Annotated in this window: 60 protein-coding genes, 2 pseudogenes and 1 riboswitch (1 of these 63 running past the window's edge); of the genes and pseudogenes, 24 read left to right on the top strand and 38 right to left on the bottom strand. The window is 46.6% G+C overall.

Translation table 11 applies throughout. The annotated features are described in order from the left end of the window. From BUA14_RS21645 to BUA14_RS21600, 10 genes are all read right to left on the bottom strand, one after another. Positions 1-117: the 5' portion of a response regulator gene (locus tag BUA14_RS21645; protein ID WP_084078785.1), read on the bottom strand. The gene continues 255 nt to the left of window position 1, outside the view; only the first 117 of its 372 coding nucleotides appear in the window; it begins with the start codon at positions 115-117; the stop codon falls past the left edge of the window. Between the two features lie 210 nt (positions 118-327). Beyond that, positions 328-1,185, bottom strand: a complete 858-nt coding sequence (locus tag BUA14_RS21640) for a zinc metalloprotease HtpX (RefSeq protein ID WP_072774507.1) — start codon at positions 1,183-1,185, stop codon at positions 328-330. 48 nt (positions 1,186-1,233) lie between these two features. Continuing rightward, positions 1,234-2,547 (bottom strand): hemolysin family protein, encoded by a 1,314-nt coding sequence (locus tag BUA14_RS21635; protein ID WP_072774619.1) that lies wholly within the window; start codon positions 2,545-2,547, stop codon positions 1,234-1,236. 82 nt (positions 2,548-2,629) lie between these two features. Further along, complete coding sequence (locus BUA14_RS21630) at positions 2,630-3,001, bottom strand: hypothetical protein (RefSeq protein WP_072774506.1); 372 nt, start codon at positions 2,999-3,001, stop codon at positions 2,630-2,632. Between the two features lie 140 nt (positions 3,002-3,141). Beyond that, complete coding sequence (locus BUA14_RS21625) at positions 3,142-3,648, bottom strand: hypothetical protein (protein WP_072774505.1); 507 nt, start codon at positions 3,646-3,648, stop codon at positions 3,142-3,144. Continuing rightward, positions 3,645-4,754 (bottom strand): ParM/StbA family protein, encoded by a 1,110-nt coding sequence (locus tag BUA14_RS21620; RefSeq protein WP_072774504.1) that lies wholly within the window; start codon positions 4,752-4,754, stop codon positions 3,645-3,647. The genes BUA14_RS21625 and BUA14_RS21620 overlap by 4 nt, the downstream gene beginning before the upstream one ends. Positions 4,755-4,842: 88 nt before the next feature. Beyond that, positions 4,843-6,021, bottom strand: coding sequence for a Ger(x)C family spore germination protein (locus tag BUA14_RS21615; RefSeq protein ID WP_072774618.1), 1,179 nt, complete (start codon positions 6,019-6,021; stop codon positions 4,843-4,845). 6 nt (positions 6,022-6,027) lie between these two features. Continuing rightward, entirely contained in the window at positions 6,028-7,527 is a 1,500-nt protein-coding gene (locus BUA14_RS21610) for a spore germination protein (protein WP_072774503.1), read from the bottom strand. After that, positions 7,517-8,623, bottom strand: coding sequence for a GerAB/ArcD/ProY family transporter (locus BUA14_RS21605; protein ID WP_072774502.1), 1,107 nt, complete (start codon positions 8,621-8,623; stop codon positions 7,517-7,519). Before BUA14_RS21605 ends, BUA14_RS21610 begins: the two co-directional genes overlap by 11 nt. A 215-nt stretch (positions 8,624-8,838) precedes the next feature. Continuing rightward, a complete protein-coding gene (locus tag BUA14_RS21600) occupies positions 8,839-10,218 on the bottom strand; it encodes an ATP-binding protein (protein ID WP_072774501.1) in 1,380 nt (459 codons plus the stop codon). Positions 10,219-10,331: 113 nt separating this feature from the next. Beyond that, positions 10,332-10,507: riboswitch (cobalamin riboswitch) on the top strand. Between the two features lie 99 nt (positions 10,508-10,606). Between BUA14_RS21600 and cobT the strand changes: the two genes are divergently transcribed. From cobT to cobS, 3 genes are read left to right on the top strand one after another with little or no spacing between them, the layout of a single operon-like run. Continuing rightward, on the top strand, positions 10,607-11,746 hold the full coding sequence (gene cobT / locus BUA14_RS21595; protein ID WP_072774500.1) for a nicotinate-nucleotide--dimethylbenzimidazole phosphoribosyltransferase: 1,140 nt from the start codon (positions 10,607-10,609) through the stop codon (positions 11,744-11,746). A 19-nt stretch (positions 11,747-11,765) separates the two neighbouring features. After that, a complete protein-coding gene (cobU, locus tag BUA14_RS21590) occupies positions 11,766-12,380 on the top strand; it encodes a bifunctional adenosylcobinamide kinase/adenosylcobinamide-phosphate guanylyltransferase (RefSeq protein WP_072774499.1) in 615 nt (204 codons plus the stop codon). Further along, entirely contained in the window at positions 12,373-13,137 is a 765-nt protein-coding gene (gene cobS, locus BUA14_RS21585; protein ID WP_178371767.1) for an adenosylcobinamide-GDP ribazoletransferase, read from the top strand. Before cobU ends, cobS begins: the two co-directional genes overlap by 8 nt. On the opposite strand, the gene BUA14_RS28105 is transcribed toward cobS, so the two are convergent. The 5 genes from BUA14_RS28105 to BUA14_RS21565 form a co-directional block, all read right to left on the bottom strand. Beyond that, a complete protein-coding gene (locus tag BUA14_RS28105) occupies positions 13,108-13,260 on the bottom strand; it encodes a hypothetical protein (RefSeq protein WP_178371766.1) in 153 nt (50 codons plus the stop codon). The two genes, cobS and BUA14_RS28105, sit on opposite strands and share 30 nt — an antisense overlap. A gap of 22 nt (positions 13,261-13,282) precedes the next feature. Beyond that, a complete protein-coding gene (locus tag BUA14_RS21580; RefSeq protein ID WP_072774497.1) occupies positions 13,283-14,443 on the bottom strand; it encodes an aminotransferase-like domain-containing protein in 1,161 nt (386 codons plus the stop codon). 56 nt (positions 14,444-14,499) lie between these two features. After that, entirely contained in the window at positions 14,500-15,021 is a 522-nt protein-coding gene (gene lepB, locus BUA14_RS21575; protein ID WP_072774496.1) for a signal peptidase I, read from the bottom strand. 115 nt (positions 15,022-15,136) lie between these two features. Next, the gene (locus BUA14_RS21570; protein WP_072774495.1) at positions 15,137-16,576 is read right to left on the bottom strand and encodes a diguanylate cyclase; all 1,440 of its coding nucleotides are present in this window, start codon (positions 16,574-16,576) and stop codon (positions 15,137-15,139) included. 218 nt (positions 16,577-16,794) lie between these two features. Then, on the bottom strand, positions 16,795-17,937 hold the full coding sequence (locus tag BUA14_RS21565) for a glycerate kinase (protein ID WP_072774494.1): 1,143 nt from the start codon (positions 17,935-17,937) through the stop codon (positions 16,795-16,797). Positions 17,938-18,292: 355 nt separating this feature from the next. On the opposite strand from BUA14_RS21565, the gene BUA14_RS21560 reads away from it, so the two are divergent. After that, a complete protein-coding gene (locus BUA14_RS21560; protein ID WP_072774493.1) occupies positions 18,293-18,982 on the top strand; it encodes a TerC family protein in 690 nt (229 codons plus the stop codon). 62 nt (positions 18,983-19,044) lie between these two features. Here BUA14_RS21560 and BUA14_RS21555 read toward each other — a convergent pair whose 3' ends face one another. From BUA14_RS21555 to BUA14_RS21540, 4 genes are all read right to left on the bottom strand, one after another. Then, positions 19,045-19,452 carry a VOC family protein gene (locus BUA14_RS21555; RefSeq protein ID WP_072774492.1) on the bottom strand — a complete coding sequence of 136 codons (408 nt, stop codon included), beginning with the start codon at positions 19,450-19,452 and terminating at the stop codon, positions 19,045-19,047. A 101-nt stretch (positions 19,453-19,553) separates the two neighbouring features. Then, complete coding sequence (locus BUA14_RS21550; RefSeq protein ID WP_072774491.1) at positions 19,554-20,339, bottom strand: immunoglobulin-like domain-containing protein; 786 nt, start codon at positions 20,337-20,339, stop codon at positions 19,554-19,556. Positions 20,340-20,565: 226 nt separating this feature from the next. Continuing rightward, positions 20,566-22,392 carry an ASKHA domain-containing protein gene (locus BUA14_RS21545; RefSeq protein WP_072774490.1) on the bottom strand — a complete coding sequence of 609 codons (1,827 nt, stop codon included), beginning with the start codon at positions 22,390-22,392 and terminating at the stop codon, positions 20,566-20,568. 122 nt (positions 22,393-22,514) lie between these two features. Continuing rightward, on the bottom strand, positions 22,515-24,515 hold the full coding sequence (locus tag BUA14_RS21540) for a methyl-accepting chemotaxis protein (protein ID WP_242954721.1): 2,001 nt from the start codon (positions 24,513-24,515) through the stop codon (positions 22,515-22,517). Positions 24,516-24,859: 344 nt separating this feature from the next. Here BUA14_RS21540 and BUA14_RS29010 point away from each other — a divergent pair, with 344 nt between their 5' ends. Continuing rightward, complete coding sequence (locus tag BUA14_RS29010) at positions 24,860-24,970, top strand: RAxF-45 family protein (RefSeq protein ID WP_427846699.1); 111 nt, start codon at positions 24,860-24,862, stop codon at positions 24,968-24,970. A 182-nt stretch (positions 24,971-25,152) separates the two neighbouring features. After that, complete coding sequence (gene abc-f / locus BUA14_RS21535; RefSeq protein WP_072774488.1) at positions 25,153-27,060, top strand: ribosomal protection-like ABC-F family protein; 1,908 nt, start codon at positions 25,153-25,155, stop codon at positions 27,058-27,060. A gap of 74 nt (positions 27,061-27,134) precedes the next feature. Here the strand turns inward: abc-f and floT are convergent, their stop codons facing one another. The 5 genes from floT to BUA14_RS28595 all read right to left on the bottom strand — a co-directional run bounded on the left by floT (position 27,135) and on the right by BUA14_RS28595 (position 31,408). Further along, a complete protein-coding gene (gene floT, locus BUA14_RS21530) occupies positions 27,135-28,622 on the bottom strand; it encodes a flotillin lipid rafts scaffold protein FloT (RefSeq protein ID WP_072774487.1) in 1,488 nt (495 codons plus the stop codon). Further along, positions 28,622-29,158 (bottom strand): NfeD family membrane protein, encoded by a 537-nt coding sequence (locus tag BUA14_RS21525; protein ID WP_072774486.1) that lies wholly within the window; start codon positions 29,156-29,158, stop codon positions 28,622-28,624. The genes floT and BUA14_RS21525 overlap by 1 nt, the downstream gene beginning before the upstream one ends. A gap of 36 nt (positions 29,159-29,194) precedes the next feature. Continuing rightward, the gene (locus BUA14_RS21520; protein ID WP_072774485.1) at positions 29,195-29,863 is read right to left on the bottom strand and encodes a PspA/IM30 family protein; all 669 of its coding nucleotides are present in this window, start codon (positions 29,861-29,863) and stop codon (positions 29,195-29,197) included. A 237-nt stretch (positions 29,864-30,100) separates the two neighbouring features. Then, positions 30,101-30,877 (bottom strand): hypothetical protein, encoded by a 777-nt coding sequence (locus tag BUA14_RS28600; protein WP_242954720.1) that lies wholly within the window; start codon positions 30,875-30,877, stop codon positions 30,101-30,103. An 81-nt stretch (positions 30,878-30,958) separates the two neighbouring features. Then, complete coding sequence (locus BUA14_RS28595; protein ID WP_242954719.1) at positions 30,959-31,408, bottom strand: DUF5937 family protein; 450 nt, start codon at positions 31,406-31,408, stop codon at positions 30,959-30,961. A gap of 225 nt (positions 31,409-31,633) precedes the next feature. Between BUA14_RS28595 and BUA14_RS21510 the strand changes: the two genes are divergently transcribed. The 3 genes from BUA14_RS21510 to BUA14_RS21500 all read left to right on the top strand — a co-directional run bounded on the left by BUA14_RS21510 (position 31,634) and on the right by BUA14_RS21500 (position 33,028). After that, positions 31,634-31,855 (top strand): DUF1659 domain-containing protein, encoded by a 222-nt coding sequence (locus BUA14_RS21510; protein WP_072774484.1) that lies wholly within the window; start codon positions 31,634-31,636, stop codon positions 31,853-31,855. A gap of 34 nt (positions 31,856-31,889) precedes the next feature. After that, the gene (locus BUA14_RS21505; RefSeq protein WP_072774483.1) at positions 31,890-32,132 is read left to right on the top strand and encodes a DUF2922 domain-containing protein; all 243 of its coding nucleotides are present in this window, start codon (positions 31,890-31,892) and stop codon (positions 32,130-32,132) included. 119 nt (positions 32,133-32,251) lie between these two features. After that, a complete protein-coding gene (locus BUA14_RS21500; protein WP_072774482.1) occupies positions 32,252-33,028 on the top strand; it encodes a DUF3102 domain-containing protein in 777 nt (258 codons plus the stop codon). 35 nt (positions 33,029-33,063) lie between these two features. On the opposite strand, the gene BUA14_RS28095 is transcribed toward BUA14_RS21500, so the two are convergent. After that, entirely contained in the window at positions 33,064-33,240 is a 177-nt protein-coding gene (locus BUA14_RS28095) for a hypothetical protein (protein ID WP_005811248.1), read from the bottom strand. Positions 33,241-33,543: 303 nt separating this feature from the next. Here BUA14_RS28095 and BUA14_RS21495 point away from each other — a divergent pair, with 303 nt between their 5' ends. After that, entirely contained in the window at positions 33,544-34,299 is a 756-nt protein-coding gene (locus BUA14_RS21495; RefSeq protein WP_242954718.1) for a hypothetical protein, read from the top strand. Between the two features lie 165 nt (positions 34,300-34,464). Here the strand turns inward: BUA14_RS21495 and BUA14_RS21490 are convergent, their stop codons facing one another. From BUA14_RS21490 to BUA14_RS21475, 4 genes are all read right to left on the bottom strand, one after another. Next, on the bottom strand, positions 34,465-35,034 hold the full coding sequence (locus tag BUA14_RS21490; protein WP_072774481.1) for a hypothetical protein: 570 nt from the start codon (positions 35,032-35,034) through the stop codon (positions 34,465-34,467). A 42-nt stretch (positions 35,035-35,076) separates the two neighbouring features. Continuing rightward, a complete protein-coding gene (locus BUA14_RS21485; protein WP_072774480.1) occupies positions 35,077-35,508 on the bottom strand; it encodes a hypothetical protein in 432 nt (143 codons plus the stop codon). 86 nt (positions 35,509-35,594) lie between these two features. Then, positions 35,595-36,359, bottom strand: a complete 765-nt coding sequence (locus tag BUA14_RS21480; protein ID WP_072774479.1) for a DUF4367 domain-containing protein — start codon at positions 36,357-36,359, stop codon at positions 35,595-35,597. Further along, positions 36,349-36,915, bottom strand: a complete 567-nt coding sequence (locus BUA14_RS21475) for an RNA polymerase sigma factor (protein ID WP_072774478.1) — start codon at positions 36,913-36,915, stop codon at positions 36,349-36,351. The genes BUA14_RS21480 and BUA14_RS21475 overlap by 11 nt, the downstream gene beginning before the upstream one ends. A gap of 262 nt (positions 36,916-37,177) precedes the next feature. Here BUA14_RS21475 and BUA14_RS21470 point away from each other — a divergent pair, with 262 nt between their 5' ends. Next, positions 37,178-37,816 carry a hypothetical protein gene (locus BUA14_RS21470; RefSeq protein WP_072774477.1) on the top strand — a complete coding sequence of 213 codons (639 nt, stop codon included), beginning with the start codon at positions 37,178-37,180 and terminating at the stop codon, positions 37,814-37,816. Between the two features lie 316 nt (positions 37,817-38,132). On the opposite strand, the gene BUA14_RS21465 is transcribed toward BUA14_RS21470, so the two are convergent. Further along, positions 38,133-38,675 (bottom strand): ATP phosphoribosyltransferase regulatory subunit, encoded by a 543-nt coding sequence (locus tag BUA14_RS21465; protein ID WP_242954717.1) that lies wholly within the window; start codon positions 38,673-38,675, stop codon positions 38,133-38,135. 387 nt (positions 38,676-39,062) lie between these two features. On the opposite strand from BUA14_RS21465, the gene BUA14_RS21460 reads away from it, so the two are divergent. Further along, complete coding sequence (locus BUA14_RS21460; protein WP_072774475.1) at positions 39,063-39,449, top strand: VOC family protein; 387 nt, start codon at positions 39,063-39,065, stop codon at positions 39,447-39,449. An 18-nt stretch (positions 39,450-39,467) separates the two neighbouring features. Here BUA14_RS21460 and BUA14_RS21455 read toward each other — a convergent pair whose 3' ends face one another. The 3 genes from BUA14_RS21455 to BUA14_RS28590 form a co-directional block, all read right to left on the bottom strand. Continuing rightward, the gene (locus BUA14_RS21455; protein WP_072774474.1) at positions 39,468-41,060 is read right to left on the bottom strand and encodes a putative ABC exporter domain-containing protein; all 1,593 of its coding nucleotides are present in this window, start codon (positions 41,058-41,060) and stop codon (positions 39,468-39,470) included. Further along, on the bottom strand, positions 41,057-41,767 hold the full coding sequence (locus BUA14_RS21450) for an ABC transporter ATP-binding protein (RefSeq protein WP_072774616.1): 711 nt from the start codon (positions 41,765-41,767) through the stop codon (positions 41,057-41,059). The genes BUA14_RS21455 and BUA14_RS21450 overlap by 4 nt, the downstream gene beginning before the upstream one ends. A 319-nt stretch (positions 41,768-42,086) precedes the next feature. Continuing rightward, the gene (locus BUA14_RS28590) at positions 42,087-42,863 is read right to left on the bottom strand and encodes a hypothetical protein (protein WP_242954716.1); all 777 of its coding nucleotides are present in this window, start codon (positions 42,861-42,863) and stop codon (positions 42,087-42,089) included. Between the two features lie 360 nt (positions 42,864-43,223). Here BUA14_RS28590 and BUA14_RS21435 point away from each other — a divergent pair. Further along, positions 43,224-45,342, top strand: a pseudogene (locus BUA14_RS21435) (thioredoxin domain-containing protein). A gap of 72 nt (positions 45,343-45,414) precedes the next feature. On the opposite strand, the gene BUA14_RS21430 reads toward BUA14_RS21435, so the two are convergent. Together BUA14_RS21430 and BUA14_RS21420 are read right to left on the bottom strand one after the other, a co-directional pair. Beyond that, on the bottom strand, positions 45,415-46,485 hold the full coding sequence (locus BUA14_RS21430) for an HD-GYP domain-containing protein (RefSeq protein WP_072774471.1): 1,071 nt from the start codon (positions 46,483-46,485) through the stop codon (positions 45,415-45,417). Positions 46,486-47,797: 1,312 nt separating this feature from the next. Next, positions 47,798-47,992, bottom strand: coding sequence for a helix-turn-helix domain-containing protein (locus tag BUA14_RS21420; RefSeq protein ID WP_072774469.1), 195 nt, complete (start codon positions 47,990-47,992; stop codon positions 47,798-47,800). Between the two features lie 190 nt (positions 47,993-48,182). Here BUA14_RS21420 and BUA14_RS21415 point away from each other — a divergent pair, with 190 nt between their 5' ends. From BUA14_RS21415 to BUA14_RS28090, 11 genes are all read left to right on the top strand, one after another. Then, positions 48,183-48,395: a helix-turn-helix transcriptional regulator gene (locus BUA14_RS21415; RefSeq protein WP_072774468.1), complete on the top strand. Its 213-nt coding sequence runs from the start codon at positions 48,183-48,185 to the stop codon at positions 48,393-48,395. A gap of 34 nt (positions 48,396-48,429) precedes the next feature. Beyond that, a complete protein-coding gene (locus BUA14_RS21410) occupies positions 48,430-48,618 on the top strand; it encodes a helix-turn-helix transcriptional regulator (RefSeq protein ID WP_084078801.1) in 189 nt (62 codons plus the stop codon). 308 nt (positions 48,619-48,926) lie between these two features. Then, complete coding sequence (locus BUA14_RS21400; RefSeq protein ID WP_072774466.1) at positions 48,927-50,066, top strand: FtsK/SpoIIIE domain-containing protein; 1,140 nt, start codon at positions 48,927-48,929, stop codon at positions 50,064-50,066. Further along, positions 50,035-50,691: a replication-relaxation family protein gene (locus BUA14_RS21395; protein ID WP_072774465.1), complete on the top strand. Its 657-nt coding sequence runs from the start codon at positions 50,035-50,037 to the stop codon at positions 50,689-50,691. The genes BUA14_RS21400 and BUA14_RS21395 overlap by 32 nt, the downstream gene beginning before the upstream one ends. After that, complete coding sequence (locus BUA14_RS21390) at positions 50,679-50,993, top strand: DUF7678 domain-containing protein (RefSeq protein ID WP_072774464.1); 315 nt, start codon at positions 50,679-50,681, stop codon at positions 50,991-50,993. Before BUA14_RS21395 ends, BUA14_RS21390 begins: the two co-directional genes overlap by 13 nt. Before the next feature lie 283 nt (positions 50,994-51,276). Further along, positions 51,277-51,864, top strand: a complete 588-nt coding sequence (locus BUA14_RS21385) for a hypothetical protein (RefSeq protein ID WP_072774463.1) — start codon at positions 51,277-51,279, stop codon at positions 51,862-51,864. A gap of 192 nt (positions 51,865-52,056) precedes the next feature. After that, a complete protein-coding gene (locus tag BUA14_RS21380) occupies positions 52,057-52,908 on the top strand; it encodes a hypothetical protein (RefSeq protein ID WP_072774462.1) in 852 nt (283 codons plus the stop codon). A gap of 178 nt (positions 52,909-53,086) precedes the next feature. Next, a complete protein-coding gene (locus tag BUA14_RS21370; RefSeq protein ID WP_072774460.1) occupies positions 53,087-53,404 on the top strand; it encodes a hypothetical protein in 318 nt (105 codons plus the stop codon). 47 nt (positions 53,405-53,451) lie between these two features. Beyond that, a complete protein-coding gene (locus BUA14_RS21365; protein ID WP_072774459.1) occupies positions 53,452-53,778 on the top strand; it encodes a hypothetical protein in 327 nt (108 codons plus the stop codon). Between the two features lie 148 nt (positions 53,779-53,926). Next, complete coding sequence (locus tag BUA14_RS28315; RefSeq protein WP_207649562.1) at positions 53,927-54,322, top strand: helix-turn-helix domain-containing protein; 396 nt, start codon at positions 53,927-53,929, stop codon at positions 54,320-54,322. 274 nt (positions 54,323-54,596) lie between these two features. Beyond that, a complete protein-coding gene (locus BUA14_RS28090) occupies positions 54,597-54,746 on the top strand; it encodes a hypothetical protein (RefSeq protein ID WP_178371765.1) in 150 nt (49 codons plus the stop codon). A 156-nt stretch (positions 54,747-54,902) separates the two neighbouring features. Here the strand turns inward: BUA14_RS28090 and BUA14_RS21355 are convergent, their stop codons facing one another. From BUA14_RS21355 to BUA14_RS21345, 3 genes and pseudogenes are all read right to left on the bottom strand, one after another. Further along, entirely contained in the window at positions 54,903-56,033 is a 1,131-nt protein-coding gene (locus tag BUA14_RS21355) for a ParA family protein (RefSeq protein ID WP_084078781.1), read from the bottom strand. 211 nt (positions 56,034-56,244) lie between these two features. After that, entirely contained in the window at positions 56,245-56,574 is a 330-nt protein-coding gene (locus tag BUA14_RS21350) for a hypothetical protein (protein WP_072774458.1), read from the bottom strand. 13 nt (positions 56,575-56,587) lie between these two features. Beyond that, a pseudogene (locus BUA14_RS21345) lies at positions 56,588-56,798 on the bottom strand (N-acetylmuramoyl-L-alanine amidase); the annotation flags it as partial.

Below are 56,798 nucleotides of genomic sequence, written 5' to 3'. Positions count from 1 at the left end.
AAGTCCTTCCAGACCATCATTGGCAAAAGCAATCTCGGCATCCTTCAGAAACATTCTGATATACTGGGCGTTAATTTTTTGGGAGAAGACCGAATCATCAACAATTAAAATCTTCACAATCCATCCTTACCTCTCAAATAGTGTTATCTCTTGTTTTTAAATCAATCATAATTAACAATGCTTCTAAGCATTGATTAAATTCTAAACGGAACCCCAGGAAAAATCAACATAATTCTGGCTTTCTTTGCAGAAATAGCCAGCCGGGCAAGAGAATGAACATCTCTTAAACCCGGCTGGCTACAGCCTTTTCATCGTCTTCTGATGCCGTTAGCGGCGTTCCATAGTATAAAGTCGTTTTACCCTTTCTTCAATGGGTGGGTGGGTGCTGAACAGATTTGCTACCCTGCGGGCGTTCAATGGATTGACGATAAACATATGGCTTGCAGAGGGGTTAACATTCATCGGTATGGCTGCCGAACTTCTCTCTAATTTCTGGAGAGCATTGGCCAGACCAGAGGAGTTCCCTGCAATCTCCGCTCCCGTGGCATCGGCCAGATATTCCCGGGAACGGGAAATTCCCATCTGAACCAGCATCGCCGCAATAGGTCCCAGGATAATCAAGGGCAGAGCAGCCAGTCCGGAAGCTCCCTCATCATCATTTCCCCCTACCCCTCCGAACATTAAGGCCCACTGAGCCCAATGGGCCAGGGTTGTAATAACACCGGCCATGACTGCCGCCAAGGTACTGATAAGAATATCCCGATTCTTAATGTGAGCCATCTCGTGGGCTAATACCCCTTCCAGCTCTTCACGATTAAGCATTTGCATCAATCCCCGGGTTACAGCAATAGCCGCGTGATTAGGATTGCGGCCGGTTGCAAAAGCATTGGGCTGAGGTGACGGGGTCATATAAAGCCTGGGCATGGGCAGATTGGCGTTGTCTGCCAGCTTCTCCACCATGGCATAGAGCTCGGGGCTTTGTTCACGGCTGATGGGCTGGGCTTTCGTCATCGCCAGAGCCATCTTATCACTGAACCAATAGCTGCCAAAGTTCATCACCATGGCAAAGATAAAGGCGATTTGCATACCGCCGGAGCCTCCTATAGCATTCCCGGCCAGAATCACAAGCACAGTTAATAAACTCATCAGAAAAACAGTCTTGAGCTGATTTCCGAATCCATTCATATTTCAACAACTCCTTTCAAATCTACAAAAGCCAAGAGGATCGATCCTTTACTTGCCACTGTCTTCCCGGGTGTCCGAAGACATGTCGGCACCATCCGGTGCCGGTCTCCGACTGGCTTTAACCCGGGTGATTCGAAAGCCAACCACTTCCATGACCGTAAAGGTATAGTCCATGAAATCAATCCGATCCCCTTTGACCGGTTTACGGCCAAGGCGGTTGAAGACAAAGCCCCCGATGGTGGAAACGGTCTCATCCTCGAATTCAACAGCCAATAACTCACTTAAGTCATCAAGGAGCACCCGGCCATTGATCAGATATTCGCTCTCCGCACTCTTGATAATTTCCGCTTGCTCGGCACTTTCAAATTCATCATAGATTTCCCCGACCAGTTCCTCAATGAGATCTTCGATGGTTACCATACCGGCTGTCCCGCCAAACTCATCCACTACAACGGCCAGATGAGTTCTCTGGACACGCATTTTCTGCACCAGATGAGAGATGGGCATCCCTTCCGGAACGATGAGTATATCCCGCTTCAATTCCCCAATATTTTTTACCGGTGATTCAGAGAGGGACAAAAGATCCCGCATATGAACCAGACCGATCACATTATCCTTATCATCGTCACAGAGGGGATAACGGGTGTGTCCGGATGTTTTAACGGTTTCCAGAACTTCTTCCATTGAATCCTGTATATAGAGGCACATCATATCCTGACGAGGAACCATCACCTCGCTGACCACTCGATCCGAGAACTCAAAGACATTATCCAGAAGTTTTCCTTCCATCTTATCCAAAATACCATGACGTTGGCTGGCATCCACAAGCATCCGCAACTCTTCCTCAGTATGAGCAAGATCGGATTCATTGGCCGGGGATATACCCCCGAGCTTCAGAATCAGGTTGGCAAGCCCATTAAGGAAACGGATCACCGGATAAAAAAGCTTGTAAAACATCTTTAAAGGACCGGCAGTCCACAGAGCTGCGCTTTCTGCTCTTTGAATGGCAATGGATTTAGGAACCAACTCCCCAAGGACAATATGCAGGAACGTAATCAACAGAAAGGCAATGACCACGGATACTGTATGAGTTAAGACTCCATCCCACGCCACCAGGTTCTTAAAAAGCGGGGCCAGCAGGGTAGCAATGGCCGGCTCTCCCAACCAACCCAACCCCAGGGAGGCTAAAGTAATTCCCAGTTGGCAAGCGGAGAGATAGGCGTCCAGTTGCGAGGTCACCGCAAGGGCAAGGGTCGCTTTTCGGGATCCTGACTCTGAAAGCTCGGCGAGACGGGTCTTCCTCACTTTTACCAAGGAAAATTCAGCGGCCACAAAAAATGCATTGAGAGCGACTAGGAACAATGCAGCAACTACTTTGGCAATGCTCCACACTATACTATCGATTGGATTCTCCTCCTTTTATTCTATACATTTCTACCCTACCTCAGACATAAGTGGACCCGTACCATACCATAACTATCCAATGTTTCTGTTTTTGGACAGGATCCTCTGTTGTTCCTCTATTAATCTCCCACATCTGAGGCAGTTGTACACTATCCAAATCGATTTTTTGGGGCAAAACAGCCAAGGCGCCGAAGATCACAGCTCTTGGCGCCTGATTAATACTTGAATTATATTTTAATAGCCAAAGTCCCTTTTGGGGTTGTTCAAAAGCCACACAGGGGCAAAGAGCCAAAGCCAAGCCTAAAAAAAGACAAAGAACAATGGCAACGATTTGTTTGGTCTTCCCTTGCTCTATTCTTGCCAAGACATCATGATATGGAACTGCACGGGCAGGTAATGGGTCGTCGTCCACGATGTTCTCTCCTCTAATCCCATTCTCTGGTCTATGAATACTTAAGATATACTATAGAGTATAACTAAATAAGTCGTCAAGTGACAACTTCCCCCATAAAGAGACGTTGCTTTTAAATAGCTTAACCAAAATAACCAAGGCTAAGTCTCTTTGCGATTTTCAGAGGAGGCGAAAAAACTTAAGACATCAGGATCCTCTTCCTCCCCGATGACCTGATGAAGCAGAAAGGCCAGACCTTTGTCCCCGCTGACATCATCTTGGGCTGCCACCGGCTCCTCATCCGCCTTAGGCGGCAAAGCATCCTTCTCCGGGAATCTTTCCGGATTCCGAGCCTGCTGCTGGAGAAGAAGTTCCAACACCTCTTCATCTTCCTCTTCCCCAATCAGCGCTAAAAGATGCTTTAATGGCTGCGGATTGTCCGTGATCAGGGCATCCTGGGCAGAGGGCGCCGCATACAGTTCCTCAAGGCTCCAGTGACCAACCGTCGCCGGCGGCAATTCGTCTGTGACAGGAGGGTTGGCACTGTAGGCGCGGAGAGCTTCTTTTAAGATACCTTCCCATTGTTCCGGGGGGTAAGAATGGAGAAAGCCCCATAGGGGCTCATCTTCTTCACCGAAGTTCAGCGTGAAGGAAAGGTTCTTGCTCATGGGTTCGCATTGGCCTTCTTGGTTATGTTATTGACCAAATTGGCGGCCATAATTCTAAAGCCGGTGGCGTTGCCGAACTGGGGATTCTCGATCAGCACTTTATTTTCAAATTGGAGGTGTTCAAAGATCATTTCTCCTACTTTCCCTGCCACAAGAACCGTATGAATCTTTCCCAGCATGGGTTTCAGAGACTTTTTGACCTCGCGGGAAATATCGGTTCCCAGTTGCCCCAGCATATCCTGCATCACAGGGTTGAGGTTAATGGCGCCGGTATTCCAGGGATACATCCCTTCATTGACGCGGAATACCTTATCCAATTCCTTATCATCAGTTTCGATAGGGTTGGCATGATTAATCGTCATGGCCTTTAATTGCTCAGCCACACCGGTATACGCCCATTTCAATCCTTTTTCGATGCTGAAGGAATTGGGCGGATCAAGCATCACGCCATCATAAAAGGTGGCCACATCCGTCGTCCTGAAGCCTGGATCGATCACCACCACATAGCCATTAAAAAGCTTAGGGCTGATGGGGATTCCATATTCATTCAAGGTCTCTTTAATAAAGACTCCATAACTTTGCGGCAGGACCCGGGAACGAATGATGGTCAGCTGACGGGTCTGGCCTTTAAAGGGTCCTGAACGAAAGGCCACCGACCAGGTCCCTTTCAGTTCAGCTTCATACTTGTCCTTCAAAGCTGCATAGTATTTAACCGGGACGCCGGTTCCCAAATAAATATTAGCCTTAGGCTCTTTTTGGGCAACAGCCAAGGCTGCCACGAGCAGCGCCGTAGCTTCTTCATCGGTTGATTTATCCTCATCCCAACAATAGTGAGCTTCATTGGGATTCAAACTTTCGGCAAGACTTCCCATAAAATAATGGCGGGAAACTCCCGTGGAGTGATTGGTAACGATGACATCCAAGGAGCCAAGCTGCATTTCTTCATCGGTTCCCCGACTTACATTCCCATTACCCAAGGTAGAAAAAATACGCTCATTTCCTTTGCATATGACCGCCGGAAACAATACTTTAGTATCTCCCGCATCCAGCTTAATGGCTCCAAACCCCGGATCTCCTCCAGCTACGAGAATATCGTTTTCAAACACAGGTGTTCCTCCTCGTCAATTCGTGGAATTTCGCATATAAAACCCTATTATTATCCATTGTATACCACATTTTGCTTGGAGTCTATCCTTATCGAACGGTTCCGTGACCATCCACCACAGCTTTCACGAGTATCTCCACCTCCAGCTCGGGAAACATTTCCTCCCAATCAGCCTTGTGTTGATTCCAGTAGTCCGGATACTTCCGATACGCCGTTAATCCAAAACCAAGAATATCAGAGTTCAGCTCTTTTTGGGCCTTGTCCACGATGCTTTGAACTTCCCTGATCACAGCTTGGCTTAAAATCCCCTCTAACTCCTTGAAATCTTCCTTAGTGATGGTTTCCTTATTATCAGTGCGCTCCCCCAGGTTACAGGTAACATCAATATCAATCACAAAGCTCAGCTTTTCACCTTCCAGAACCGGTTTCACTCTGCTTTTTGTTCGTATAATCTCGAAGGATAACTTTCCCCCAAGGCCGGAGGAACCTTCAACCTGATCAGGGCTTTCAGCCCCTTCCTTAGTATAGGCTGTAATGATTCCCCCATTGACATCATTGTGAACCCAAAGATATCCCCGTGCTTCCTCCGCATCCAGCCAGTCGATCAGCTTGTCTTCCTTAAAAGCTCCTCCCCCGCTCAGCTGGAAGGTGGGTTTTCCCTTTTCTTCATAGAATTTTATCTTCCCTAAGACAGGCTCGATTCCTTCTGAGTAAACCATATTGGCAAAGTCCAGAATATTTCTCGGTATGCTTTTGGAAGCGGATTCATAATCGTCAATCAAAAGCATCACATGCATCGCCGAAATCAGGGACTCTTCGGAAGGAGCTCTGACTATTTCTTCCGCCTTCCCTTCTGTTAACAGAACCCAGGTAAATAAACGGATTTCCGGATCACGTTCCAAAAAATCCAGGATGGGTTTAACCCCGGCTCTGGCCAAATCCTCCCCAATCACGATCACTTGATTATGAGGATAAAAAAGCCGGTCCCCTGATTTCGTCATGAGATTCCGCACCGCATCAAAAAAAGTCTCGCCTTCGCTGGTCAGGATCCGCGTGGGGGTTTTACCCTCCTGACCCTTGGTTATATAAGCCTGGGGATTAATGATTTGAACTGTGAGTTGAATCTTCCCCCGCTCGTTAAGATCCAGCCCCATAGCACTGACGACCCCCAGCTCATTCAACTCCCGGTGGCTCCAACACCCCGGTAATAAAAGCAAACTGAATAACAATACCAGGATCGCCCATCTTTTCCTATAGCCAATGCTCATTTTCATTTAACTTCCTTTAACTTTTCTCAGGCTCTTCTTCAGATCCTTTGTACTTTGCCGCCGATAAGGGCTGAGTAAAGAGGGGCGGGACAGCATAGCCCACAGGGGGAAGCGGATCATGCCATCTTTCAAATCCCCGATATTCGTCGGGACAATGGGGGAAAGATAGGGAATGCCAAAGGAACGCAGGGACAGTAATTGAATGACAAGGGCTAACAGGGCCATCAACCAGCCGAACATGCCCAGAAAAGAGGTGGCCACCAGAAAATATAAACGCAGCAAGGACACCGGTCCAGTCAAAGGCGGAACCAGAAAGCCCGAAATAGCTGTGAGGGCAACCACAATCACCATAACCTGGCTGATTAAACCGGCCTGGACCGCCGCCTCGCCGACAACTAAAGCTCCTACGATGCTTACAGCCTGACCCACCGTATGGGGCATGCGTATACCTGCTTCCCGAAGAATCTCATAGACCACCCCCATCCCCAAAGCTTCGACGATCACCGGAAAGGGTATTCCTTCGCGGCCCGCACTCATACTCATTAAGAGGCTGGTGGGAACCATCTCCTGATGAAAGGACTGGATAGCCACATAAAAAGCCGGCAGTGTGGTGGAGAGGTAAAAGGCCAGGTAGCGAATGAGCCGGACCAGGGAAGCATAATAAGGCCGGGAATAGTAATCTTCAGGATTCTGAAAGGCTTCCACAAACAGGCAGGGCACCGTGATCACGAAAGGGGTCCCATCCACCAAAATTCCTACCCTGCCTTCCAGCAGCTTTGCCGCCAATTTATCGGGTTTTTCAGTCGTTCCCACTGTAGGGAAAATGGATTGGGGGGCATCCTCAATCAGTTGTTCGATATAACCGCTCTCCAGGATCCCGTCAATATCAATGGATTGAAGGCGCCTTTTTACTTCACTTACAATCTTCGGGTTGGCTATTCCTTCGATGTAAGTCACATAGACCGTGGTATGGGTTCTTTGCCCCAGGCTCATGGGTTCCAGGCGTAAGTTCTGGTCCTTGATTTTACGCCGGAGCAAAGAGGCATTCACCTCAATTCTTTCGACAAAGCCTTCCCGGGGGCCCCGGACGGTGGCCTCGGTTTCCGATTGTTGGACATTGCGGGTCTCGGCACCAAAGGTCCCCAGCAGCAGGGCCTCCTCTATTTCCTCCAAAAAAAGAGCCGTCCGGCCGGATAGTATCCCCTGCACCACTTCAGCAAAGTTCTGCACACTATCGATTGCGCTATTGTATAAGACATCTCTGCGTAAGATCTCCAGTGACAGAATTGGCTCAGAGCCTTGAAATTCCATGAGGGGTCTAATGATCGACGCACTTATGTATTGCCGATCCACCAAACCATCAAGATAGACCAAAAAACCTTTGTTCGTCTTCCCAAATCGTAGTTCACGGAACAAAAGATCCACAGAGTTTTTGAAGCTATTAGCTAAACGCCTTCGATTCTCTTCAAGATTGGGGGATATGTTGGATTCGTTCTTATTGCTCATTTGAAGACCTCTTCTTTACAACCTTGAATTTTTGTTTTAAGACGTAAACGATAAAAAGGAGAAAGACTCCACATATTTCGACAATTAGGCCATAGACTCCCAGGATGTTTTTCAGAAATACAGCTTTATCAATGGTGGTAGGATTAATAAAGACAGCAAAAACAAATACAATCACGGCAATGCTGATCCCTAAAAACAGACGGGATTTTTTGGAAAAAATATGTTTTAAGCCTTCCACACCGGCATAGTGAAACAAAGCCAAAATCAAAAAAGATCCCGCCGTCCAGGAGACAATTTGAAACGCTTCCATTCTTTGAATAAAATTTCCTACATCAACAAAGCGGGCAAGAATATAGACGGAATACAATTGCCTGGACCCCACTTCTACACTCAGAACCATAATGGCAAAGAACATGGAGATGGTGATGGTCAGGATACCCAGGCCAACTCCCATGAGTTTTATCTTGTACATGTCTTTAGGATTATTATGGTATGCCATTAAAACGCCCATAATAATGCAGATCCCGAACCAAGCCGAAGGAAGCATGGCCCCCCTTAGAACCTCCTCTAGGCTGTGCTGGAACATGGGCCTCAAATTATCAAACTCCATATTCCCAATATTAAACAGCATGATAAAGAGAAAGGAGCCAAGAACAAACGGAGCGATAATCTCAGAAAGCCTCATAATCACTTCCAGCCCGGCACTGCAGGCGTAGGTACTCACCAATAAAAGCACGATGGCAAAGACATAGCGCGGAGTTTCCGGCATCACCATCGAGGCAAAGAATTCGATAAGAATTTGCGTAAGGGTGATGGCTACACTAATACAATAAAGGCTGAAAATTCCAATCATTACCTTACCTAATGTTCTGCCGAGGATTTTCTTACTGTATTGAAAAATTGTCTGATTGGTATAAGCCCTGCCCATTTTATATAAGAAAAAGCCCAGCATTGTTTCTATAACCATAGCCACCAGAATAGCCAGCCAAAAATCCTGCCCCAAATCTCTTATGATTAGATTGGGCATGCCTAAAGACAGCGAAACAATCACGAAATAAGTACAAAAGGATTGACGGCTTGAGATTTTTACATTCATGGATTTCACACTTTCATCATTACGGATAAGTTAGTATTAGGATGAACGCTCAGCCTTATACATTTTCCGAGGAGATGGGGGCTTGGGTCGTGTAGCTTTATCCCACATCCGCGCAGCTTATGGAGCGACCGGTGTAAAACAAAATCCTGGAGACTCCACCTTCGGATCTTTTCAGAAAACAAAAAAAGCCGGCCCCATAAGCCGGCTATCCAAAACTATGACTGAGCGGCCAACCCTTCCCTGGCCACCAAAAAATCCACAAACTGACGGGCCGTTCTCCCCGAACGGGCATTATGATTCATCACCCAGCGCAGAGCCTGCTGTCTTAAATCCTCTTTGGGAATTGCCAGCCCATCCTGAGCCGCTAACTCCTCGACAATCTTCAGATATCCTTCCTGATCCGGTGTAGGGAAGGTGACCGTAATGCCGAAACGGTCGGATAAGGACAATTTTTCCTCCATATTATCCCGCCGGTGGACTTCCTCAACCTGACGTTCGCCGAAGGTTTCTCTGACCAGATGGCGCCGGTTGGAGGTGGCATAGATCAGTACATTTTGGGGCTTCCCTTCCAGCCCTCCCTCCAGCAGGGTCTTCAGATTCTTATAATCACTTTCCGTGTCTTCAAAAGAAAGGTCGTCAATAAACAGGATGAACTTCAAAGGCTGCCTGGCCAGGAGCCGAATAATCTTCGGGTAGTCATGCAAGTCTGTTTTCGATAATTCGACCAGGCGCAGTCCTTGCTCACCATATTCCTGCACTAAAGCTTTCACCAAGGAAGATTTCCCGGTCCCACGATTGCCATAGAGAATCACATTATTGGCCGGAAGGCCTTTCAGAAAAAATTCAGTATTCTGGAGGATGATTCCCTGTTCCCGTTCCTGATTAATCAACTTGCTTATGCGCATCGGCTCAGGGTGTACCCCTTCAAGCCTTTCCATACGGCTCCGCCATTTGAGAGCCATGCACCGGCCAAACAATCCGGTACCCATGGTTTGATAATAAGCAAGCAGCGCCTCCACCATTTCCTCTTCTGTTCCCTGAAGCAGACTCTGCTTCAACCTTTTCTGAGCGGTGAGGAGATACAGCTCAGCCTGATTTCCTTCTTTTGCATAAGTTTCTTTTTCCCTATCCATATCCGGAAGACTTAGCCAGCCAGGCCAGCTTTCCGGGCGCAATGGCTCCTCCAGCCAGAGGCCCGGCTCTTCCGTCTCCTGCTCTGCACACCGTGCCTTAACAGCATCCTTAATATCTTCCGCCTTCAGCTCGGCAAGCTCCCGCAAATACAGCAGTTCCCGACCAGCCAGCCGGCAAAGCCCGGCCGGGACCCGGTCCTTTCCCTGTTGAGCTGTTTGCCTGGCCAGCTCATTGTCGTCTTGAAGCATACGCTCCCAAAGATAATCAGGCCAATGAACCTGGGTCGCTAAAGAACAGAAATAATGATAGTCTTTATAAATTGCCATCAGATCAAATTCCTTGCTCCCTATCCTCTGGAACAGGTTTTGGAAAGAAGCCGTCACCGGGTCCCCTATGATGCCGCGAAAAACAACCATTCCGTCCAAAAGAAGGGCTAACCGGGTAATTTTCGTCCTATTCACATCATGCACATCCTTATTTTCTTCTCGTGTCCTAGTACAACCCCTATCTTAAATCCTTTAATTCCTTAAGTAAAGGGTTGACAAAATCTTCTTCTTTGCTATTCTATAATTAATTAAAAAAATCCATTCTTTGGTGCCCCTCAAGGGGAGAATAGGGAAACCGGTGCGATTCCGGTGCGGACCCACCACTGTGTAGGATGAGCCTAAACCATAACCACCGGCCAGACCGGGAAGGGGTAAAAAGCGTTTGAATCCAAGCCAGGAGACCTGCCAGGAATGAAGAAAGCCTTTCCATGGGTGCTATGGAAAGCAGCGGCGACGAAGGCAAAGTCCCGACCACTTATGAAGTGGCGGGACTTTATTTTTTTATCAAAGGAGAGGAATACAGATGAGTAAAACCGAATTAGAACAGGACAAGCTAGTGGATGACTTCTTGAGACAGGAAAATTTAAGTGACGCTTCCCTGGAGGAATGTGAAACCGCCTTAAACCATCTTATCCAGGGAATACACGGCCTTGACGAACAGGTCATGTCCGCTGTGCAAACCCGTTTAGATTCCTTAACCAAACCCCAAGGCAGTTTAGGAGTCTTGGAAGCCCTCGCCAAACAACTGGGCGGGATTCAAGGTCAGCCTTGGCCGGAAGTACAAAAGAAAGCCATTCTGGTCATGGCAGGAGATCATGGCGTGGTGGCGGAAGGTGTCAGTGCCTTCCCCCAGGAAGTAACCCCGCAGATGTTCTATAATTTCCTGGGCGGCGGGGCGGGGATCAATGTCCTGGCCCGTCATGCCGGCGCCGAGGTGATCTGCACCGATGTGGGCATGGCTTTCCCCCTGGATCCGCCGGAGCTTATGGCTCACCGCATCATGAACGGAACCCATAACATGGCCCAGGGGCCGGCCATGAGCCGTAAAGAAGCTCTGCTTTCCCTGCTGACCGGCGCTAAAATCGCCCGCCAGGCTATTGATTCCGGAGTGAATGTTCTGGCCACGGGGGAAGTGGGAATTGGCAATACCACCCCCAGTACAGCCATTATTTCTCTCTTGACAGGCTTGCCGCCTCAGGAAGTTACCGGACGGGGCACCGGTCTGGATGATGCGGGACTCATCCGCAAGCAGGACGTCATCGCCCGCTCTATCGCCATCAATCAGCCCGACCCCAAGGATGGAGTAGATATCCTCAGCAAAATAGGGGGCCTGGAGATCGGTGCCCTGGCCGGGGCAATTCTTGCCGCAGCCTACTCCCGCGTACCCATCCTTTTAGACGGAGTCATCTCCACTGCCGCCGCTCTCATTGCTGTCCGTATCTGCCCCACGGCCCGCTTCTTCCTGATTCCCTCTCATTCTTCTGTGGAGATCGGCCACAGAGCCGCCCTGGAACAACTGGATCTCAAACCCATCATGCACCTGGATTTCCGGTTAGGAGAGGGAACAGGAGCCGCTATCGCTTTCCATCTTCTGGACGCCTCCATCCGCATTCTCAACGAGATGGCTACTTTTGAATCCGCAGGAGTCAGCGGCAAAAATTAAGCAATCACCGGAGGTAATTATGTCAGATTTTGTGCTCATAACCGGCGGAGCCCGCAGTGGCAAGAGCCGCTTTGCCGAGCTTCTGGCCGCTCATCCCGGCCTGCCTGTTACCTACATCGCCACAGCCCAGGTCTATGATGAAGAAATGGCTTTGCGTGTCAGAAAACATCAGGACCAGCGCCCCGCCCACTGGGGCTTGGTGGAAGAACCCCTTGCCCTCCCCGACCTGTTGGAAGGCCATGCTCAGGATAAAGGGGTCCTTTTAGTGGATTGTGTAACCCTGTGGCTGACCAATCTTCTCCTTGCCCGCTATCCGGCAGAAGATAATCTGACTGAGCAGGAGTATACCCAGGCCCTCCATAGGTTAGAGCAGGAGATTCTCGAACAGGTCCGCATTGTCGCCCGTATAGCCCAGGATATCGGCCCTCAGGTGATTATGGTCACCAATGAGGTGGGAGACGGTATCGTCCCGGATAATCCCCTTTCCAGGTTCTATCGGGATCTGGCCGGCAGGGCCAACCAGATCCTGGGGCAGAGCGCCCGCCATGTCTATTCCGTGGTCGCCGGCTATCCGACGGAGATCAAAGCTGCCGGTCAGGCCTTGCTGGATTCCTTGCGGCGAGAGGATGCCTAGCATGCGCAAATTATGGATCGCCCTGACCTTTCTGACCCGAATACCACTCCCTCAGCCGGAGCAGGTGACCTCGGAAGAGTTCACCCAAAGTCAGCATTATTATCCTTTAGTGGGCTTAATTCTGGGAGGAGCCTTATGGCTGGCCTTAACCCTGCTCCTTCCTCACTACCCGCCCCTGGTTACGGCTGCCTTGCTGCTCACCCTGGAACTTATTCTCACCGGGGGAATTCACCTTGATGGCTTGATGGATAGTATGGATGGATTGCTTTCAGCGCGGACACCTGAACGCATGCTGGAGATTATGAAAGACAGCCATGTGGGAGCTTTCGGTGCCGTGAGTGCCATGGTTTACCTGCTGCTCAAATTCAGTCTTTTGGCCGGGCTCCTTACCCTCTCTTCCCCTTTGGTTCCTTACCTGGTTCTCTTCATGCCCATCCTGTCCCGCTGGATTTTTCTGATTGGGGTCCATTATTTCCCCTATGCCCGGGCCCAGGGCTTTGGCCAGGGATTTCATGAAACCTCCCGCCAAACCCGGTGGCTATTCCTGGGGGAGGGACTGCTGCTCCTTTTCCTCACCTATTGGGTGTTGCACTGGCCGGGGATGACCGGCTTTATTCTGGCCATCCTCTTCATCCTCTTGTTCACCCGCAAAGTCTCCCGCCTCCTCGGAGGGTTAACCGGGGATCTCTATGGTGCCAGCATTGAACTCTCCGAACTGCTCTTTCTTTTAGGGGCCTTCCCATTGCTTTACCCCTGAAATTCGGAATCGCTTACGAATTTCAGCAATGCCGCCCAGGGAGCCAAGGAACCGGGCAGCCGGACAGCAGACAACCTGAGCTGCCGACAAAGAGGCCGTTGCAGAAGGAACTGTAAAGTTCATCGTGCAACGGCCTCTTGCAGCCCTATTGATTCAGCCCCCGGGCTAAGCGCATCATTCCTTCTTCGATAATCTCCGGTGTGGAACAGGAATAGTTAAGACGCATTTCATTGGACACCCGGCCATCGGCGTAGAAAACTGCCCCGGGAACATAAAGAACATTTTGACGAATCATATCCTGCACATAGTCAAAGCTGTTGTTCACGCCCATAAGTTTGGCCCAGAGGAACAGACCCCCCGCCGGTACCTTCATCTCCACCCTATCGCCCAGATAGGTCTGGAGGGACTCCACCATGGCCTTACGGCGAACATTGTAGACTTCCCGCAGCTTCAGGATATGATCCGGCAAAAGATCCTTTTGCAAATATTCATAGATGGCTCTCTGAGTCAGGTTATTGCTATGAAGATCCACACCTTCCTTGGTCTGCTCCAGATGCCTAATAATATCTTCATCGGCAAGCACATAGCCGATTCGCAACCCCGGCGCCAAAACCTTGGAAAAGGTCCCCAGATAAATGACATTTTCCCCCAACTCCGCCAGATGAGGGATGGGCTCTCCTTCGTAACGCAATTCTCCATAGGGATTATCCTCGACAAGCAGCAGGCCGTATTTCTGGGACACTTTAAGGAGTTCTATTCTCCGCTCCAGCCCCATGACTCTCCCTGAAGGGTTTTGATAATTAGGTATTAAGTAAAGAAATTTAGGGGTGGCGAAGGCCAAAGCTTTCTCCAGCTCATCAGGAAGAATCCCCTCTTCATCGCAGGGAATCATCTGAAAATCAGCCCGAAATCCTTCGAAAGCCTGAATAGCCCCCAAATAGGTGGGCGTCTCCAAGAATACCGTATCTCCCGGATCCAAAAAAGTTTGGGCCAATAAGCTCAATCCCTGCTGACTTCCGGTAGTGATGATAACCTCGGCAGTTCGGGCCGGCCTCTGGCTGCGTTGGTGCTGAGAAGCAACCCATGACCTTAACTCCGGATATCCCGCGGTCTGAGCGTATTGCAGGGCCGCATTCCCCTGTTCTTCAAAAACCTTTTGAAAGGCGGCCTGTAAATCCTGGGTAGGAAAAAGATCCAGAGCAGGCAATCCTCCGGCAAAAGATATCATCTCGGGATTTTGGGCTGCTCTGAGCATTTCCCCGATAAATCCTTCCCCTACATTCTTCATCCACTTGGCGTATTTCATTGGCTTCTCCTTTCCACGATTAAATTTATGGGTAATCCTACCTGAATTAGTATTCCTTACTTAAGGGAGCCCCAGCGTTCCAGAGGCCAATAACGCAGCAGGACTTTGCCTTCCACATTCCCCTTCGGAACAAAACCCCAGACATGGCTGTCCTTGCTGTTGTTGCGATTATCCCCAAACACAATATACGCTTCCTCAGGAACCTGGATAGGTCCATATTCATATTCAGGAGCCTCTTTCAGATAAGGTTCCTCGATGGCTTCACCATTGATCCAGACCTTGCCTTCCCGGACCTCTAAAGTGTCCCCAGGCAAACCGATAATCCGCTTCACCAAATCATCATGCTCTCCCGAACCCTCCGGGGCGGTAAACATGATGATATCCCCACGCTGGAGGGGTTTATTTTTGTAAAACACCTTATCAAAGATTAAGCGATCCTGAAGTTGGATAGTGGGGAGCATGGAACCGGTCGGGACGATACGGGTGTCAATAAGATAGGTCCTGATGCCAAAAGACAAAACCCAGGCGACTACAATCAAAATTCCCCATTCCAAAATTGTGCGTAAATATTTCTTCATTCATGTCACACCCTCTGCCATAGTTATCCTCTGTGAGGAAGATACAACGTTTCTTTTGCCTGTTTCAGGATACCACAAAATCCCTATCAAATAAAAGACCCCCCCGTTTGGAGGGTTAGTCCGCTATGATATTTCCTTTCCCTGAATTCTTACCTCTATAAAGCCTTTGGTCTGCTAAACGGTACAATTCATCATAGGTACGGCCTTCCGTCGGAAATTCTGCGACTCCAATACTGACTCCTAAATTATATACTTCCAGATGCATACTCTTTCTCATCCGTTCAATCACAGTCAGGGACTCTTCATTCAGGGCGATATCCGTCAGCACCACTGTAAATTCATCACCACCGGTCCGGGCCACAATATCCTGCTCCCGTACTGCGCAGCGCAAGTTCTGAGCAATTTCTTTCAGCGCCCGATCACCCATGGGGTGGCCCAGAGTATCATTGAGCTGTTTAAATCGATCCAAATCAAGAACCAGGAACAAAAAACGTGAGTCTCTTCTTAAGGTGCTGGCTATTTCTTCACGAACACGCTGCTCGAACCCTTGGCGATTCAGTATTCCTGTCAAGCGATCCGTATTGGCCAAGCGGGCCAGTTCCTCACGCTGGCGAATGGTCTCTAAAGCAACCCCAACCACCCGGATAAAGGCCGTCAGTATCTCCTGCTCCTGATCATTAAGGTACTTACCGGCATTCATCAGCCACAGCTCACCGACCACCCCGCTATGGGTCTGGAGAGGATGTATCCACACACGCTCCCACTTAAAAGGATTATTTTCAATATCAAAAAAGTGAACCTTAGCACTTCTCAGACAACATTCTTCCTTAGAGATATATTGCCTGACCCAAGTTCGCCAATCCCACTCCATCTCCTGTTTCAACCGACCAAAGGGTGAACGGATTTCCCAGGTCCCTCCGGCCCCCTCCAGGAGAAAAAATCCCCCGGGCAAAAACAGAATTTCCATGGCCATTTCTCCGGCTTCCGATAAAAGCTGCTCCTCAGAGTCAGCACGAACAAGAATCTCCGTTCCCCGCAATAATAAGGTTAAGGCTTGTTCCCTGCCCAGAGAGTCGATTTTCAATATTCTCTCGAAAATAAAGGAAGATATAATCGAAATGACTTGCTTTACAAAGACCGCTAAGCCCTCATCCCTGGCATGAGATCGCTTGCCTTTGAGAACATAAGCACCTAAGGTTTTGTTAAAATGGCTTAATGCCAAAACCCATTCCTCGTCCGTTTCGACGACTTCAGTACAAATTTCCCGGAAATCCTGAGGAAATTCCCTTAACATCAGTGTTTCCCTGTCCTTATCATCACGAAAGCTGACAGAGAAAGGCTTGTATTTCCCTTGCTCAAAAAGGTAGATTGCAGCTACATCACAGTCAAACAACACCAGGCTTCGCTGAGTAAAGAGATTTAATGCTTTCAAGAGATTCTCCTCACGATTCATCTCTTGAATGGTAGTCAGCAAAATCTCTGCACACGAAGGGCTATGACCGGAAGATACCCTCTTTTCAATACTCTGTAATTGCACTGACTCCTCACCCTTCATTTAAGAGCAATTTGAATGCTAAGTTTATACTGTAAATATTTTACCACATTATATTAATAAAATGGTTTGATTTCCATGATTCTTTTAATAAATTAATTTTAAATTAGTTAACGATTTAAGTTGAAGGTTCTGCCCCTTCATTAACAATGTACCGCTACACCATTAATATATGTTGGTTTTCTGAAAATCGAACTATTTCTAAGCTACAAAAAGATTCATCATCTTTTGTCGGAATAGGCCATTTTTAAGATGCGGAATCCTCGCTCCGCAGCATCCGCTGTCAAATCAAAGGCCCTTTCCATAGATTCCTCCAAGGTCATGGGACCATTAACAATAGTAAGGATAGAACTTATGCCATGTTCATAAAGGGCTTCAGACCCGGCACCGATGGAACCGACGATAGCCAGGGTGGGTTTCCCATACTGTATGGCTCGTCTGGCAACACCCATGGGCACCTTGCCATAAACTGACTGACCGTCGATGCGCCCTTCACCCGTAATGACAATATCCACTTTTTGAAGTTTACTATCAAAGTTTACTGTATCGAGCACAGCCTCCACACCGGTCTTCAGCTGAGCTCCTGTGAAGGCCAGAAGTCCCATCCCCAGACCTCCGGCGGCCCCTGCCCCTGGCACGTCTTTCAGGTCCACTCCTAAATCTTCCCGGATTTTCCGGGCAAAATGAGCAAGATTCCCATCCAAAATCTCCACCATATCCGGTGTCGCTCCTTTTTGCGGTCCATAAACTGCCGAAGCTCCCCGCGGGCCGCACAAGGGATTATCCACATCGCACATCACCGTGATCTTCGTCTCTTTTAAACGGGGATCAAGTTCTGAACAGTCGATCCTAGCAAGCTGATCCAGAAAACCGCCGCCGGGACTCAGCTCCTGTCCCTCCTGATCAAGGAGTCTTGCCCCAAGGGCCTGAGCCATTCCCGCTCCCCCATCATTGGTTGCACTGCCGCCAATGCCGATGAGAATTTCCCGGGACTGCAGATCCAGGGCAGCCCGAATCAGATCCCCTGTGCCCCTCGTGGTGGTCAGCAAAGGATTTCTCTTATCGCGAGGGACCATGGGCAAGCCTGAAGCTGAAGCCATTTCCAGCACGATAGTGCCATCGGGAAGCCTACCTATCACGGCCTCAGCCTCTTCACCCAAAGGTGAGGTAACTCTGGTTTTTAGCACCTCCCCTTTACCGGCCTGGACAATAGCCTCAACGGTTCCTTCCCCGCCGTCTGCCATACTGATAATCTCCGTAGTCGCTTCAGGAAAAACCCGCTGAATGCCCAAGGTAATGGCTTCCCCTGCCTTTTGGCTGCTTAAACTTCCTTTGAATGAATCAACGGCTATAAGTACATGCATTTTTATCGCTCTCCTCTAGTTCAGATAGAATTCTATTCTATATCACCTTGAGTATTTATTTCGCATTTTATCCTAAATGGCTGCAAAACACAATGAATCGACAGGGAATGGTACAAAATTATCCTTGACGGTAAAAGCACCATAAGCTATACTAAGGGAGAAATAGTTCAAAGGGGAGTAGCTGGACAGCAAAGTCGTCATTACGGACTAAATCCCGGCTTTGTTGACAACACTGTTGTAAGCAAGACCTTTGCCCATAAGGGGGTGAAGGTCTTTTTTGATGCAATAATACAATCTCTCCCAAAACACATAATAAGCACTACAGGCTATCTTAAGGAATGAAAGGAAGAACAAGATGGAGTTATTCAGCCCCGAATTTTTTCAAGCATTATTATCTATCGTGGTTATGGACTTGGTCTTAGGCGGAGATAATGCCATTGTCATTGGCATGGCTGCCCGCAATCTGCCCAAACAGCAGCAAAAGAAAGTAATCTTCGTCGGCACAGGGGGGGCAATCTTAATCCGGACCTTAGCTACTTTAGTGGCTGTGTACCTGTTAAAGATTCCCGGGCTTATGTTTGCCGGCGGCCTTCTTCTGATTTGGATGGCCTTTAAACTCCTTACCGATGAGAAACATGATGAACAAGTAGCAAGTGCCGCGAACTTCTGGGGTGCAGTGCGCACCATCATCATCGCCGATGCCGTTATGGGACTGGATAATGTGCTGGCCGTTGCCGGTGCCGCCCATGGCCACCCTCTCCTTGTCATTATCGGCTTGCTCATCAGTATCCCCATTGTGGTTTGGGGAAGCACCCTGGTCATCAGGGCGATTAACCGTTTCCCGGTGATTATCCCCATTGGAGCCGCTGTCATTACCCATACTGCCGTGACCATGCTTGTGCATGAAAAATTCGTTGTCAATATAATCGGGGAAAGCGCCCTCATCGAATGGGGATTAAGCGCCGTCCTCATCGCCAGTGTCCTGTATCTTGGTCATCGGATCAATAAGAAAAAAGTTCTCGAAGCGGCCAAAAACGCCGCTTAATACCAAAGGGAGCATCGCCAAACGGCTTGATAATAAGCAGTCGGCGATGCTCCTTATTTTTTCTACATAAAACTTAATTGCCATGAGACACCGTACTTATCATTTACCCAACCAAATCTTTCACTAAACGGGTAAGACCCCAGGGGCATTAAGATCTTGCCGCCTTCCGAAAGCTTCTCGAATACTTTATCAATCTCTTCTTCAGTATCACATGTTACATATAAAGACATTGCAGGGGTGAATGTAAATTCATGCCTGACATGGCTGTCTATACACATATATTCTTGTCCCTTCAGTGAAAATACAGCATGCATTACAGTCCCCTCTTTACCGGCTTCATTCGCCCCATAGCGGGTAATCGTCACTATTTCAGAATTATCAAATAGTGAAATGTAAAAATTCATTGCCTCTTCAGCATTGCCATCTTGAAACATTAAGAATGTAGTGATTTTCTGTTTTGGATGATTCATTCGATGCTCTCCCTTCAAATCAATATCGTTGTCTGCTTTTAAATCCATAAATTTTTTTAATTCCAATTGCAAGTCAGGCAAGAATTAGCAAACAACACGGATTACGAAAGCTCAAATCTAAGCCATTTTCCATTCATAAGGATATCCACACTGCGTTCATCAACAAACTGGTATCCGTACCCACTGCCAAAATTAGATTGATTATCTTGAGCAGGTTTTTCAAAAGGCTCTACTGTTGACGTTACTTCCCCATCCATGACTCCGCATCTTCCTTTGATATCACTTTCTTTGCCGGTATCCAGATAGAGCTTCCCTTTAATCATGACCATAGGGGCTAAGTCAGCTGATTTCGTCCCCTCATCAACTGAAAACTCCGCTGCTAAATAGTATTTTTCATAATCTCCCGTCCCCCGAAAATCCAAGATATCCTTCACGATACGATAGTCACCGGGCTCCAGCTTCCCATAGAGCCAGCTCCAATCAACTTTCCTTTCCCCATTCCCACCTGCAGCCAAATCATAACCAATACTATGAAATCCGTAATTATCAATAATGGTCGGAACCTGATACCATGTTTCCTTGACTTTCTTCTCCAGCAAGAAATAATCGCCATAGATACACTGCTTGTCTGAACTATTGGAAAAGTTTAACGTCAAGCCGGTTAAAGACACAGTCCCCTCCTTAACCCCCATGGTTACACCCTCAAAGTTATTGACGATTTCATAGGTGGTAGGCTCCCAGTCCGTTGTTTCAAGAACTTGGCCTGAATCAGTTTTGATAATGGTGTTGGTCCCTGCGGCTGAGCTGCCGCCGGCGCTTGCGCATCCTGACAAAAAGGTTAAGCCTATGGCCACTGTGCATAATAACAAACAAGAATACTTCTTCATATTAAAAAATCACCTCAGCTTATTAGACGCCAGTAAGTGGTCTGATCTTGCTCCACCATATCTCTCTAAACCAAATAATTAAAAGAAGATAGATATGGAAAGAAAATTATAACACTGACCTCATAATTCGTAATCGATTCCGAATTTGCCCCCCACCATACCAACGAATCCCTGCCGAATTTAGCCCTAAAAAAGGAGACTGCCACCGCGACAGTCCCCTCTTTGCTTATCTCTCAAACGACAAAGCATCTATAAACTCCTCCTGGAAATCACTCCGGGTGGACAGCTCCAAATGTTCGGCATGCTCGGCTAACACAGCAGCCTTTTTGCGTTCCTCTTTTGATAGCAAGATCATTTTGGCCCCATCACCGGCAGCGTTGCCGATGGCCTGGATCTTCTCCAAGGGTACATCCGGGAACAAGCCAATCCGCAGTGCCGCTTCCTTGCTGATGTAGTTGCCGAAGGCCCCGGCCAGCAGTACCCGGTCCAGCTGCTCCAGGCCGATTCCCATCTCTTTCATAAGAATCTTGATTCCGGCCAGAATAGCCCCCTTGGCCAGCTGCAGTTCCCGGATATCCTTTTGGGTCAGAACCACATCTTCTTTTAGACCAGTGTCTTTTTCCCAGGCCAATACGAATTCAAATCCGCCCTCTGCTTTACGAATCCGCTCTTGAATCTTGGGAGGGAGTTTGTCCATATCCTCAGGTTCATTGACAATTCGTCCGCTTTCATGGATGATTCCTGTTTCAGCCATTTGGGCAATAGCATCAATCAAGCCTGAACCGCAGATACCAATGGGTTTGGCATTGCCGATCACCGCCAGTTCCACATCATCAGTGATTTTGACCCGCTCGATGGCTCCGTCCGCCGCCCGCATGCCGTATTTGATCTCTGCTCCTTCAAAGGCCGGACCTGCGGCTGTAGAGCAGGTAAGAATCCGCTTCCCGCCGGCCAGGATGATTTCCCCGTTGGTACCGATATCCACAGCCAAAGTATAACCAGGCAGCTGATCCACTTTAGCGGCGATCATCACCCCTACCGTGTCTGCTCCCACATAACCCGCCACATTGGGAACGACCACCACATGACCTGTCTTAAGAATATTTAATCCCAACTCCGCAGCCTTCACCTGAACAGACTGACGGAACACGGGAATAAAAGGCGCCGGCGCCAGATAGGTAGGGTCGATCCCCAGGAATAAATGGCTCATGGTGGTGTTTCCCACCACGACGGCCTGATAGATTTCCTCCTGCTTCAAGTCATTTCTCTTGCATAATCTGGAGATGATCGTATTCAGACCTTCCACCACCACCGTCTGCAGCTGCTGCAACTGTTCCGGCCCCTTAGCCGCATGGGTAATCCGGGAAATCACATCAGCCCCAAAGACACGCTGAGGATTCGTCAGTGCGTCGCTGTCCAGAATCTTTCCCTGAAGCAGATCCACCAGATAAACCACCGTAGTCGTCGTGCCAATATCGATAGCAAAACCATGGCTATTTTGAGTGGTATCACCCGGCTCCACTGCCAATAGGGTATTCCCGTCCACTACCGCAGTCACATGGAAATTCGACTGATGAAGGATTTGAGGAAGTCTTGCGGCAATCAGACGATTAAAATGAATCTTGGATGAAGGCAAAGCGGCCATGAGGCGGTCCCAATCCGGCGTCTGATCATGAACCGTCGGTTTAGCCAATTTAAGCTCATATTTTTCTATGCTTGGCGCAAGGTCGATATCTTCCAACTGGCTTAAATTGGTTTTGCGCTGGTGAGCATCTTTGGATTCACTGAGATTAACGGTTAAATCTTCCGCCACTTTATAGCGGCAGGCTAAAACCCAGCCGGCCTTCCGTTCCGAGTCACTGAGAAATTTCCCCATATCAAGGGCAGGATCGACCAGGGTGGGATCGACTTGAACTTTACATTTCCCGCACGTTCCTCTGCCTCCGCAGGTACTTTCCAAGGGCACCCCTGCCGCGATGGCCGCCTCCATAATGGTGCTGCCTTCCGATATATCAATTGTTCTCTTCCCTGGTAAAAACGTAACTTGGACCATCTTTCTTTCCTCCTTGTATGCTGCCCATGCCTCATCCAGTGCAGATGATTAAGCTTCCGACTCTATTGTAACACTATTCTTACAATAAGGAAAAAACTTCTTGGATCAAGAGCTCCCCTTCTCTATTCCCCCGTTTCTTTTGTGCGGAATTGCCGTACCAAATCATCAAGAGAAACCGCTAAGGCACTGATTTCTTCAGCACTTGCTGCAACCGTCTCTGTTGAAGCGGCTTGCTCTTCCGCTGCCGCGGCAACTTGTTGGCTGTTTGACGTTGTATTTTCGGTGATCGTCGCTACCTTATCAATCAAACTAATGACTTGATCGGAAGTAGCAACCTCCTCCCTTGTAAGCTCAACGATCTCTTTAATATTGCCAACCGTTTCCTCCACTACTTTGATGATTTGCGCAAAGGTGTGATCCGTTTCTCTGACCACTTCGACACCTTTCTCAACAGCTTCTTTTTCTTGCTGCATCGATTTGACCGCCTTCTCGGTTTGTTTAATCATCTCCGTGACCAGGGTGGATATTTCCGTGGAGCCAAGATTGGATTGCTCGGCTAAATTGCGCACTTCGTCAGCAACAACGGCAAACCCTCTGCCATGTTCGCCGGCTCTGGCAGCTTCAATCGCCGCATTCAACGCCAATAAATTGGTTTGAGTCGCAATGGCGTTGATCGTCGTAATAATTTCACCCACTTTTGTGGACAATTGATTTAATTCCTGGAGGACAGTCATGGTATCTTGTGATTTTATATTGATCATTTCGATAGCTTCCACTGTATTATTAACCTTAATTCGGCCTTCCTGAGCGGCTTGCTTGGTATTTTCCGAGCTTTGGTTAATTTTTAACGCACGGTTTTGAGCCAGCTGAACCATACTGGACAATTCCACTAAAGTTTGCGAAGCATCCAACACCGCATGATTCTGCTCCTCCGCCTCCCTGGCCACCTCTTGGATGCTGGCTGAGATTTCCTGACTACTGGAGCTTACCTGCTCCGAAGAGGCTGCCAGCTCTTCAGAGGATGCGGCAAGATCTTGGGCGCCTCTTCGCACATGCTTAACAATCGTTGACTGGCTATTGATCATTTGGTTGAAGGATTCGCCCAAAGTTCTGATTTCATCCCTGGTATTGATTTCCGACTGAACGGTCAAATCCCCTTGGCCTGCCTTCTCCATAAGACTTTGCAGTTGCTTGATCGGCTTGACAATATTATTGGAGATGAGTACGGCAATGAGCAGCGCGATAGTTAAAGCACTGAGGATGAGTATGATGGTTTGTTTCCGGATCGATAAGGCCGCGGCCATATATTCATCATAATTAGCCGTCACAGCTACTACCCAGCTCTCTACAGGCTCAAAACAAGTATATTTATATACCCCTTCATAGGTATAGAATCCTTCCCCGGCCTCTCCCGCCTTCATGCGCTCGATCAGCTGTTTTAGCTCTCCGCTGGCTGTATCGGACAGATTTTCAGTCAGTATTTTTTCCTGAACAGGATGGCTTACCAGCAATCCGCTCCGATCCACCATATAAGCATATCCGTTTTCACCGATCTTGATCTTTGTCGCATGCTTGGCGATTTGATTGAAATTTATCGTGCCAATAAGCACCCCGACAATTTGATTATCGGCTTTAATCGGTTGGCCTACCGCGACTACAGTATTTCCCGTAACCATAGATATAATCACATCACTAAGTGAGACTGAGCCAAGCAAAGCCTTTTGTACATACTCACGCTGTGCATAGTCAGCCGTTGTACTAATACTGCTGTTATCTATTACTCCCCGACCTTGAGCATCTGTCAAAATCAGACTTTCAAACAGATCATTGTTTTCTTTCTGAAGGGTACTCAGATAGGTGAACACCCGGGAGCTTAGTTCCCCATTGTTTTGATCAAGAATAACTTCTGCCAAATTTTCATTGGTGGCCATTACATTTAAGATATTCCGGGCTGCTTTCATATCCCCTGAAATAGCTTCAGCTGTTTGTTTGGTAGTATCGCTTAGCTGCTGTTCTATCGTTTCTTGCAACGCATTGGCAGCCATAGTATAGGACATAACCCCCAAGACAACCACAGGAATAGAAATCAGTATTATGAAACTCGCTACTAATTTCTTTCTCAAGCCAAAATTCATTCTCCTCAACCTTTCCACTGGAACCTCTTTGTTTGCTTTACTTTACCTTAAGAGGTCTCCCTTACTTCTTACCGTGCTTCGTTACAACCAAAGTAGCTATCCCTAAATTGCATCTTTGTTTTTCCTTCTCCCCTCCTTAATTTTTATTTAATACTTATCCAAAAGGTAATATTATCCGATAATCTACTATAACCTGTTAATAATTGTTCTAACAAGTGTTTTTTTGTGCTTTTTATTTTTTTGTAATCATTCTCCCTGGCTCTTGAAAATTATACTATTCCTGATAAAATAGAATGGTATAATCACAGGAATTTCCGAGGAGGTGAGTAAGGATGCAAGCTGTTTTATGGCACGGATTTCTAATGGAATTCTTATATATTAACCGTGCTAAATTTGCCACTTTTGCTTTTAAGGGGATTATTATGCCCTTTTTCAGCAATTGAATAGCAAATCTAAAACGGCGAAAACATCTCTTACCCATTTCTATTTATATCTTATGTGGTAGTTATTGAGGAGTTGAAAGCTCCTCTTTTTTACTATCGTATCTTTTTGTAAGCTATGGGGGCAGTGTCTTTCCATAGCTTTTTTGTGTTTTCAGATCTTAAATGAATAATGGAGGTAAATCATGATTGCATGCAGTGTTAACAAAGTGACCAAAATGTACGGCGGCAACACTATTTTTTCGAATATATCCCTGGAGATCCAAGAAAATGAGCGGGTCGGTTTAGTCGGCCCTAATGGCAGCGGCAAAACCACCTTATTCAAACTGTTGGCCGGTAAAGAAGACCCTGATGCCGGGCAAGTCCATTGGAAGAAAGGTTCAAAAACCGGTTATCTTATGCAAATCCCGGACTTTGAAGATGGATTAACGGCCACAGATGTCCTGATGACCGCTTATCGTGAACTTTTAGAGATGGAAGAGACGATGAGGGAACTTGAAACAGCCATGTCTCTGGAACAAGAACAAACCAAACTGGACAAACTTATGGAAAGCTACGGCCTTCTCCTCAATCAATTCACACTCCAAGGTGGCTATGAAATCCAAGCCAACCTTGAAAAAATAGCCCAGGGACTCAACATCAGGGACTTGCTGCCCAGGTCGTTTGCTACTCTCAGCGGCGGAGAAAAAACGAAGGTCGGGTTGGCTCTTACTCTTCTTAAAAACCCGGATTTCTTATTATTGGACGAACCCACCAATCATCTCGACCTGTTTGCGGTCAAGTGGCTGGGCAGTTTCCTGAAAACTTACAACGGCACTGTCCTGGTTATCTCGCATGATCGTTTTTTTCTGGATGAAATCGTAACGAAGATCCTGGATTTAGCGGACGGTGAGCTGCACCACTACCATACCAATTACACAGGCTATGTGAAAGAAAAGGAAGAACGCCTTCTTAACGAATTCCATGCTTATGAGGAACAGCAAAAGCAGATCAAAAAAATGAAGGAAGCCATCAAACGTTTGCGGGAATGGGCCAGTCGGGCTTATCCCTCCGGCGAAGGACTCTACCGGCAAGCCAGGAATATCGAAAGAGCCCTGGAACGCATGGAAAAACTCAATCGTCCTCAGCTCAACCGCAGAAAAATGAATCTGGAGATGGAAGCTTCCGAACGAAGCGGCAAAGATGTGATTCTCCTTCAGGACGTAGCTAAAGGATTCGGCAAGCAGTCGCTTTTCACCCATGTCAATCTCCACCTTTCCTTTGGTCAGCGGGGGGCCATCGTCGGTGCAAATGGCACAGGAAAGTCTACTTTAATAAAATTGATCTTACAGGAGCTAAGCCCGGACGAAGGGAAAGTGCGTATCGGCAGCAATGTCAAAATCGGTTATCTATCCCAGCATGTTTTCTCCGACACGAAAGAAAAAACAGTGATCGAGCTTTTCCGTGAAGACATCCCCATGGCTGAAGGAGAAGCCAGAAATACTCTCGCCCGCTTCCTGTTTTACGGGCCTATGGTTTATAAGAAGGTGTCTCAGCTGAGCGGCGGGGAGCGGATGCGGCTCCGCCTGGCCCAGCTTATGTATCAGGATAATAATCTCCTGATCCTTGATGAACCCACCAATCATCTGGACATCGACTCCCTGCAAGTCCTGGAGGATGCCCTGGAAAACTATGACGGAACCTTGCTGGCTGTCTCTCATGACCGTTACTTTCTCAATAAGCTCTTTCATAAGGTGTATTGGATCGAAGCCGGAGCAGTGCACTGCTTTGAGGGAAACTTCAGCTATGCGGAAGAGAAGATGGGAACCACCACTCATCAAACTGAGAAGGTTCATAACGAGAAAATACAACCCAAGAGAGAGAAACCGACGTTCAAACAAGATGGGAGTGAATCCCTCCCGGCCAGGGATAAAATAACTCCGGACTATCGCCTCGAAAAACTGGAATCAGAACTCAAAGATTTGGAGGAACAGATATCATCCCTGGATCTTAAACTCCGGGAGATTGTGGATCTAGCCCAATTACAACAGGTCTATGCTGAGAAGGAAGGATTGGAAAAGCGCTGGCATGAGATCTTTGAGCTGTTGGAGTAGCCCCTGACACCACCGGCGGCCATGTGCACATTGATAAAGGTGCGGAAAATTTTCCGCACCTTTGGTTGGCCTGACTATTCCTGCCTATTTTTATTTTCAGGTTCAGCTGCATCCACAACCTCACCGGTGAGCTGTTTTACCAGCTTTTCCAGATCGATTCCTGACACGCTATTGAGCATTTCCGGGGCGGTAGCCATAAGAGTGGTGACATAGTTGCTTAACTTAGCTGCCCCTTGCCCCGTTCCGGTATCAACAACCGTCAATTTATCAATGGCTTTCAAGGGCTCGGCGATCTTGCCGGCTAACTCGGGCAGCATCTTGACGATAATGTCCAGAACGGCAGCCTGACCATATTTTTCAAAGGCTTCGGCCAGTTTTTCCTTAGCCTCGGCTTCAGCTAATCCCTTCAAACGGACTACTTCCGCTTCAGCCGTTCCTTTCGCCCTTTCAGCCTCGGCTATAGCCAGACCATCCAGGCGCTTCTGCTCGGCATTAGCCTTGGCTTCCGCCTCAATCTTGTATTTTAGGGCATCGGCTTCCCGCATTCTTTTGGCTTTATCCGCTTCCGCAGCCTGTTCCACTGCATACCTATCGGCATCGGCCTTTTTCTTCACTTCAGCATCATATTGCTTCTCGCGGCGCAGTATTTCTTTTTCCTGAATTTCGATTTCTTTTTCTTTCTGGACCAAAGTAACCTTCATCTGCTCTTCTGTGACCTGTTGCTGGGAACGGGCTTCCTGAATATGATAGGCTTGGTCAGCCTCAGCCATAGCCGTATCCTGTTCCTTTTTGAAGGAAGCGACTTTGAGTTCCTTTTCCTTGGTTGCTTCAGCGATGCTGGTATCTCTCAACAGCTCCGCTTTCTGACCTTCTTCGGCGGCTTTCGCTTTCTGAATCCGGGCATCACGCACTGCTTCCGCTTCCGCAACTTCGGCATCCCTCTTGACGATAGCGATCCTCGGTTTACCTAAGGCTTCAAGGTAACCGTTTTTGTCGCGGATATCTTTGATGGTAAAGGAGACGATTTGCAAACCCATTTTCCGTAAATCCTTGGCAGCAGACCCCTGGACCTCCTGAGCGAACTTATCTCGGTTACGGTAGACTTCTTCAACAGTCATCATCCCCAAAATCGCCCGCAGATGTCCTTCCAAAACTTCCTGGGCTTCCTGACTCAAAGCCTGAGCAGGCTTGCTGAGAAATTGCTCCGCTGCCGTAGCCACATCTTCCACAGAACCGCCGATTTTGATAATCGCCACCCCATCCGCCATCACCGGAACCCCCTGCTCCGTGTACACCTCCGGAGTGGTAACGTCAAGCTTATGGGAAAGCAGGGAGATAAATTTTGCTTGCTGGAAAACCGGCAGAATAAAGGCCCCGCCGCCGCGGACGATTTTAATCTTGCGGCCTGATTCGTCGGTATAAACATTTTTAGTGCCCAGGTAAGAACCGGTAACGATCATGGCTTGATCAGGACCTACCGTCTTATACCTGGCCCAAAAGGCCAACCCGAGCACAATGATGACTCCCAGCACAATCATAGGTATCGCTAAAAAATCCAACATTACATTTCCTCCTTATCATAAGGGAATACATAAAGTATTCCGTCTTTTGTTTCCCCAACCACAACTCTCGTTCCGGCAGGTATGTCCGCCTGATCAAGAGTGGCCGCGATCTGGTTGGTATTGCCCGCCCCAACCTTAAGAATCACTTCTCCATAACCTCCCACCGGGATAGGAACACTTACTTCACCAATTTTTCCTACAAGATCCTTCATGGAAAAACCTATGGAATTCTCACTGTTTTTCATAGGCTTCACATAAGCAAAATAGACCACAATCGAGAGGGCAATGGCAATCATCAGAGACAGCAGGGCTACGGGAATAGGCTCCATAACCGTATAGCGGCTCAACATTACCCCGGCCCCGCCAAAGGTCGTGATTCCTCCCACCAAAACCATCGGCTGGAGAAAATCCAAATGTTCGAAAGAGAGGATGTCGAATAAACCGTCAAAGATATCCCCTAATACATCACCAAAGATGATGCTCACCAGAGCGAAAAGCACTCCGCCGATTAAGCACATCCAGTATGCCTCCAGCATAACTATCCCCTCCCCGCGCTGTTTAACCTCCGGCCCTTACTCGTTTTTGGTCATAAGGCGTTCCTTTAAGGCTGCCAATTCTTTCTCGATTTCGGCATCCTTGCCCAGGGACTCCAATTCCTGATCAAGATCTTTTTCCTTTAAATCCCCAGCCACCTTGGCCTCGGCTTCCATACGCAGGACTTTGTCCGCCATTCTGTCAAAGTTCCTCCGGGTGCTGTCCTTACCCAATCCGCTCACGGCCCCATAGATTTCTTGCTGGGCTTTAGCCGCTTGGGCCCTGGCTACCAGGGTATCCCGCTTAACCCGCAATTTTTCGTATTCATTTTTCATCTCTTTTAACTCAGAGCGAAGCTGTTCCGCCATGGCACTGCTGTTTTCGTGTTGCCGACGGAATTCCTCGGTTTTGGCCTTATTGATTTTTTTGTCCTCAAGAGCTCGGCGGGCCAGGTCTTCACGGTTATTTGCCAAGGCCTCCATAGCCTGAGCTTCCCGTTTTTCAACCAGAGCCACCGCATCATCCAGCTGGGCTTTGAATTTCCAGGCCACTGCCAATTGCTTGGCTACAGCCACTTCCGCCTCAGCAATATCCTCTTCCATATCCCGCAGATATTGATCCAACATTTTTTCCGGGTCTTCTGCCTTATCCAGCAAACTGTTAAGATTGGCCCTGATGTTGTCACTCACCCTTTTGAATAAACTCATAACGCTCACTCCCTTTAGATTATTCCTAATCGACGCCGCCCTATGAGGGCTCTCATCAACTGACTAAGAAACCATCTGCACAATCGAGCCTTGACCGCGACCACTAAGCAGCACTATTTAAGTAGTACTACTACTATATTTCGTCATCATTATGATATATTCCTTTCCAGTATAAGAATCTTGTGGAAATCTAGTAAATATTATGTTTCCCCACTTTCACGTCCCAATTCTTTCCCTTTAGAACAAATTGAGATTCCCAGTACGCAGAGCATGCTTTTCGGCAAGGATCACCAAACGGCTGCTTAAAAGACAAAGCACCGCCAGCACTGCCAATAACCCCCCTAAGGAGGGAAGAATCTGAGTAAAGCCATATCCTTCGATGACCAGGTTTCTCAGAATCTCCAATACATAGGTAAGGGGAAATACCAAGGCGATCAGTTTTCCCCAGTAAGGCAGGGCGGCGACGGGAATACGCACTCCGGAAAAAATCAGCATGGGTTCATCCAGGATAGTGTAGAGAAAACCCGAGTCCCTGGAAAATAAGAAAATTACATTTAAAAATCCACCCCAAATCACAGCTGAAACCGCCAGAATCAGCAACCCTAAAGGAACGCTCCACCAACCGGCTAGATGAACGCCGCCGACCAACATATCCGCTAACTGCTGGGTACAGTAGGGATGATAAAACACCTGCCTGAGAATCTTCATCCGGCTCTCATCCGACATGGCGTTCATGATACCCAGCAGATCCCTGGGAACAGCGTCATAGCGTTCCGCACCGGGAACGGTTACCGCGTACCCCACAGTAACTGTAGATTCATTGGTCCCCAATAAAAGATGGGGGGCTATGAACGCGGACGGTCGAACTATAATCCTGGCAATGTCCTGATAGGAAAACCGCCAGGTTTGGGCTTTATAGAAAAGAATTTCCTGTTCGTCAAGAACAAAACGCGGATGAATGGATTCCATGACCGCCAGAGGCTCTTTACGAAGCCTTTCCTGGAAGGTATGCACAGAAGAAATCAACCAAGGCTCGATCCGGCGCAGCTCTTTGGAAAAATGCTCCTGGTAATAGGTGAGGAGCAGCTCTGCAAATTATCGGCGCCAAGTGGCCGGCTTGAGTAAAAGAGGCCGTTCCTTCCGCCATTGTTCCTTATCCACTTCCTTACCCTGCAACCACAGATCGACCTGGTCCAGCGGCATGGCTTGCCCCAGCAAGCAGTAGACAAACTGTCTCTCCTCAACTGCCAAAAGCTTTTCGATTCCTTCTTCTACTGAGGATTCCTGAAAACCACCCAGATCATGGAGATCATAAAGGTTCAGCCAATCGTTGGAAATCTGCCCCAATTCGACTAGTTGCCTTTTCAGAGCAGGGGAAAGTAAGGCCTCTGTTTCCCGTGCCCAATTCAGTCTCCCCAAATGGTGTTCCGGATCCTGTAAAACATGAAGGCTGACCACCATTTCTAAAAACGGCGAGTATTCGATCAGCACATGTTTTTGCAGCCAATTGCCGAGCAGTGCGCTCCCCTCCATTTGATTAGCCATTCGGCTAATCCTTGATTGGATTTAGGTAAATTGCCTAAATTATAGAGATATGTCTATCGGATGTCAAGATCTTTTAGCCTTAAAATTTTCCCATTTCCACATCCCAAAATTACAAATATAGGAAGTTTCTTGCAGACAAGTGTAACCCCCTCTCCCAGGGGAGCATAGAGTATAGAGACGGGCCCCTTCAGGGCCGGTCAACATCAAACTAAGGGGGGAATAATCATGACAGTCGTTTCTATTCCTTTAGCTACGGAAATGATCGTCCGGTATCAGACCGGAATGGTCAACGGCTCGCCGGTTATCCGGCAAAAGAGCATTACCGGGCTTAAGGCAGAGGTAACTGACGCCGACCTTTATGAAGTGGCGGTCGCACTGTTTGATTTGTTAGACTATCCCTTAATATCCGTAACCCGGAATAACCGCTATGATCTCATCGAGGAGTAAACTATGAACTATTTTGTTCAAAGGAGGTCCGAATATGGCTGAGAACAGTCAAAAGAAGATCCTACGCTTGACTTTCGCGACGACTCTGGGGAGCACCTTTAGTCTTACTTTGCCCGCCCCCAAAGAAGAGTTAACCGCTTTGGAAGCGGAAGCCGCCATGAACCTTATTCTTGCTAAGAATATGTTCATGACAACCGGGGGCGAGCTGGGTGGTATCCGCGACATCAAAGTGGTGGATACCACTACTGCAGATTTATATGATCCGCCCCAGTATTAATCCTTTTACTCTTTAGCGGCCATTCAGGCCGCTCTTCTGACCGGGTCCGGCCCTGCCGCCGGAATCTTATGGAGCTTTTCTACTGGAAAAGCTGAATAATAAGTAAAGGGGCAGATTGTATGGATCTGGAACTAAGCAGCCGTACGCCTCAAATCATTGCGGCTGAAATCAACAGTATCAAAGAACAAACCGGAAAAATCCTTCTTCAGAGTGCCGTTGAGATTGGACGCCGCCTCACGGAGGCCAAGGCCATGGTCGATCATGGCGAATGGCAGAAATGGCTGGAAAGCTCGGTGAGTTACTCCCAAAGCACAGCCAATAAACTGATGCGCGTCTTCGCGGAGTACGGGTCCAAGCTGACCGCCGGCCATCAGGGCGGCGCAAATTCGGAATCGATTACGAGTTTAAGCTACACCCAGGCGGTTATCCTCCTGGGGGTTCCCGAGGAGGAGCGTGAGTCCTTCATCGTCGAGAACGATGTGGCCAGCCTGTCTACCCGCGAGCTTCAGCAGGTAGTCCAAGAAAGAGAGCCGGCTCCCAACGACACCATTACTCAATTAACCGCCGAGCGCGACGACCTGAGAAAACAGGCCTCCAGCCTGAAGGCGGCGGGCAGGACGAACGAAGCCACCATCAAGACCCTGCAGGAGCAGCTGGAAGCAGCTAAGAAAGGCGACGCATCCGCCGGCAAAATCGCCGCCCTGGAGAAAGAACTTAAAACTGCCCGGGCTAAGGTTTCCGCCAACAAAATTATTTTTCATTTTGACAGCCTGGCCAAATCCTTCAACGAATTGCTGAAGGAACTGGCGAAATTAGCCCCGGCGGACCCGGAAACCCACCAAAAATACAAAGGCGAGATCAATGAATTTATCGGGAAAATGAGAGAAATGCTGTAGTGCGTTCAGGCCCGAGGATAACTTTGACGGCCGTCTCAACCGGGGCTGCCGTCCCGGTCTTTCTTCTCTTCAGACTCCAATTCTTCAAGCCGTAAGAGAAATTTTTTCCATTCCTCATCCACATCGGGAACTTTGATGAGGGATAATTCCTTTTCAATCTCCCTTTTGATAGCCTCATCCAATTGCCGATCGTCCATACTTCTCCATTTCATGCTTTTACCTCCTTCTCTGGCCTGCTGGTGTTTAACGGCCGGCCGAATTTACTCCCCTACTATTTAGAGGGTTTATCTCGTGAAAAGGTTACAGAATTAGCCATTAAACTTTTTTATAGCACAACGAATATGTCCTATTTTCAAGCTGTAAGAACACCAATGATATCACTCGATTTGTCCTGTCCACATGAAAATATGAATGTGCAATCTCCCAAAAATTATTAATCTTATATAGAGTTTCGCATTTTTTTTGTGTTGCAAGAAATCATTTAGATTGTCTATATAAAGTAGAAAAAGGAGGCTTTGAAAATAAACTCCTCTTTCGATGAAGGAAAACCGCCGGTTTTGCTGATGATTCATAGTGTGATGAAAAATATTCCGGAGGACGAGAGAGTGAAAAAGATACTATCTATAGGCTTGATACTGGTACTCACCCTGACCCTGAACACTGCCTGCAGCCCAACGCCCAAGCCGAGCACAGTAAATTCTTCAGAGACACCGCCGGAATCCCTTCCCGGATTATCCCGTTCTCTGGGGGATCTGCTTCAGGAGCAGCCGGCACTGGAATCTATCATTTACCAACGGGGCTGGGATAAGCTCTGGTTATGCGTGGGGATAAACAATGATGCTTCCGATAAGTTACGAACTCTTGGCAGTTATGGACTGATATCCGATATTGAGCAGATACTGTGGATGGTATCCCGCAGTGAATTCACCGATACTGAAAGTGAGAAAAAAAGTGCCGCAGAGCTTCCCGTCATTAAAGAAAGCGAGCTAAACCTTCCCCATGATGAAACGATGCTTTTTTATGATCATACCGGCAGTAAGCATAGTTGGATCAGGCTGAATTACAAGCCCTATATCCCCGGTCAGGGAATGAAGGCCTGGACCCATAAGGATCTTATTATCTATATTGATCCTGATTGTGAGGCCAATGCTTTTTTAGGCGTTCAGGACCCTCAAAATGATAACCTTTGGGAGATTCATGCCCTTCCTGGCTGCGGGCCCTGGCTGGCGAAAGAAATTGATATGCTTGCTTCTATGACAACCGCACTGTAAAAATTTGAGCCTAAAATCTTACCTATCTGCAAGCAATAAATCAAATCAATACCTTGCTTTCTCATAAGTTAAGACAACCAAGGCCCCTTTTTGCAACAAGAAAAAGCTGGTCTCTCCTTAATTTAAGGATAAACCAGCTAAGATCACATAAGATATCCTTTCACGCTACCCCCAGTACTCAAAATGACCATTACTATATTTAAGACTATAACCTTTTAGCGTCGTCGGGGGGACGCCCCCTGTAAGCTTCACTAAGTTCTCATCCAAATTAGCACTACCTTTAGTTGAATCCAAATTCAATCCCAGTTTTTTATAGGTAATAAATTTTACTATATACTCCCCGTCTTCTTTCTGAGTAACGGGCCCTATTTTAAAAATCAACTCCTGTTCAGGGTTTATCTGGCTTTGAATATAGGCCTCAGCTTTATTCACAATTTCCTGATCCTTTGGGTCATACTCATACAGCGGGAGTTCTATTCCCGATTTGGGAAAATTCACAAAAAAGCTGTCATAGATATCACATACGGCTGCCGTTTGATACAGCTTCCCCCGTGCATCCTGATATTTTTCTTTTGCTGTTTTCAGCTCTTCAACTCTTTGATTTAATTCGTTGGTTGTCCAGCTTAGTTGAGAAGCCAGCTCACTTTTTGTGTTAATCTGGATTGCCAAGGCGATTCCCAGACCTATGCTGAGCAGTAAAAGTACGACGACGATAGTTTTCTGTGAAATTTTCATTCCAAATCACCATGTTCCACTTTGAAATTTAAAAGCTAACCATTAATATATTTTTACAGCCGAATATTCAGATTGGGTTTCCAACAGTTTGTTGGAAGCGTCATATACCTTGACAGTAACACATACCCGATAAGTTCCCCTGGTAACATAGTAATCATTTATTGTTTCAACTCCAGGAACGCCCGGTCCAGATACACTCCAGTCTTTAATCTTAATCCAACTGTTTCCGGAAAGTTTCTGTAATTCAACATTTACAGTTATTGTATGAGAACTGCTGTAAGTCGAAGCCGCCCCAAAAGAGGTTGATCTTCCTGATGAGTCAATCGATAGACCTGGAACTATCGCGTAAATATATGTGTATAAAGGGGTTACAATACTTTGTTCCTTCAGGTTTTCACCTCTCATCGCATACACCGGTATGACGGAAAATGCCGTCATAAAAACAATAAGAAACATACAAACAACTTTTTTCATATAAATAAAACCTCCTTAGCTTTCTCGTAAATAGAGACAACCAAGGAAGGTTTTTGCAACAGATTTTTATTTTCTTTTATACTACTCTACTCTACAAATTTTACACTTCGAGCTATCCTTATCACTATATCTTCATCGATCTGAGAATAAATCCAAAACATACGGCCATCCATTTCCCAAACGATCGTAACTACAGAATTTTTAACGATGAGTCTTCCCTGATGCCCATTGATGTCGATGGCTTCAAATTTATCGGCATTCTCTGTATCCAGTGCGAGTTCACTTCCTTCTCTTAATTCCGAGTAGGAAATAATAGAATCCTGCTGGTCGCTGAACACAATTGTTTTTACAAAAGTTCCGTCGGAAACTTTGCTGACTTCATATCCTTCCGGTATATATGTCGGTACATAGGCCTTAGTCCAATTAACAACCGGTCCTTCCCTATTGGCACGATTATCCTCATCCCTTATTTGAAAAGAGGTATGATCCTGTTGAATATCTATAAAAAAGTTCAATACCTTGACTCTTAAGGCCTGCACACTCGCTACTGTAGTAAATAACAGTGCAATGACAATCAGCATGGCTAGAGCCGCTCTATTGGAAATGCCTATAATATGCTTCCTTCTGAGGGAGGCCTTCGCTTTCTTGAAGTAGGTATCCAGTCGGCGGTTAAATTTCTCGAGTGCTTCCTGGGATGGCAAAAACTCCGGTTCACTTTTTAAGCGTTCAATTTCTTCTAAATAACCCTTTCCCTCTTTTTCAGCAGCTTCATCCATAATCAATCTGAATAAGCTGTCTTCATAGTCCTCATAGAGCTTTTTGCGGGTTTGTTCCGGGCTCTTATTTGCCATCCTGATTCACCTCCTTGTCGATGAGCTTTTTGGCTTTGCGGCGGCTTCTGGTCAAATACTGCCGTACACTGGCGGGAGCTATACCTAAGATTTGCCCGAGCTGCTCATTATCCATTTCCAGGATATATTTAAAGTACAACAAATCTTTCTCTTTTTCAGGAAGCCTGGCTATGGCTTTACCCAGCTCTTCAATTCGTTCCTCGCGAATAACGCTCTCCTCAACTGCTTCATAGTCAGGAATCTTCTCAGCTAAATCTTCCCCTGCCCCATAAAATAAATATTTATTTTCCACATCTCTGTGTTTTATAAAATTAATCGCCACGCTTCTAGCAGTATAGACAACATAGGCAGCTGTTTTGCAACACTCTAAAGTTCGAATTAGAGAAATCTTTTCCATAAGCTTAATAAACGTATCATTGATCAGATCTTCCAGGCTTTCCTGATCATGAGTGATATCCATAATTTTCTTACGGACGAGACCGTAATAATCCTGATATAAATTCAATATAAAAGCTCTGTCGCTATCATCTGTTATACCGGTTAATAACATCAGCACCGTACATTCACTCCTCCTCTCAGAACAATAATAACACATATTCCTTTAAATAGGTGTTTATGGTAACTGCAGGGGTATTAGGGGGGAAGCAATGAGCATGGTTTCACTCTAGCTCTGTAGCTAAAAACAGCCAATCTAAAAAATTCAGCCTGGCATTTCTGCCCAGACATGGCTTTGAATTCATAATCAAAAATAATTTGTTGCAAAAACTCATGTCGGTTGTTTTATTATATAGAAATTAAAATTTGGGAGGTTGAGTAAAATGAAAAAAGCTGTCTATCTCTTTTTATTAGTTTTGATTACAGGAAGTCTGCTTTCAGGCTGCAACAAGAAAAGTACACCCAGCGCCAATGACGTCCCTCCTCCGGCAAGTGTTCCAGGGCTGGAGCAGGCGTTAAAGTTGCCGGATGAGGAACTGCTGGACAGATACTGCAGTGGCATAGACCTTTGTCTTGGGGACGATTTGCTTTTCGCCTACGCAAAGGATATTCCTTCTGAAACGCTTTTTACTTTTTTCTGTTATATGACCAGCAATCAATATGTATATGAGCGAAACTACCAGGACAAGAAATGGTATTCCAAAACTGACGATAAATATCATGTCCCGGTAGCTGATATCGAGGAGGTGTTAAACCGCTATTTTGACGGACATAACTTCGACCCAGCTCAAATCGACGGTTACCAGCCGCAAGCACAAGAGATTGTGGCCGGCGGCCTGAGTGGATTCGGCGGGGGCCGCTTTCCGAAATTAGTTGCAAAAGAACAGCAGGATAATGATACGTTGAAGCTGACAGTTGATTATTATGATGATCAATATAAAAATGTTTTCTATACCAAAGCCTATACTCTCCGCTTTACTGCGGAAGGTTATCAGTATTTGTCCATCAAAAAAGTGGTTTAAAAAGGATAATCTATAGATATTAATTCGTAAATATGGCAAAAAGAGCAATAGGCCTGAATGGCTTATCGCTCCTTTCCCCATTATAAAACTTCCTGTGCTGTTTCTAGCTTATGCTCATACTGGAGGAATCATCAGCTTTTTAAGCTTCTGAAATGCCGACAGCATATCTGATAATTCCTCAGCCGTTAATTTTGAGTAGTATTTATCATAAAACTTCTGATAAGAAGATTCCAGCTCTTTTTTGTAACGATGGCCTTGTTCCCCTAATCCAATCGAATACACCCGCTTATCATGAGCGTCCTTTTGTATTTGGCTACTATTTCCGCTTCAGCTTCCTGGGTTGTTCGAATAAGACCACATCATAATCCTTGTGTAATTCATCGGCTATGCTATTTGCTTCAATAAAATTGTCATCAAAGAATACGGCAACCTTCTCTTTTGCGCCAGGAATGATGAAATTTCTATCCTTCAGTATGCTGAAGATTCTCTCAAACCCAATGGAAAAGCCTACAGCCGGGACATTCTCTTTTAAGAACTTCCCAATAAGGTTATCATAGCGGCCGCCACCCGCAATTGAGCTATTGAATTCACTGCTTTCGATTTCAAAAACCGTTCCTGTATAATACCCTTGTCCTCTGACTAAAGACAAATCAAATTCTATAGCATAGTTATCCTCTGCCAAAAGCTCTACTTCCCTGATTATTTTTGCCAGATTATCAATATCTTCAAGGGCCGGAGTCATAATTCTTTCGAATCCATTGGCTTTATAAGTCTCTAAGATACTTCCTTGTATGAAGTCTCTTAAGCTAACGTCTTTAGGCAAAAAATCGCTGGCCCCTTTTACTGTTCCGCTCTTCATAATTATCAGCCCTTTTCCTAAAAAATAAAAAGCCATCCAGGTTGAAGCTATACCTGAATGGCTGAATACTTTAAATATATCCACGCATCACAGGCATAACCAAAAGCGATTATACCTATAATTGCAAAAGTCATAGGTGAGAAGTTTTGTAAATCATACTGCTTTTGCCGCACTATGTCAAGAAGCCGGCTGATTTAACATCTGGAATATATTTTAACAAAGTGCTATAATGCGCATAAATATGGCATGCTTTCCTATCTTCAACTAAGAGGTGAGGGCTTTGAAAGCAGTAAACAATCTTGCAAATTGCCTTTAGGGCGTAATGAACATTATCTATAGAGGATTTGGCTATAATGAACGCTTTATATTGCAGAAAGGAGCCGGTAAATGAGTAACATACCTACAATCAAATTGAAGTCCATTGTCATTGATTGCCCTGATATTCAAGCTTTAGCCGATTTTTACATCCGGATGCTTGGCTGGGAAAAGGATTATGTAGAAGAAGGAGAGTTTCTGGACATCCGCCCCCCTTTAGGCGGCCCTAAGATCGCCTTTCAAACCAATACGGACTACGTTCCGCCTGTCTGGCCGGAAGAACCCAATGCTCAGCAGCAGATGCTGCACATTGACTTTGCGGTACAAAGCAAGGAAGCTATGGAACGTGCTGTGAAACACGCCATTTCATGTGGCGCAACGAAAGCAGCTACCCAGTATAGCGACGAGTGGACGGTCATGTTTGACCCTGTGGGGCATCCCTTTTGTTTTGTCGTTTAGTGATAGTTTGCTTCCGCCTTATTTTCCGGTTCTTAACACAGGCATATCGCAGTTATGCAAAATTCCCTTGGACAAGGCAAAGCAAAGGAGACCGACAAGGAGTTCCCAGCCGGCGAGAACCCCCATTCCAATCAACACCCCAATCCCTTCGATCATACTGCCAAGGGCAATCGCGGCCGCCAAACCCGGTGCCATGATGATCATGACGGCGAACATGTAAAGCATGATCATCAGCCCGGCGCTGACGTCCGCACCCGTCCAGCGCATGGATAGATAATTGATGCCCAGCAGAAGGAAAGAAAACAAAGTATAAACCGCAATGGTCAGAACAATCAACACAATATTTTCACCCATGATCAAACCGCTGACGGAGAACAAAACCACACTTTCCTCCAGAACCTTAAAGGCAATCTCCAAATTGCTCCAGACGATTTTCCGAAAAGAACTATCGGGAATCAGGTAGATATAATGGGCATACAGCTCCTTCAACCCTCTCCCTGTCCCGATCATGAAAATTTGTATCCACATCAGAATCTGCAGGATAATCAATAGGCCGCCACCCGCATCGGAGGGCAGAAACAAAGATAAAATTGCCACACTCACAATCATAATAAGGGATGGTAATCCCCAAAGGCCAAACCGGTTGGCGCGGAAGGATTCACGCAGGTGTTTGTAAAAAATCGTGTTCGAACCAAGTCCGCTGATGCCCGTCCTGGCCACCTTTATTTTCTTAGCCGAAGCAGCTTCCGGGTTAATCTGCCCCTCGGATAGGCTGCGTTTTTTCTCAAAGGTGGTTTCGGTGGCCACCAGTACATCCTCATAATAATCGGGGTTGCTCAAAGCGATATAGAGAATCAGGAGTGCGCCGGTCAGCACCGTTATGCCCAGAAACAGCAGGCCCTTTGCCAGGTCGCCGGCAATCAGCGCAACAACACCCTCCGAGGCCCAGCCTGCTACCGGTGTCCAGGAAAACACCGGCGACCGCATGGTAGTTTCCAGCCCCATCATCGGGTTACCGGTGACCGTAAGCTGGCTGCCCAGCGTTGCTACAAGCGGCAGAAAGACTGCTACGGCGATGATTCTCACCGCCATTTTCCGCTTGGGCCTGCTGTTGGTCAGGGTGTAAATCAACAGAGATATAATCTGAAGCAGGCTGTTGGCCAGCATAAACCCAAGCAGGACAATGAGCACTGCGTCAAATCCGACCCCAAAGCCGAGCTTAAGGGAATTGCTTTGGAAGAGAATAAAAAATCCGGCGAGAAAGGACATTTTGGCCATTTTAACAATTCCGTACATCAAAATCAGGCGGGGGTTGACCGGAGAAACGAACAGCAAATTGACATCATTCATGTCAAAGATTGCATCACCGTTGGAAAGTCCTTTTTGAACCGCAATCACGACAAAAAGCAGAATGAGCAGAAAAAGAATCCCCTTTAACCAGATGATATCCTGGAAACTGTCCCCTTCCTGGGTGGTAAACAGCGAAAGAACAATGAGTCCCACAATCATGGCAATGAATATAATCCACATAATCAGCTTTGCCGGCTTGCGCAGTAACTCAAAAAAACTGTTTTTGGCGCTTTTCACCAACAGGAACACCAGGCTGTTCATTGTGCACCCCCTTGAAGCTTTCTTTCCGTGATCGCAAAATAGACATCTTCCAGGCTTCGGCCTGCTATCTCCCCACGGCGGACTACGCGCTCTATTTTGCCCTTGACCATAATATAGGTCACGTCCCAATTGTCTTCCATACTTTCAATCATATGGGTGCTCACAATCAGAGCGCAACCGCTGTCCCGAAGCTGGGCAATCAGGTTTTTCAGCTCACGAATGCCATGGGGATCAAGCCCAACCAGCGGTTCATCAAAAATAACGGTCTTGGGTTCCGGCAAAAGCGCACAGCAGACACTGACCTTTTGCTGCATTCCTTTGGAAAGCTCTTTGCCTAACTTCAGCTTCTTATCATCCAGTTCAAAGCGGCGGAGCAGTTCCTCCGCTCTTTCCTCCCAACTTTCCAGCCGATACGCCTTGGCAATGAATTCCAAGTGTTCGCTCACCGTCAGCATTGGGTAGAGTACAGGGAATTCCGGCACATACCCCAAGAGCCGCTTCGCTTCCACCGTATGATTTTCATGCCCTCCGATCGTGATGGAACCCTTATACCGCAGCAGCCCGCATACGGATTTTATTAATGTGGATTTCCCCGCGCCGTTGGGACCCAGAAGAACGGCAAGCTCCCCGGCCGACACCGAAAGATTGATGTTATCGTTAGCCTTTAACTTGCCATATTTTTTGGTCATATTATGTACGTCGATCAAGGCAATCTTCCTTCCCTGTTCAGGTAACCATAGCATAGCAGAAAAAAGCTCTTCCCTGCCTTTCATGATTCCAATAAAACAAGACGATTATGCACATCCCAACTTAATATCGATGCGCCAACGGCTGTGCTGCATAGGCTACTCCACCTGCCATTGAGGGCAAAACGGTATACTATAACCAATAATTGACTCTAAATGGGCTTATCTAAATTGAGTGTGCAAGAATTCCACTCATCTGAAAAAGCATCTATAAAAAATAAAAAAAGCTTGGTTTGTGCCAGACGCACAAACCAAGCTTCACTTATACTGCAGATTTTATCTAGGCGATTTGTGTGATAACCAGTTGAGCCGAAACAGGTACTGTACCCCCGGCGATAGGGGTAATGGTCAGCGCTGTTGCGTTGTCGGCAGGGTTTCGGACAGTGAGCACTGAATCAGTGACCGTTGTCGTCACATAGGCCATTCCCACTATTTGAGAAGTACCGGTTGCCCGCCCGACTGCCGTATATGCCAAGTCGTCCCCATCGAGAGTTAAAACCAACTGACCCGCCTCGCTCACACTTACCTGGAACAAAACCTGATAAGTGCCGATTGCAGACAAGTTAAATTCAGTATCACTCGTTCTGGTAATCGTTGTTCCGCTGGTAGGTCCATCTTGGGGAAAGCTTACGTCAGTACCGGGAGCAACTGTTGCCGCATTATCAGGTGGCATCAGGGCAAAAAAGTCTGCAAAGTTTGATGCTGCCGGTAAAGTGGTATTGTCAAGTTCTGCCGGCAAGACTCGATGGGCTGCCACTAAATTGCCTACCTCATCCTTCCCCCAGGCCGATATGACTACTTTCGGTGAGCTGGTGGAAAATTGAAATTCAAAAGCATCAAAATCGGCAAAATATATTTTTTCCACCGCTTCACCGGGCAACAGATTAATGGACTCTAATACATAGAGTACTTTTGCTGCACCCAAAACGAAGCTGCCTTCAGTCGTCACCGATTCTGTTGTGGTCCCATCATTTGTAATCCTTACTACCAAGGTAACGGTTGGTCTGACCCCGAATACAGCAGTATTTTCAATCAAACCGGTTGTTAATTCAGCCATTAGTTTATCCCTCCACATCGTTTAGCACCAAGTGCATGTCATAATCAAACAGTTTCGCCAAAATACTGTCCTCAATACAATATATGGAATTTATTGATACAAGTTAATTAATATGGAGCAATTTAAAAATATTTTTATACTGAGGAAGGTGAGCGTCATGAATTCATACTGCTTGATGTATATAGAAGAAAAATACAGCCAGCCACCATCATGAGCTTCCTCCGCGTCCAAGAATTCAGCCCTTAAAGGGATACTCAAATTACAACATATTTACTGGCTTGTTAGGGTATAACATATTATAGTTATAATTATAATAAAGACTTGATAAATACTTCCAAAAAATAAAGGAGGTGATGCCCGATGGCAAACATTAAAAGCATACCCAATAGATTGATAAATGAAAAGTCTCCTTATCTTCTTCAACACGCTTACAATCCAGTTGATTGGTATTCCTGGAGTGAAGAAGCTTTTGCCAAAGCAAAAGCCGAAGATAAGCCGATCTTCTTATCTATTGGGTACTCGTAGCTGGGTACTGTAAGCGACTTGTCATTGGTGTCATGTCATGGAACGGGAATCCTTTGAAGACCAGGAAGTTGCCCAGCTCATTAACCGTTACTTCGTGCCTATTAAAGTGGATCGGGAAGAACGTCCTGATGTCGACCATATCTATATGGAATTCTGCCAGGCTCTCACCGGCTCAGGGGGATGGCCTTTGACCCTGTTTCTGACTCCCGATGAGCGGAAGCCTTTCTATGCCGGGACCTATTTCCCCAAAGAAAGCCGCTACGGAAGACCGGGAATTCTCGGCCTTTTGTCCCAGCTGGGAGAGCTTTGGGCAAAAGATCAGCCCAAGATTCGCGGCTCGGCTGAAGCCATCTATAAGGCCGTTACTTCCCGTGAAGAACCCTTGGCGAGTTCACTGACTCCTGCCCAGCAGGACGATTTTATTCCTTGGGCTAAAGAGATTCTGGACACAGCCTTTCAAACCTTGCAAAAATCCTTTGATCGTCAATACGGAGGGTTTGGACGAGCGCCCAAATTTCCCACTCCCCATCATTTAACCTTTCTTCTTCGTTACGCCCATGACCATGGTGATGATCCGGAGGCCCAGCAGGCTGCTCTTATGGTCCGAACCACCCTGGAACGCATGGGGCAGGGCGGTATCTTTGATCATGTGGGCTTTGGCTTTGCCCGTTACAGCACGGACCGTCATTGGCTTGTTCCTCATTTCGAAAAAATGCTCTATGACAATGGCTTATTAGCCATCGCCTATCTTGAAAACTATCAAGCTCAGCATGACCCTCATGATGAGCAAAAGGCCCGGGAGATCTTCGCTTATGTCCTCCGGGATATGACCGCTGCGGAAGGAGGCTTTTATTCTGCAGAGGATGCGGACTCCGAAGGAGTGGAAGGAAAATTCTATGTCTGGACTCCCCGGGAAATTCACGGGATTCTTGGTAATGAAGAAGGCCGGCTCTACTGCCAAGCCTACGGAATCACCCTGGGAGGCAATTTCGAAGGAAAAAACATCCCCAATCTTCTGGATACGGATTGGAAAGCTCTGGACTCAGAAGGGCAGCACTCTCTCGAAGTCCTCAAAGGACGCCTTGAGGAATCCCGGAAAAAGCTTTTTGCTGTCCGCAAGGAACGGATTCCTCCCCACAAGGATGACAAGATCCTCACCTCCTGGAATGGATTAATGATCGCTGCCTTAGCCAAAGGCGCTCAAATCCTTGGCGAGCCCGCCTATGGCGAAGCAGCAGAGCAAGCCGTTTGTTTTATCCGGAAAAACCTCTATGCCGACCAACGCCTGTTAGCCCGCTACCGTAATGGGGATTCCGCCCATTTAGGCTACCTGGATGATTATGCCTTTTTAATCTGGGGCCTTATTGAACTCTATCAGGCTTCCGGAAAAAAGGAGTACCTGGAATTCGCTCTCAAGCTGCAAAGAGAACAGGATGAACTTTTCTGGGATGGGGCAAAGTCCGGGTACTTCTTAACAGGCCGGGATGCTGAGGAACTGCTGATCCGCCCTAAAGAAATCTATGATGGAGCAACTCCCTCCGGCAATTCTATCTCTGCCCTGAACCTGATTCGGCTTGCCCGGTTTACCGGAGATGGAGATCTGGAAGAGAGAGCCTATGAACAGATAAATGCCTTTAAAGCCACTCTTTCTACTTATCCTTCAGGGTATAGCGCTTTTCTACAAGCCATCCAGTTTGCTCTCCAGGAAAGCAGGGAGATTATCCTGGCCGGCTCTCTGCAGCATCCTGAGCTAGGGAACATGAAGACCATGATTTTTAAAGAGTTCCGTCCCTATACCACTCTTCTCTATGAGGAGGGTACCCTTTCTGAACTGATTCCTTGGTTAAAAGACTATCCCCTGGACTCTGAGAAGGTGACCGCTTACCTATGTCAGAATTACGCTTGCCATAAACCCGTTCATAACGCTGAAAAGCTGTCTGCCTTACTGACCTAACCCACGCAAAAAGAAGCAAAGCCGGGCATCAATCCGGTTTTGCTTCTTTGCTTTATCCTTAATTTTTAATTTTCATTTGTTCTCTATGCCGACGATCATCAAGGAAGGATGTTCCGCCAGGTTATAATCAATGGGAGCAATGAGGCGAATCTCTCCTTCATGGGTCATTCGGACATAAGGCCGGGTCGGAAAAGTGGAATTTTGCTTTACCACATTACCGCGAAGTCCGTTGGTGAGACGGACTCCTGTACCTGTAGGATAGGGCGTAATGCATTTGGAAAAGGTGTTCTGCACTACTTTAGGTTCAAAAAGGGTATCCGAATTGGCGATAACATATTCATAGGCCTCATACGGCTGCAGAGCATTCCGATAGACCCTTTTGCTGGTTAAAGCCTCATAAACATCGGCAACAGCAGCCAACCGGCCATATTCGTGAATCTGGTTCCCTTTTAATCCCCTCGGATAACCGCTGCCATCCCAACGCTCTTGGTGCTGAAGAGCGATGTGAGCAGACAGTAAGTTAATATCATGGTTTTTCCGGAGGATTTCAAATCCATATTCAGCATGTTTTTTGATCTCTGCGAATTCTTCAGAAGTAAGGGGTCCCCTCTTATTAAGTATCTCCGACGGGACCTTTATCTTGCCGACATCATGCATGAGCACACCCATACCAAGCTCCAGCAGTTTTCCATTATGCCAGCCCATAGATATCCCCATAATTAAAGCGATAATGGTGGTATTCACCGAATGATGAAAAGTATAATCATCATATCCCTGAATCTCCATAACGTTTCCCAGCATGTCCTTACTGTAAAGAAGATCAGCGATGATGTTTTGCACTGCCCTTTTAACCTCACCCAGATTAACGGTGTGAGGTTGTAATTCATTGAGATTTTTGCTCAGATTTTCCAAAGATGCGTAAGCTGTTTCACGTGTTTTTAAGGATACTGCAGAGTAGATCTCCACATCCTGAAAGGTATCATCCTCAATAAACATGGTATCAAACCCTAAACGGGATAATTTATCTATATAATTACGAGTGAGCATTACTCCTGCCTGCAATAGGACCTTTCCGTTAGGACTAACCAGAGGCCGAGCCAGCACTTCTCCTTCGCCCACATATGCAATATTTACTAAACGCATACAACACTCCTGTTCTTAATTTACAAATATGTACTTTTTATCTCATTTAAACAAAACGTATATACAATTTCGCCAAAATTATTCTTTATCCTCTTCTGTTTTTTCTGCTCCAAAATATTTTCCCTTTGGTCCTATAAGGCCTTAAACGGGCCTATTTCCCTTAAATTTATTATACTTGCGCTTCTGAGAAAAATGAACAACCAATTATTAAGATTAATAAAAATTTTATATTTATAATAATTAAAATTAAATCCTTTACCGAAATAAATCCTCTAAATTTCCCAAAATTCAAGATCTTTACGGTTAGCACCGCCGAACTTATCTATATTTGAGTAAAAGCAAAGAACAAACACCGAATGGTATCTGTTCTTTGCTTTTCACTGTATTTTATTGCAGCAAAACTCATTTCGCATGGTTTTCTATTGTTTTATTTCGGCTAATGTTTTCTGAAAAATGAAAACTGGACGAATAAGCCTGCTTCGCCGCTTCTTCATGATAGGTTCCGTAAGATGGGCTTCCACATAATCCACGGCTCTCTGTATACCTGTGATCCAATCCATCGTTTCGCTCCTTTCCGTATGAGCCATATGGTAGAGGAAATTTCGCTATGCTTCATGACATTCCGTGCGGTTCGATGTAAACCCCTGGAAAAAAAGCAGGGAAAAACCCTGCTTTAAAAAAACAAACCCGCATCCAATGCGGGTTTTAATGACATATGGTGCGGACGAGAGGACTTGAACCTCCATGAGCGTACACTCACTAGTACCTGAAACTAGCGCTGACTGTTTTTTGGACAAAAACAAGCCTATACTATCCGTTTTATTATGATTATTGCTTATATTTCTGTTGTTTATCAACCTATAGGCTGTATATTGGCTGTAAGTTTCCGATTTAAAAACCCCTCGGTCGCATCGGATTGACTGAGGGGTTTTTCAGCATTTTAAGGTTTTTGAGCCTTTTCTCTACTATATATTTAGACTATTCATGTTGTACATCGTATTATCCGTGCGATTAAGTCCCCATTACTATCGACTTCAAAAATGCGATCGGTATTTAATTTTGAAGCTTCAGCTAATAACGCTAAATAATACGCGAATTGAGGGTTCTTATTATGGCGATCATTCACAATTATTTCTCCTGAAATATGGATTCCGACAGTATTCATTGGGAGAGTTTGAAGGGAAAGCTTATGCAGCGGGAACTTATACGGGATTTCACCATGTTGTAATAACGGGGACTGGGTCATGCTTTAACTCATCTCCAATCTTCTTAAGCAAGTTTATTATTTTAAGGGTTGTTCCCTCAAAATGCCCTATTCTTTCTTAAGATCATCCATACCTATTTTTAGCTTTTCGGCGATAATGGCAGCAGTCTTAGCTCCTGGAACCGCCTCACCTCTTTCGATTCTGCTTATATATCCCTTGCTGAGCCCTGTCTCCTGCGCTAAGTCCGCCTGCCTCATTTTTCTTAGTTTCCTATATCTCGCCACGTTCCGTCCAAAGCCCATGCTGTCATGTCCTATCTATATGTTATATCTTTTACAGCGTCGAAATAAGGTGATTTTCGCCGTACTCCGGTAACCATTCTGCGACAAAAACCGACCGATCATATATTTTATGTATGTACGTACATTGAATAGTTTGATAGATCTGTGTCATCTTTAAATGTGGTAAATTTTCCTACTTAAGGTGATGCAAATGAATCAAGTTAGAAAAGCTAGAAAAGCATTGGGAATAACCCAAGAAGAATTATCTTTTCGTTCAGGGGTCCCTCAACCTGAGATAAGCAGAATTGAAAGAGGAATTAAAAAGAAAATCGAGTTGGAGACTGGATTGAGCCTCTCACGTGCCCTTGGTGTACCGGCCGAAGAACTTTTTCCTGATTACGGTCTGAATAAGAGGATTTTATAGAGTCGATATGGAATATATTTCCTTGGTGATGCATATGAATAGAGTTCGGGAGGCCCGTGAAGAAAAAGGGCTGACTCAAAAAGAGCTTTCGAAACTTGCAAATGTCAGGCAAGCACAAATAAGCCTGATTGAAAATGGTTTAAAGCCAAATATCTCAGTCCCGGTTGCTCAACGTTTAGCAAAAGCTTTAGACAAAACAATGGACTATCTATTCCCCTACTAAGGGGAATTTTTTTATTACAAAATATTCGCGTTTAAGAATATTATCCACGAACACGAATATGAATTACAACAAGTAAATTGTTCCACATTTGAGGCACACGAAAGGGGCTGATAAATTGGCAAAAGAACAATGGCTAAAGGCCAGACTACGCGAGCGAGACTGGGACATCATGGCCGAGTTGGATCGCCGGCAGTTGTCCTATGGCGAGATGGCCGACATTATCCGTGACGGAGTAAGACGGGTACTGTTCGACCGGGATGATCCCCGGCGAGTCGACCGGCTTGTACAGGAGTTAAGGAGGGAGGTCCGTGGCTCACTCAATCATCCAAGTTGATATTTTAGGCTTAATTGCAAAAGCAATCTACTGGGGCCTCAAGCAAATCCACCGAAACGACCAATCTTACAAGGTCAATGAGGTTATAAAAGCATTACGGCTGCAGAACAAGGATGAGCTAAGACCGCTCCTCAAGGCCAAAAAGAAAACCGAATCCGGATGGGACTTAGTCTATATCCTCCCTCCCGGGGTCGCGAGAAAAGACTTCGAAAAAGAGCGCGTCTACTTCGAGACATTTTCTAATTCCATCGTGGAATTTGAGTGCAAAGGCCGCCGGCTCACGATGCACATCTATTCCACCGGGTATCCCAACATCATTAAATTCAACTTCGAACCCAGCGCATACAGCGACATGCTGGCCCCGCTCCCCATCGGTGTGACTCCTTCCGGGAAACTCATTGTCGAGGACATGTATAAGCTCCCCCACGCCATGTGCGGAGGCATGACAAACTACGGCAAAACATCCTGGCTAATCGGAGTTATGACCGCTCTTCTGCTCTCCGGGGTCAAAGTGTCTGTGATTGACCGCAAAGGCTTAGACTTCCCACGCTTTGCTCCCTGGGTCAATCTCGCGCTCACCGAGACGGAAACTGAGAATCTATTAGACGCTCATATCCAGGAAATGAGACGGCGAACCAAGATCCTCAAAGCCCATAGCTGTCAAAATTATCAGGAGTACCGCGAAAAACACAATGACCTCCCCTATCTCGTACTAATCGTTGATGAACTCACCCAAATCAAGTCCAAGGCAGCTCAGGAGGCCATTGACGACTTAGCCCATCTCGCAAGGGCCAGTGGCATCTCTCTTATTCTCGCTACCCAAAAGCCTTCAGGTAAGGTCTGGGACGGATTTACGGACACCCGCTCCATGCTGGCCGGCGCACTGTGCTTTTACGTCCGGGACGTGATGGATAGTCAGATTGTCCTCGGCATGGGCAACACCCGGGGCGCGGAGCTGCCAAAAATCCAGGGGCGGGCAATCTGGAACAACGACACTGACCAGATGGTCCAGACGATGTATCTGTCAGCGCGGGAAGCCCACTCGATACTGGACGCCAAGGTTCCCAAGGAGGTGTATGCGTTTGAATCACGTGATGAAAGGGTCAAAACGTGATGCGGAGATTTTAGAAAGCATCGAATTATGCGGAGCTATGGACACCCAGCAAATAGCCGCTCTCCATTTCCGGTTTAAGTCTGGTTTGCGAAAATGCCAGGAACGCCTCCAATCCCTCCATGAGCGTAAGCTCATCAAGCGGGCCCGACTATCAATGGACTCGCCCTATGTCTATTTTTACACGCGGCCGGCGCTGCCCCGTCACACGCTTGCCATCTCATGGATTTATGTGTGGCTGGCCAAGCAAAAAAGGATCCAGTCCTGGGAACTGGAGCAGCTTGAAGAATTCGGCATCCTGAGGTGTGATGCGCTTTGCTCCATCCGAAACGAGATGACCCAGGAGACGCTTTGGTGCTGTGTCGAATTTGAATCCAGTGCCAACAAGAGCAAATTCGACAAGGTCGAGAAGTATACCAAGCTTTACGAAAAGCACGGAATCAAGGGATCCCCGCTCATGCAGAGGCTTGACGGCGCAGATCGCTTCCCCAGGGTCATTCTCGTTGCGGATAACGCAAAACGGGGGCTAAAGATGCGAGAAGTTGTGCAGGCAGCACACTCACCGGTTAAGTTTGAGATTCACCTGCTGAGTGAAATTGTAAAGGAGGCATCAACATGCACCCAATAGCTTTAAAATTAATAGCCAGATTTTTGGTAGTCCCTACTTTTTGTGTGGTGGCGCTTATTACCCCTAAGGACTATAATACTGCGATTTACCCTCAGGGATATTACAAGGATTATATGTATTCCGCTGAGGTATTTGAGGATCCGGTACCGGCCGGTATAAAAGGTGGTAGAGTTCAGACGCTCAAGCTTTATAAAAACGGGAAGCTAATTGCAGACTTCCATTCCGGATGGCACATGTGGCCGCCCAAAGATGTGGCAGAAGACTTTTTGGCAATTGCCGAAATGTTGGACCAGTCACGATGATCCAGGCGGCGCAGCGCCCCCCTCGGGCACCCCCATCCGTCTCTTTCGGGTATTCCTTATTAAGCCGGATTATTTTATTCTTGTTTGCCTTGGTGTGTCTTGGCTTTAGCCTCTTTGATCATACGTATTAACGAATGAGTTTATGTCCGTTCGACGCATGACTCAACGAATAACCTAACGAATAGTGCAAAAAATGGAACCATTTGTCGAAAAGGAGGAATATTCGATTGCTTATTGAAAATCCCATTAAAATAATAAGCAACATAGAAAAGGAGCGTCTATTATGAAAAAGGTATTTTATCTTATTATGGCCACGGTGATTTCGATTACACTGATTGGATGCAGCTCAGGATCCAGTGCACCTCAGAAAGCCGAAACAACTCAGGCTGATGCCGAAGCCAAAGCTAAGAAAGAAGCAGAGGAGCAAGCAGCTAAAGAAAAGGCTGAAGCAGAAGCTAAGGCCGCCGAAGAAGCTAGAGCTAAGGCAGAGGCTGAGGCTAAAGCTGCAGAAGAGGCTAAAGCCCTGGAAACGCTTAAATCAGAAGCACAGACAATCCCTTATAAGGATTTAGCCAGAAACCCAGATGCACATATGGATAAAAGCGTCAAATACACCGGGGAAGTTATTCAGGTACAGGAAGAAGACGGTCTTGTGGGATTACGCGTTAATGTTACCAAAGGTGATTATGGTTTTTGGGATGATACCGTATTTGTTGCCTACTCGCAAGACATCCTCCCCAGCAGAGTACTTGAAAAAGACATCATCACATTTTACGGAACATCGAAGGGATTATTGACTTATGAAACTGTGATGGGTTCAAATATGACGATTCCCCAGATTCACGCTCAGATTGTGGAGATAAATGAGTAAAAGGTTTTTTACATCTTAGGAATCCATTTGCACGCAGTTAAATGACTGCGTGCTTTTTTGTGTTTCCGGCTCTTGCCAATTACAATTTTTGGTGCTATAATTTACGTATACATATAGTAAACATGTTTACACATGTACACATAGCATAAATACGGGGTTAAATGTTTACATATTTTAAAGGAGGCGTTTTTTATGTCAGATACACCCAAGGCAAATCAATCTCAACCCTATTCCGTCCGAACCACTAACGAGGTAATGGCCGACATCACGACACTGGTCGAAAAAACCGGGCTCAGCCAAAAAGACCTACTCTCAGCCATGGTTACTCAATTTAAGTCCAACTTATTGGCTGGCGGCGATTCCGAGCAGACTGAGGACATGCAGCAGCTCCGATATCACCTCACCCATGCAGAATCTATTTTTGTCAACATGACTCAAAAACTCCATGACCTCAAAGATGACTATTCCGGCCGCATCGAGCAGGAAAAACGCCTCCATCAAAATATCATTGACCAGGTTGACCGCAGCCGGCAGCAAGCAGAAGCCGAACGCGATAAGGCCAAGGAAGATCTTGCCGGGATCCAGGAGCAGATCAAAGAGCTGTCTGAGCGTAATGCTGAACTTGAGACGGTTAATAAATCAAATCTAAAAACAATTGAACTATTAACCAATCAAAACGATTCGCTTGAAGCCAGAATCGGAACTGTCGCTGAAATGGAAACAGAGGTTACGCAACTCCGCGCAGAACTTGCCGCCGAGCAGAAGAGATCCGAAAAACTACAGGCTGAAGCCGAAAAGAGTATTAGGGAGATGGAATCCAAGGAGCAGGCCATTACCTCTATGAAGACGTCTCACGCCGGCGAATTAGCATCCTCTCAAAAGATGGCCGAGCTCCAGATACATGCAGCCACCGTTGAGGCTAATAATCGTGTGCTGGAAGCCACGACAAGGATTAAAGATGAATATGCCGCTAAAATTGAAACCCTTCAAGAACGGATCCATACCCTAACCGCACGGGTGCACGAGCTGGAATTATTAAAATAAACCGCAAGCGCTTGCGGTTTTGGGCAAAATAAAAATGAGGCCCCAGGGATGATCCCCGGGGTTTTTCTTAAGCAAAAAACCTTTAATATTTCTTTGAAAACTATTGACTTCCCGAATTCGGGATGATATTATAATATTAAGAGATATCCCGAACACGGGAATAAAGGAGGAAGGCAAAATGACAAACACAATCGCTTTTGAAACCATCACCGACATCCTCAGTGAGGAACTCTATCAAACCCGATATATCATCGGCAAGGTCGATAACAAGCATTACATCTATATATGGTCCGTACGTCTTAGCGGCGAATTCGTAGAAATCAGCCAGGAAATGTTCACTTCCCCCACTCATGACCACGGCGCTATGATTGGAACTGTTGAAGAAATCCGCTGGGAAGTCGAAAATTGCGTAGGCTTCCACCGGGAGAGCGAAGACGAAGTCACTCGTGAAGCAGCCGAAGAGGTTGTTGAAGAGCTACTAGAATCATTGAAATAGGCCGCAGGCGGGAAAAGCCGTCGGGCCACAAGAATGGAGTAAATGAAATGAAAAGCATTATTGATGATTTTTTTGCTACTGATACCCACGCCATAGAGTGGGGTTACACCATCCATATAAGTAAATCACGGGAATTTTCCACTCAGGTTGTTATTGAGGATGCAGGAAGAAGAGCATTGCTAAATATTCCAGATGTTCCCTATAGAGACTTAGATGATTTTTTAGAAACTGTTGAACAGGTCTATGCCGAACCTGAAATTGCCTTCACCTTGCACACCGAATACAGAAATGAAGCTGGAGAAACCATGCCTGATTCCCCAGGCTTCGGAGGAATCATCTACGATCTTTCTTCCACTACCATAAAAAAGGAATAGCTCGTTACGCCAGTTTACTCCTTGGAAATCCAGAGATTGAAAAAATTGAGGACGACAAATACCTCTATGGGGGACAGGTTTATCATACCTACTGGTGGATAGATTGGACTCCGAATATTGGGACAGATTAGTAAGGAGGTAAAGCAACATGAAAAACACCGTTGAAGATTTTTTTACTACGGACACCTACTCCGCGGATCGCGGTTACATCATCCACCTTAGCCGCGCTCCTGAGTTTGCCGCTCAGGCTGTAGTTGAGGATGCGGACGGCAAGAGAACATTAGTGGACATTTCACACAGGGATTGGGATGATTTCGAGGAGCTGTTGGGGATCATCGTTGAGGAGTACGAGGTTCCCTCTCCACTGGATGACGTTTTTACCGCTGCTGAAGCTGCGGCCCTATGGGGGCTTGACGAGTCCACGGTGAAAAAAGCCTGTCTGCAGGGCCGGTTCCGGCACTACGAGGCCAAGAAATCCGGATGGCCGTGGTTGGTTACCCGGCAGGGTATGGAGAGGCTTTACGGGTCAAAGCACTCAGAATAAACTACTATTCTTTCTCAATTTTACAAAGGCGACGTCATTACGGATTGGAACGGAAACACATGGAAGTCTGGTTACCCCGCTTTCCCGAAAAGCGAATGCGTAGAACTGGAGCGCGGAACGTGCGAAGGTGGCACAGCACTTCCGCGTTTTGCGGCAGAGATGGAAAGAAAGTACAAAGCTGTCACAGAATGACGCCGGTCCGCCGACGGTAATGCACACCGGCCAGAGCCGGTCCCGGTCACAAGTCCGGGAGCATAATGGGAGGATGATTTATATGAACATCTTTGAGATTCATTATATCGGCAATTATGGCGGCATTGTAATAAAAACCGTTACGGCCAAGGATGAAGCGGACGCGTTGAAAAAAGCGAAGGGATACTGCGATAATCCGATACTGCGAATTGAGTATATTAACCCCGCCTGACGATGGCTGCCTGGGACGCAGCCGAAACGCTCTCCGGAGCGTCGCGGGATCCCGCTTTGAGCTGGTCATGCATGGCCGGCCTTTACATAGATTTATTTGGTCTTTGAAAAGAGAAAAAGCCCAGCACGCGACTGAGCTTTAGCGGCTTGGCTTTCTTTATTGATTGATTATATCAAAAGCATACTTTAATTCTTTTTTATATCTATTAACGCTACTATTTACTTCCAAGCTTCTTCCGTCAATTTTATGCTGTCGCCCTTCCACAAGCTTATCTATAGGAATAGCTCTTGAACCACTTATTCTCCCAGAACTATGAAAATCTGATAAGAGCGCAAAGTGATTTATCGGGGCATCAGAGGAAAAGACATCTTTAAACTTTACGGCAATATCGACTGCCCTTTCGATATACATTCTCGATGCTCTATCTATTTGATGATCAGCCTGCCTATTCCATCCGCAATGTGTCATCAATACCGCTTGAACAGTTGGTTTTTGTTCGATTCCAGCTCTTCTTCTCCAGACATTAAAATCACTATCTTCTTTTTGGAGCATTTCAAGTGTGAGTTCTAAGGAGTATATGGATTGTTCGTCAACTCGGACAGGTATTATTAACGCATCCGCTGCAGCCCAAGCAAGGTGTGTTCCTCCGGCGAAAAATGGACTTGTATCAATTAAGACCTTTTCTGTCTTTGTTTCGGCCATTTGTTTGGTGATAATTGTTTTAAGCATATCAAGCAATACTTTTACAGCCTCATTTTTTCCCGATGCAGATGTCATACCTAAATATTCATTCAACCGTGAGTAAAATTGGCTTGGAAACAAAAAGAGTCTACTACTTCCCGGAATAAAATAGCATGTTTTCCCATCTCTAAATTCTTCATTCCTATCCTGCACTCTTAATGCTAGGGGTTGATCATCATTGGTTGCCCACGCGGCCCCCATCATTAATTCCATCATTGCATCATAAATAGTCCTTCCTTGATAAATATCAGACTCATTAAGGAGTAATGACGAAAAGTTTTGCTGAGGGCAAACATCTAAAAACAAGGTCATGTATTTTTTTGCCATGGCGTAAGCGAGGTTAAAGGAAATGGTTGTCTTTCCTATACCCCCTCGAAAATTAGTTACAGCATAGATTTTGTGATGGTCATCACCTAGATGAGGAATCTCATCTATTTGTCCTGACAATATCTTATCATACCGATCGAACAACTCTTGCACAATCCCACTCTCCCTGTCACTTGTTTTTTTCTTTATTTTACCATTATTCGAATCTAGTGTCAACATACAGTTCACGCACCTTTAACAAGTTTTAGCTACAACATCAGGGAGAGGCTATAAGTAAGGTATCCGGCCAGGATTTCGAGTGCACGCCTTGCTTTGTTGCACATCATTTCAAACTACCCTTTTTAGATTGTTCACATGCTTGCTTAAAAATATTCTTATGAAAAAACAAAAAGCCCTCCCCCGCACCAAGCGAGAGAGGGCTTTGCTACGCTTATTCTTCGTCTAAAGACTTCTCTAAGCTCGACAAATAATTCTTGGCCTCATCGTAGAGTTTGTCTGCCAGCTCCTCAAACATCCCATAACTAAGGACCAGCCTCACATATTTGGGCAAAAGCTGATACCCCTTTTCCACCACGAAGCCAAACTTCTCTTCCCCGGTCTGCAGCGCGTACTCTTCTGCCTGCTTCTCCAACCTCAGCATCAGCGAGAGCACAATCTGGCCTGCTTTAGCCCTTCCCTGGCTGATCAGATAGATGATAAAGACCACCACGACAAGCAGCAGCCCCCAATAATCTTGAGCATACCCCAATAGGGTTTCCATGGTTGATCCCTCCTTACAATCCTAACTTCGCAGTCTCTATCCGGTCACTTCCGGCATAGTAGAAATTCCCGTTGCCATTTGTCCCTTGCACCCCAACCCAGTGCTTGCTCTTGGCTTGGATGGTGTCCGCAAAGGCTTTATGGATCATCGGGCATTTCAACTTAAAGCTAAGCAACAGCGCGGCTCCTACATCTCCATCGGCGTAAACAACAAGGTTATCTAAC

Origin of the sequence: Desulfitobacterium chlororespirans DSM 11544 (assembly GCF_900143285.1) — a bacterium.
GTDB lineage: Bacteria > Bacillota > Desulfitobacteriia > Desulfitobacteriales > Desulfitobacteriaceae > Desulfitobacterium > Desulfitobacterium chlororespirans.
The sequence above is the reverse complement of the archived record's forward strand: the minus strand, read 5'-3'. Positions and strand labels throughout refer to the sequence as shown.

What these genes read in the sequence shown, in the direction of transcription:
- BUA14_RS21640 (WP_072774507.1), bottom strand. Translation starts at nt 1,185, where the DNA reads ATGAATGGATTCGGAAATCAGCTCAAGACTGTTTTTCTGATGAGTTTA.
- BUA14_RS21625 (WP_072774505.1), bottom strand. Translation starts at nt 3,648, where the DNA reads ATGAGCAAGAACCTTTCCTTCACGCTGAACTTCGGTGAAGAAGATGAG.
- BUA14_RS21615 (WP_072774618.1), bottom strand. Translation starts at nt 6,021, where the DNA reads ATGAGCATTGGCTATAGGAAAAGATGGGCGATCCTGGTATTGTTATTC.
- BUA14_RS21610 (WP_072774503.1), bottom strand. Translation starts at nt 7,527, where the DNA reads ATGAGCAATAAGAACGAATCCAACATATCCCCCAATCTTGAAGAGAAT.
- BUA14_RS21605 (WP_072774502.1), bottom strand. Translation starts at nt 8,623, where the DNA reads ATGAATGTAAAAATCTCAAGCCGTCAATCCTTTTGTACTTATTTCGTG.
- cobT (WP_072774500.1), top strand. Translation starts at nt 10,607, where the DNA reads ATGAGTAAAACCGAATTAGAACAGGACAAGCTAGTGGATGACTTCTTG.
- cobU (WP_072774499.1), top strand. Translation starts at nt 11,766, where the DNA reads ATGTCAGATTTTGTGCTCATAACCGGCGGAGCCCGCAGTGGCAAGAGC.
- cobS (WP_178371767.1), top strand. Translation starts at nt 12,373, where the DNA reads ATGCCTAGCATGCGCAAATTATGGATCGCCCTGACCTTTCTGACCCGA.
- BUA14_RS28105 (WP_178371766.1), bottom strand. Translation starts at nt 13,260, where the DNA reads ATGAACTTTACAGTTCCTTCTGCAACGGCCTCTTTGTCGGCAGCTCAG.
- BUA14_RS21580 (WP_072774497.1), bottom strand. Translation starts at nt 14,443, where the DNA reads ATGAAATACGCCAAGTGGATGAAGAATGTAGGGGAAGGATTTATCGGG.
- lepB (WP_072774496.1), bottom strand. Translation starts at nt 15,021, where the DNA reads ATGAAGAAATATTTACGCACAATTTTGGAATGGGGAATTTTGATTGTA.
- BUA14_RS21570 (WP_072774495.1), bottom strand. Translation starts at nt 16,576, where the DNA reads ATGAAGGGTGAGGAGTCAGTGCAATTACAGAGTATTGAAAAGAGGGTA.
- BUA14_RS21565 (WP_072774494.1), bottom strand. Translation starts at nt 17,937, where the DNA reads ATGCATGTACTTATAGCCGTTGATTCATTCAAAGGAAGTTTAAGCAGC.
- BUA14_RS21560 (WP_072774493.1), top strand. Translation starts at nt 18,293, where the DNA reads ATGGAGTTATTCAGCCCCGAATTTTTTCAAGCATTATTATCTATCGTG.
- BUA14_RS21555 (WP_072774492.1), bottom strand. Translation starts at nt 19,452, where the DNA reads ATGAATCATCCAAAACAGAAAATCACTACATTCTTAATGTTTCAAGAT.
- BUA14_RS21550 (WP_072774491.1), bottom strand. Translation starts at nt 20,339, where the DNA reads ATGAAGAAGTATTCTTGTTTGTTATTATGCACAGTGGCCATAGGCTTA.
- BUA14_RS21545 (WP_072774490.1), bottom strand. Translation starts at nt 22,392, where the DNA reads ATGGTCCAAGTTACGTTTTTACCAGGGAAGAGAACAATTGATATATCG.
- BUA14_RS29010 (WP_427846699.1), top strand. Translation starts at nt 24,860, where the DNA reads ATGCAAGCTGTTTTATGGCACGGATTTCTAATGGAATTCTTATATATT.
- abc-f (WP_072774488.1), top strand. Translation starts at nt 25,153, where the DNA reads ATGATTGCATGCAGTGTTAACAAAGTGACCAAAATGTACGGCGGCAAC.
- floT (WP_072774487.1), bottom strand. Translation starts at nt 28,622, where the DNA reads ATGTTGGATTTTTTAGCGATACCTATGATTGTGCTGGGAGTCATCATT.
- BUA14_RS21525 (WP_072774486.1), bottom strand. Translation starts at nt 29,158, where the DNA reads ATGCTGGAGGCATACTGGATGTGCTTAATCGGCGGAGTGCTTTTCGCT.
- BUA14_RS21520 (WP_072774485.1), bottom strand. Translation starts at nt 29,863, where the DNA reads ATGAGTTTATTCAAAAGGGTGAGTGACAACATCAGGGCCAATCTTAAC.
- BUA14_RS28595 (WP_242954719.1), bottom strand. Translation starts at nt 31,408, where the DNA reads ATGGCTAATCAAATGGAGGGGAGCGCACTGCTCGGCAATTGGCTGCAA.
- BUA14_RS21510 (WP_072774484.1), top strand. Translation starts at nt 31,634, where the DNA reads ATGACAGTCGTTTCTATTCCTTTAGCTACGGAAATGATCGTCCGGTAT.
- BUA14_RS21505 (WP_072774483.1), top strand. Translation starts at nt 31,890, where the DNA reads ATGGCTGAGAACAGTCAAAAGAAGATCCTACGCTTGACTTTCGCGACG.
- BUA14_RS21500 (WP_072774482.1), top strand. Translation starts at nt 32,252, where the DNA reads ATGGATCTGGAACTAAGCAGCCGTACGCCTCAAATCATTGCGGCTGAA.
- BUA14_RS28095 (WP_005811248.1), bottom strand. Translation starts at nt 33,240, where the DNA reads ATGAAATGGAGAAGTATGGACGATCGGCAATTGGATGAGGCTATCAAA.
- BUA14_RS21490 (WP_072774481.1), bottom strand. Translation starts at nt 35,034, where the DNA reads ATGAAAATTTCACAGAAAACTATCGTCGTCGTACTTTTACTGCTCAGC.
- BUA14_RS21485 (WP_072774480.1), bottom strand. Translation starts at nt 35,508, where the DNA reads ATGAAAAAAGTTGTTTGTATGTTTCTTATTGTTTTTATGACGGCATTT.
- BUA14_RS21480 (WP_072774479.1), bottom strand. Translation starts at nt 36,359, where the DNA reads ATGGCAAATAAGAGCCCGGAACAAACCCGCAAAAAGCTCTATGAGGAC.
- BUA14_RS21470 (WP_072774477.1), top strand. Translation starts at nt 37,178, where the DNA reads ATGAAAAAAGCTGTCTATCTCTTTTTATTAGTTTTGATTACAGGAAGT.
- BUA14_RS21465 (WP_242954717.1), bottom strand. Translation starts at nt 38,675, where the DNA reads ATGAAGAGCGGAACAGTAAAAGGGGCCAGCGATTTTTTGCCTAAAGAC.
- BUA14_RS21460 (WP_072774475.1), top strand. Translation starts at nt 39,063, where the DNA reads ATGAGTAACATACCTACAATCAAATTGAAGTCCATTGTCATTGATTGC.
- BUA14_RS21455 (WP_072774474.1), bottom strand. Translation starts at nt 41,060, where the DNA reads ATGAACAGCCTGGTGTTCCTGTTGGTGAAAAGCGCCAAAAACAGTTTT.
- BUA14_RS28590 (WP_242954716.1), bottom strand. Translation starts at nt 42,863, where the DNA reads ATGGCTGAATTAACAACCGGTTTGATTGAAAATACTGCTGTATTCGGG.
- BUA14_RS21430 (WP_072774471.1), bottom strand. Translation starts at nt 46,485, where the DNA reads ATGCGTTTAGTAAATATTGCATATGTGGGCGAAGGAGAAGTGCTGGCT.
- BUA14_RS21420 (WP_072774469.1), bottom strand. Translation starts at nt 47,992, where the DNA reads ATGGGCTTTGGACGGAACGTGGCGAGATATAGGAAACTAAGAAAAATG.
- BUA14_RS21415 (WP_072774468.1), top strand. Translation starts at nt 48,183, where the DNA reads ATGAATCAAGTTAGAAAAGCTAGAAAAGCATTGGGAATAACCCAAGAA.
- BUA14_RS21410 (WP_084078801.1), top strand. Translation starts at nt 48,430, where the DNA reads ATGAATAGAGTTCGGGAGGCCCGTGAAGAAAAAGGGCTGACTCAAAAA.
- BUA14_RS21390 (WP_072774464.1), top strand. Translation starts at nt 50,679, where the DNA reads ATGCACCCAATAGCTTTAAAATTAATAGCCAGATTTTTGGTAGTCCCT.
- BUA14_RS21385 (WP_072774463.1), top strand. Translation starts at nt 51,277, where the DNA reads ATGAAAAAGGTATTTTATCTTATTATGGCCACGGTGATTTCGATTACA.
- BUA14_RS21380 (WP_072774462.1), top strand. Translation starts at nt 52,057, where the DNA reads ATGTCAGATACACCCAAGGCAAATCAATCTCAACCCTATTCCGTCCGA.
- BUA14_RS21370 (WP_072774460.1), top strand. Translation starts at nt 53,087, where the DNA reads ATGACAAACACAATCGCTTTTGAAACCATCACCGACATCCTCAGTGAG.
- BUA14_RS21365 (WP_072774459.1), top strand. Translation starts at nt 53,452, where the DNA reads ATGAAAAGCATTATTGATGATTTTTTTGCTACTGATACCCACGCCATA.
- BUA14_RS28315 (WP_207649562.1), top strand. Translation starts at nt 53,927, where the DNA reads ATGAAAAACACCGTTGAAGATTTTTTTACTACGGACACCTACTCCGCG.
- BUA14_RS28090 (WP_178371765.1), top strand. Translation starts at nt 54,597, where the DNA reads ATGAACATCTTTGAGATTCATTATATCGGCAATTATGGCGGCATTGTA.
- BUA14_RS21355 (WP_084078781.1), bottom strand. Translation starts at nt 56,033, where the DNA reads ATGTTGACACTAGATTCGAATAATGGTAAAATAAAGAAAAAAACAAGT.
- BUA14_RS21350 (WP_072774458.1), bottom strand. Translation starts at nt 56,574, where the DNA reads ATGGAAACCCTATTGGGGTATGCTCAAGATTATTGGGGGCTGCTGCTT.